Source organism: Haliea salexigens DSM 19537 (assembly GCF_000423125.1).
In the GTDB taxonomy this organism is placed as follows: Bacteria; Pseudomonadota; Gammaproteobacteria; order Pseudomonadales; family Halieaceae; genus Haliea; species Haliea salexigens.
Map to the genome: position 1 here is coordinate 115,343 of NZ_AUHJ01000005.1, position 57,671 is coordinate 173,013.

Annotated in this window: 51 protein-coding genes and 2 tRNA genes (2 of these 53 running past the window's edge); 16 read left to right on the top strand and 37 right to left on the bottom strand. The window is 60.5% G+C overall.

Features of this window, described 5'->3' with window-relative positions:
* Nucleotides 1-2,172, top strand: partial view of a cation-translocating P-type ATPase gene (locus tag G533_RS21040; RefSeq protein ID WP_084638865.1) — the 3' portion only. 525 nt of this gene lie to the left of the window's left edge; the window shows 2,172 of its 2,697 coding nt (coding positions 526-2,697); the start codon falls outside the window, past its left edge; its stop codon occupies nt 2,170-2,172.
* 64 nt (nt 2,173-2,236) lie between these two features.
* On the opposite strand, the gene G533_RS0107465 is transcribed toward G533_RS21040, so the two are convergent.
* Together G533_RS0107465 and G533_RS23410 are read right to left on the bottom strand one after the other, a co-directional pair.
* Nucleotides 2,237-3,004 carry an SDR family NAD(P)-dependent oxidoreductase gene (locus G533_RS0107465; RefSeq protein WP_027949415.1) on the bottom strand — a complete coding sequence of 256 codons (768 nt, stop codon included), beginning with the start codon at nt 3,002-3,004 and terminating at the stop codon, nt 2,237-2,239.
* Nucleotides 3,005-3,120: 116 nt separating this feature from the next.
* Complete coding sequence (locus G533_RS23410) at nt 3,121-3,747, bottom strand: TetR/AcrR family transcriptional regulator (protein WP_051230089.1); 627 nt, start codon at nt 3,745-3,747, stop codon at nt 3,121-3,123.
* A 207-nt stretch (nt 3,748-3,954) separates the two neighbouring features.
* Here G533_RS23410 and G533_RS21050 point away from each other — a divergent pair, with 207 nt between their 5' ends.
* Nucleotides 3,955-5,190 (top strand): DegT/DnrJ/EryC1/StrS family aminotransferase, encoded by a 1,236-nt coding sequence (locus G533_RS21050; protein WP_035527037.1) that lies wholly within the window; start codon nt 3,955-3,957, stop codon nt 5,188-5,190.
* A gap of 62 nt (nt 5,191-5,252) precedes the next feature.
* Here G533_RS21050 and G533_RS0107480 read toward each other — a convergent pair whose 3' ends face one another.
* Together G533_RS0107480 and G533_RS23415 are read right to left on the bottom strand one after the other, a co-directional pair.
* Nucleotides 5,253-6,122, bottom strand: a complete 870-nt coding sequence (locus tag G533_RS0107480; protein ID WP_027949416.1) for an SDR family NAD(P)-dependent oxidoreductase — start codon at nt 6,120-6,122, stop codon at nt 5,253-5,255.
* 38 nt (nt 6,123-6,160) lie between these two features.
* A complete protein-coding gene (locus G533_RS23415; protein ID WP_144079820.1) occupies nt 6,161-7,204 on the bottom strand; it encodes a Dabb family protein in 1,044 nt (347 codons plus the stop codon).
* Nucleotides 7,205-7,333: 129 nt separating this feature from the next.
* Here G533_RS23415 and G533_RS0107490 point away from each other — a divergent pair, with 129 nt between their 5' ends.
* Nucleotides 7,334-8,908, top strand: a complete 1,575-nt coding sequence (locus G533_RS0107490; RefSeq protein ID WP_027949418.1) for a fatty acyl-CoA synthetase — start codon at nt 7,334-7,336, stop codon at nt 8,906-8,908.
* Nucleotides 8,909-8,914: 6 nt separating this feature from the next.
* On the opposite strand, the gene G533_RS0107495 is transcribed toward G533_RS0107490, so the two are convergent.
* The 3 genes from G533_RS0107495 to G533_RS0107505 all read right to left on the bottom strand — a co-directional run bounded on the left by G533_RS0107495 (nt 8,915) and on the right by G533_RS0107505 (nt 12,528).
* Complete coding sequence (locus G533_RS0107495; RefSeq protein WP_027949419.1) at nt 8,915-9,775, bottom strand: SDR family NAD(P)-dependent oxidoreductase; 861 nt, start codon at nt 9,773-9,775, stop codon at nt 8,915-8,917.
* Between the two features lie 69 nt (nt 9,776-9,844).
* A complete protein-coding gene (locus G533_RS0107500; RefSeq protein ID WP_027949420.1) occupies nt 9,845-10,831 on the bottom strand; it encodes an NADP-dependent oxidoreductase in 987 nt (328 codons plus the stop codon).
* Nucleotides 10,832-10,953: 122 nt separating this feature from the next.
* Nucleotides 10,954-12,528, bottom strand: a complete 1,575-nt coding sequence (locus tag G533_RS0107505; RefSeq protein ID WP_027949421.1) for an amidohydrolase family protein — start codon at nt 12,526-12,528, stop codon at nt 10,954-10,956.
* A gap of 176 nt (nt 12,529-12,704) precedes the next feature.
* Here G533_RS0107505 and G533_RS0107510 point away from each other — a divergent pair, with 176 nt between their 5' ends.
* Nucleotides 12,705-14,225: a 4-hydroxyphenylacetate 3-hydroxylase family protein gene (locus tag G533_RS0107510; RefSeq protein ID WP_027949422.1), complete on the top strand. Its 1,521-nt coding sequence runs from the start codon at nt 12,705-12,707 to the stop codon at nt 14,223-14,225.
* A gap of 4 nt (nt 14,226-14,229) precedes the next feature.
* Here G533_RS0107510 and G533_RS0107515 read toward each other — a convergent pair whose 3' ends face one another.
* Nucleotides 14,230-15,993, bottom strand: coding sequence for a potassium/proton antiporter (locus G533_RS0107515; RefSeq protein WP_084638867.1), 1,764 nt, complete (start codon nt 15,991-15,993; stop codon nt 14,230-14,232).
* 227 nt (nt 15,994-16,220) lie between these two features.
* Here G533_RS0107515 and G533_RS21055 point away from each other — a divergent pair, with 227 nt between their 5' ends.
* The 3 genes from G533_RS21055 (at nt 16,221) to G533_RS0107530 (ending at nt 19,675) form a co-directional block, all read left to right on the top strand.
* The gene (locus tag G533_RS21055; RefSeq protein WP_051230110.1) at nt 16,221-18,266 is read left to right on the top strand and encodes a carboxy terminal-processing peptidase; all 2,046 of its coding nucleotides are present in this window, start codon (nt 16,221-16,223) and stop codon (nt 18,264-18,266) included.
* A 132-nt stretch (nt 18,267-18,398) separates the two neighbouring features.
* A complete protein-coding gene (locus G533_RS0107525) occupies nt 18,399-19,073 on the top strand; it encodes a PAS domain-containing protein (protein WP_144079821.1) in 675 nt (224 codons plus the stop codon).
* Between the two features lie 5 nt (nt 19,074-19,078).
* The gene (locus G533_RS0107530; RefSeq protein ID WP_027949425.1) at nt 19,079-19,675 is read left to right on the top strand and encodes a DUF938 domain-containing protein; all 597 of its coding nucleotides are present in this window, start codon (nt 19,079-19,081) and stop codon (nt 19,673-19,675) included.
* A 19-nt stretch (nt 19,676-19,694) separates the two neighbouring features.
* On the opposite strand, the gene cysG is transcribed toward G533_RS0107530, so the two are convergent.
* The 6 genes from cysG to G533_RS0107560 form a co-directional block, all read right to left on the bottom strand.
* Entirely contained in the window at nt 19,695-21,143 is a 1,449-nt protein-coding gene (gene cysG, locus G533_RS0107535; RefSeq protein WP_027949426.1) for a siroheme synthase CysG, read from the bottom strand.
* A 34-nt stretch (nt 21,144-21,177) separates the two neighbouring features.
* Nucleotides 21,178-22,470 carry a serine--tRNA ligase gene (gene serS / locus G533_RS0107540; protein ID WP_027949427.1) on the bottom strand — a complete coding sequence of 431 codons (1,293 nt, stop codon included), beginning with the start codon at nt 22,468-22,470 and terminating at the stop codon, nt 21,178-21,180.
* A 37-nt stretch (nt 22,471-22,507) separates the two neighbouring features.
* Nucleotides 22,508-22,882, bottom strand: a complete 375-nt coding sequence (gene crcB, locus G533_RS0107545; RefSeq protein ID WP_027949428.1) for a fluoride efflux transporter CrcB — start codon at nt 22,880-22,882, stop codon at nt 22,508-22,510.
* A gap of 77 nt (nt 22,883-22,959) precedes the next feature.
* Nucleotides 22,960-24,297, bottom strand: a complete 1,338-nt coding sequence (locus tag G533_RS0107550; RefSeq protein WP_027949429.1) for a replication-associated recombination protein A — start codon at nt 24,295-24,297, stop codon at nt 22,960-22,962.
* A 3-nt stretch (nt 24,298-24,300) separates the two neighbouring features.
* Complete coding sequence (lolA, locus tag G533_RS0107555) at nt 24,301-24,924, bottom strand: outer membrane lipoprotein periplasmic chaperone LolA (protein WP_027949430.1); 624 nt, start codon at nt 24,922-24,924, stop codon at nt 24,301-24,303.
* A gap of 39 nt (nt 24,925-24,963) precedes the next feature.
* Nucleotides 24,964-27,276 carry a DNA translocase FtsK gene (locus G533_RS0107560; protein WP_027949431.1) on the bottom strand — a complete coding sequence of 771 codons (2,313 nt, stop codon included), beginning with the start codon at nt 27,274-27,276 and terminating at the stop codon, nt 24,964-24,966.
* A 240-nt stretch (nt 27,277-27,516) separates the two neighbouring features.
* Here G533_RS0107560 and trxB point away from each other — a divergent pair, with 240 nt between their 5' ends.
* The 4 genes from trxB to G533_RS0107580 all read left to right on the top strand — a co-directional run bounded on the left by trxB (nt 27,517) and on the right by G533_RS0107580 (nt 30,718).
* Nucleotides 27,517-28,467: a thioredoxin-disulfide reductase gene (gene trxB, locus G533_RS0107565; protein WP_027949432.1), complete on the top strand. Its 951-nt coding sequence runs from the start codon at nt 27,517-27,519 to the stop codon at nt 28,465-28,467.
* A 4-nt stretch (nt 28,468-28,471) separates the two neighbouring features.
* Nucleotides 28,472-29,188, top strand: a complete 717-nt coding sequence (aat, locus tag G533_RS0107570; protein ID WP_035527042.1) for a leucyl/phenylalanyl-tRNA--protein transferase — start codon at nt 28,472-28,474, stop codon at nt 29,186-29,188.
* On the top strand, nt 29,185-29,904 hold the full coding sequence (locus G533_RS0107575; RefSeq protein ID WP_027949434.1) for an arginyltransferase: 720 nt from the start codon (nt 29,185-29,187) through the stop codon (nt 29,902-29,904). The genes aat and G533_RS0107575 overlap by 4 nt, the downstream gene beginning before the upstream one ends.
* Before the next feature lie 115 nt (nt 29,905-30,019).
* Complete coding sequence (locus tag G533_RS0107580) at nt 30,020-30,718, top strand: DUF8692 domain-containing protein (protein WP_027949435.1); 699 nt, start codon at nt 30,020-30,022, stop codon at nt 30,716-30,718.
* A 21-nt stretch (nt 30,719-30,739) separates the two neighbouring features.
* Here G533_RS0107580 and G533_RS0107585 read toward each other — a convergent pair whose 3' ends face one another.
* The 4 genes from G533_RS0107585 to G533_RS0107600 form a co-directional block, all read right to left on the bottom strand.
* Nucleotides 30,740-31,720 (bottom strand): HAD family hydrolase, encoded by a 981-nt coding sequence (locus G533_RS0107585; protein WP_240472397.1) that lies wholly within the window; start codon nt 31,718-31,720, stop codon nt 30,740-30,742.
* A gap of 128 nt (nt 31,721-31,848) precedes the next feature.
* The gene (locus tag G533_RS25000) at nt 31,849-32,511 is read right to left on the bottom strand and encodes a DVUA0089 family protein (RefSeq protein ID WP_051230091.1); all 663 of its coding nucleotides are present in this window, start codon (nt 32,509-32,511) and stop codon (nt 31,849-31,851) included.
* 233 nt (nt 32,512-32,744) lie between these two features.
* Nucleotides 32,745-33,857, bottom strand: coding sequence for a zinc-binding dehydrogenase (locus tag G533_RS0107595; protein WP_205622580.1), 1,113 nt, complete (start codon nt 33,855-33,857; stop codon nt 32,745-32,747).
* Nucleotides 33,858-34,008: 151 nt separating this feature from the next.
* The gene (locus tag G533_RS0107600) at nt 34,009-34,905 is read right to left on the bottom strand and encodes a LysR substrate-binding domain-containing protein (protein ID WP_027949438.1); all 897 of its coding nucleotides are present in this window, start codon (nt 34,903-34,905) and stop codon (nt 34,009-34,011) included.
* Between the two features lie 107 nt (nt 34,906-35,012).
* Here G533_RS0107600 and G533_RS0107605 point away from each other — a divergent pair, with 107 nt between their 5' ends.
* A complete protein-coding gene (locus tag G533_RS0107605; protein WP_027949439.1) occupies nt 35,013-35,984 on the top strand; it encodes an aldo/keto reductase in 972 nt (323 codons plus the stop codon).
* Between the two features lie 9 nt (nt 35,985-35,993).
* Nucleotides 35,994-37,619 carry a GMC family oxidoreductase gene (locus G533_RS0107610; RefSeq protein ID WP_027949440.1) on the top strand — a complete coding sequence of 542 codons (1,626 nt, stop codon included), beginning with the start codon at nt 35,994-35,996 and terminating at the stop codon, nt 37,617-37,619.
* On the opposite strand, the gene G533_RS0107615 is transcribed toward G533_RS0107610, so the two are convergent.
* Nucleotides 37,603-38,271, bottom strand: a complete 669-nt coding sequence (locus tag G533_RS0107615) for an SOS response-associated peptidase (RefSeq protein WP_027949441.1) — start codon at nt 38,269-38,271, stop codon at nt 37,603-37,605. The genes G533_RS0107610 and G533_RS0107615 overlap by 17 nt on opposite strands.
* Nucleotides 38,272-38,499: 228 nt before the next feature.
* Between G533_RS0107615 and G533_RS0107620 the strand changes: the two genes are divergently transcribed.
* Nucleotides 38,500-38,898, top strand: coding sequence for a hypothetical protein (locus tag G533_RS0107620; RefSeq protein ID WP_144079822.1), 399 nt, complete (start codon nt 38,500-38,502; stop codon nt 38,896-38,898).
* Nucleotides 38,899-39,028: 130 nt separating this feature from the next.
* Nucleotides 39,029-40,582, top strand: a complete 1,554-nt coding sequence (locus G533_RS0107625) for a hypothetical protein (RefSeq protein ID WP_144079823.1) — start codon at nt 39,029-39,031, stop codon at nt 40,580-40,582.
* 168 nt (nt 40,583-40,750) lie between these two features.
* Here G533_RS0107625 and G533_RS0107630 read toward each other — a convergent pair whose 3' ends face one another.
* From G533_RS0107630 to G533_RS21075, 15 genes are all read right to left on the bottom strand, one after another.
* Complete coding sequence (locus G533_RS0107630; protein ID WP_027949444.1) at nt 40,751-41,599, bottom strand: hypothetical protein; 849 nt, start codon at nt 41,597-41,599, stop codon at nt 40,751-40,753.
* An 81-nt stretch (nt 41,600-41,680) separates the two neighbouring features.
* On the bottom strand, nt 41,681-42,061 hold the full coding sequence (locus tag G533_RS25320; RefSeq protein WP_420835523.1) for a type IIL restriction-modification enzyme MmeI: 381 nt from the start codon (nt 42,059-42,061) through the stop codon (nt 41,681-41,683).
* A complete protein-coding gene (locus G533_RS21070) occupies nt 41,967-42,785 on the bottom strand; it encodes a tyrosine-type recombinase/integrase (RefSeq protein WP_051230092.1) in 819 nt (272 codons plus the stop codon). Before G533_RS21070 ends, G533_RS25320 begins: the two co-directional genes overlap by 95 nt.
* A 206-nt stretch (nt 42,786-42,991) precedes the next feature.
* Nucleotides 42,992-43,065 (bottom strand) — tRNA-Cys (locus tag G533_RS0107645).
* Between the two features lie 35 nt (nt 43,066-43,100).
* A tRNA-Gly gene (locus tag G533_RS0107650) sits at nt 43,101-43,176 on the bottom strand.
* Between the two features lie 172 nt (nt 43,177-43,348).
* Nucleotides 43,349-43,903, bottom strand: coding sequence for a CDP-diacylglycerol--glycerol-3-phosphate 3-phosphatidyltransferase (gene pgsA, locus G533_RS0107655; protein WP_027949446.1), 555 nt, complete (start codon nt 43,901-43,903; stop codon nt 43,349-43,351).
* Between the two features lie 22 nt (nt 43,904-43,925).
* Nucleotides 43,926-45,752: an excinuclease ABC subunit UvrC gene (gene uvrC / locus G533_RS0107660; RefSeq protein WP_027949447.1), complete on the bottom strand. Its 1,827-nt coding sequence runs from the start codon at nt 45,750-45,752 to the stop codon at nt 43,926-43,928.
* Nucleotides 45,749-46,777: a UDP-N-acetylmuramate dehydrogenase gene (gene murB / locus G533_RS0107665; protein WP_027949448.1), complete on the bottom strand. Its 1,029-nt coding sequence runs from the start codon at nt 46,775-46,777 to the stop codon at nt 45,749-45,751. The genes uvrC and murB overlap by 4 nt, the downstream gene beginning before the upstream one ends.
* Nucleotides 46,770-47,222 (bottom strand): low molecular weight protein-tyrosine-phosphatase, encoded by a 453-nt coding sequence (locus tag G533_RS0107670; protein ID WP_240472398.1) that lies wholly within the window; start codon nt 47,220-47,222, stop codon nt 46,770-46,772. Before G533_RS0107670 ends, murB begins: the two co-directional genes overlap by 8 nt.
* Before the next feature lie 107 nt (nt 47,223-47,329).
* A complete protein-coding gene (gene kdsB, locus G533_RS0107675; protein ID WP_027949450.1) occupies nt 47,330-48,094 on the bottom strand; it encodes a 3-deoxy-manno-octulosonate cytidylyltransferase in 765 nt (254 codons plus the stop codon).
* Nucleotides 48,095-48,107: 13 nt separating this feature from the next.
* The gene (gene lpxK, locus G533_RS0107680) at nt 48,108-49,097 is read right to left on the bottom strand and encodes a tetraacyldisaccharide 4'-kinase (RefSeq protein ID WP_240472399.1); all 990 of its coding nucleotides are present in this window, start codon (nt 49,095-49,097) and stop codon (nt 48,108-48,110) included.
* Nucleotides 49,090-50,904 carry a lipid A export permease/ATP-binding protein MsbA gene (gene msbA, locus G533_RS0107685; RefSeq protein WP_027949452.1) on the bottom strand — a complete coding sequence of 605 codons (1,815 nt, stop codon included), beginning with the start codon at nt 50,902-50,904 and terminating at the stop codon, nt 49,090-49,092. Before msbA ends, lpxK begins: the two co-directional genes overlap by 8 nt.
* Nucleotides 50,897-51,328, bottom strand: coding sequence for an ExbD/TolR family protein (locus tag G533_RS0107690; protein WP_027949453.1), 432 nt, complete (start codon nt 51,326-51,328; stop codon nt 50,897-50,899). The genes msbA and G533_RS0107690 overlap by 8 nt, the downstream gene beginning before the upstream one ends.
* Nucleotides 51,325-51,948: a MotA/TolQ/ExbB proton channel family protein gene (locus tag G533_RS0107695; protein ID WP_027949454.1), complete on the bottom strand. Its 624-nt coding sequence runs from the start codon at nt 51,946-51,948 to the stop codon at nt 51,325-51,327. The genes G533_RS0107690 and G533_RS0107695 overlap by 4 nt, the downstream gene beginning before the upstream one ends.
* A gap of 65 nt (nt 51,949-52,013) precedes the next feature.
* The gene (locus G533_RS21075) at nt 52,014-54,311 is read right to left on the bottom strand and encodes a DNA internalization-related competence protein ComEC/Rec2 (RefSeq protein ID WP_051230094.1); all 2,298 of its coding nucleotides are present in this window, start codon (nt 54,309-54,311) and stop codon (nt 52,014-52,016) included.
* Between the two features lie 119 nt (nt 54,312-54,430).
* On the opposite strand from G533_RS21075, the gene G533_RS21080 reads away from it, so the two are divergent.
* On the top strand, nt 54,431-55,039 hold the full coding sequence (locus G533_RS21080; RefSeq protein ID WP_084638871.1) for a DUF2062 domain-containing protein: 609 nt from the start codon (nt 54,431-54,433) through the stop codon (nt 55,037-55,039).
* Here G533_RS21080 and G533_RS0107710 read toward each other — a convergent pair.
* The 3 genes in view from G533_RS0107710 to G533_RS0107720 are tightly spaced (each overlapping or abutting the next) and all read right to left on the bottom strand, a layout consistent with a single transcriptional unit that may run on beyond the window.
* Nucleotides 54,951-56,186 (bottom strand): FtsX-like permease family protein, encoded by a 1,236-nt coding sequence (locus G533_RS0107710; protein ID WP_027949455.1) that lies wholly within the window; start codon nt 56,184-56,186, stop codon nt 54,951-54,953. The genes G533_RS21080 and G533_RS0107710 overlap by 89 nt on opposite strands.
* Nucleotides 56,173-56,868 carry an ABC transporter ATP-binding protein gene (locus tag G533_RS0107715; protein ID WP_027949456.1) on the bottom strand — a complete coding sequence of 232 codons (696 nt, stop codon included), beginning with the start codon at nt 56,866-56,868 and terminating at the stop codon, nt 56,173-56,175. Before G533_RS0107715 ends, G533_RS0107710 begins: the two co-directional genes overlap by 14 nt.
* On the bottom strand, nt 56,861-57,671 hold the 3' portion of the coding sequence (locus G533_RS0107720; RefSeq protein WP_338035396.1) for a lipoprotein-releasing ABC transporter permease subunit. Its footprint extends 404 nt past the window's final position; the window shows 811 of its 1,215 coding nt (coding positions 405-1,215); its start codon lies beyond the right edge, outside the window — the gene reads right to left on this strand; the stop codon is at nt 56,861-56,863. The genes G533_RS0107715 and G533_RS0107720 overlap by 8 nt, the downstream gene beginning before the upstream one ends.

Consider the following 57,671-nt stretch of genomic DNA (forward strand, 5'->3'; position numbering starts at 1 on the left):
GCCGATGAATCGGCACTGACTGGCGAGTCATTGCCCGTGCGCAAGCATGTAGACCGTGTAGCGCCGGACGCGACGCTGCTCGAACGCCCCAATATTGCCTACGGCGGTACGTCACTCACCCGCGGCACGGGCAGTGGACTGGTGGTGGCCACGGGCATGGACACCGAGTTTGGCCGAATTTTCGACCAGGTCAGCACGGCGCGACCTCAGCAAACACCATTGGAAAAGCGGCTCGATGCGCTGGGTAAGCGCCTGGTTTGGCTGGTTCTGCTGATGGCGGTGTTGTTGGCGGTGATCGGTGTGCTTACCGGCAGGGACCTCGCGCTCGCTATTGAAGTGTCAATCGCGCTGTCGGTCGCCGCCATTCCCGAGGGCCTGCCGATCGTTGCCACCATCGCCCTGGCACGCGGCATGTGGCGGATGGCCCGGCGCAATGCGCTGATCACCCGTTTGTCGGCGGTGGAAACCCTGGGCGCAACGGGCATCATTCTCACCGACAAGACCGGCACGTTGACAGAAAACCGCATGGCGGTCACCGCGTTACTACTGGGTGACACCGACATTAGGTGGAATACAGGCGAGAATGCTGCGCCTGCCTCTGAGGCTGTGCGGCGTCTGCTCGAGCGAGCTGCATTGTGCTCCAATGCAGCATTGAGTGAGGATCAACAGGGTGACGGCCAGGGCGTCGGCGACCCCACGGAGTTGGCGCTGCTGGTCGCCGCAGCACAGCTGGGGCTCGACCGCCCTGCCCTGTTGGCCGCAACACCGGAGGTCCGCGAAGAGCCCTTCAATGCCGAAGACAAGCGCATGGCCACCATCCATCGAGACGCACACGGTTTTTTTACGGCGGTAAAAGGCGCACCGGAGAGCCTGCTGCCACTGTGTCGCACGGAGCTTGTGGAAAGCGGAGAGCGCGAACTGGATGCGGCACGGCGCGACCATTGGCTGCAGCGGGCGGAGAGCCTGGCGGCCCGTGGATTGCGTACCCTCGCGGTCGCAGACCGCCGCTTGGGAGCGGAACAGGATGCGCCCTACAGCGACCTGGTACTTCTGGGCATTGTGGGCATGGAAGACCCCCCGCGCGAGGGCGTGAAAGAGGCGATTGCCCAGTGCCATACCGCGGGAGTCGACGTTGTGATGATTACGGGGGATCACGCGGCAACCGCCGGGCGTATCGCCGCCGATACGGGGATCGTCGGTCAGCAGGGTAGCGCGCGGGTTATCGATGGCGCGGAGTTAACCGCCCTACTTGCGCAGGAAAATACGGACGAGCTGTTGAGTGCCCGGGTGTTTGCACGAGTCACCCCGGAGCAGAAGTTGCGCCTGATAGACCTGCACCAGCGAGCTGGCCGCGTTGTGGCCATGACCGGCGACGGGGTGAACGACGCTCCGGCGCTCAAGAAAGCTGATATCGGCGTAGCCATGGGTATCCGGGGCACCGCCATCGCGCGAGAGTCGGCGGCCATGGTGCTGCAAGACGACGAATTTCGCACGATTGTAGCGGCGATCGAACAGGGCCGCGCGATCTTCAGCAACATTCGCAAGTTCGTCATTTACCTCATGTCATGTAACATCAGCGAAGTCCTGATTGTGGTATTGGCAACCATAGCAGGCGTCCCACTTCCATTGTTACCACTGCAGATTCTATTCCTGAACCTGGTAACGGATGTGTTCCCCGCGTTGGCCTTGGGAGTGGGAGGCGGCGCACCAGAAGCCATGAAGCAGCCACCGCGGCCCGCCAGTGAACGGGTATTGATGCGCGGCCATTGGGTGCTCATAGGGCTGTATGCCGTATTGATATCCACTGTTGTGCTCGGTGCGATGGCGGTGGGCAGTGTGCTGCTTGGCTTTGATAGTGCCAAAGCCGTCACGGTATCATTCCTGACCCTCGCCCTGGCGCAAATGTGGCACGTCTTCAACATCCGCGCAGACAATGGCCGCTGTTTCCGCAATGAGATTACTGGCAATCCCTGGATCTGGGCCGCACTGTTGTTATGCAGTGTGCTGGTTGGCGCCGCCGTCTACCTCCCTCCGCTCGCCGCTGTGTTGTCGCTGGTGAATCCGGGGTTGGATGGCTGGCTGCTGATTGGAGTCGCGAGTGTGCTACCCATTTTTATTGCGCCCCTCCTGCGAAATTTTGTATCACTTGGCGGGCCTGCACCCCGCCAATAGATAGCTGGAGACGTTACCGCCGCCGCGTCAGGGTGCTGCAGCTCACGCGGCAGCTGTTGACGGGCTAGCGCATCAGTGCACCACCGTTCACGTTGAAAACCTGGCCATTGATCCAGCGCCCGTCTTCCGACAACAGCATTGCCACCATGCCCGCAATGTCATCGGGTGATCCCAGTCGCGTCCCCGGGATTCTGCTTAACATGTAATTTTTGATATCGTCGGTCAAGTGGCCGCTGCTTTCCATTTCTGCAGTGAGCACAAACCCCGGCGCGACAGAGTTGGCGGTAATCCCCCTGGCGCCATAGCAAGAGGCCACATGACGCATCAGCGCATTCAGGCCACTCTTCGACATGGCATAGGAAGGGCGAACAGGCTCTCCCGCATCGGCCGCGCTGGAACTGGTGTAGACAATTGCACCGCTGTCGTTAGCCAGCAGATGAGGTAATACCGCCCGGGTGCAGAGTAAATGCCCCTTCAGGTTGACATCAATGGTTCGATCAAAGATATCGAGTGACACAGTTTCTGCGTCGCTGTCTTCCATAATGACGCGCAGGTCTGCCGCGTTGATGTGTGCGCCGTCCAATCCGCCCAGGCGCTCAACAGAAAACGCCACGGCTTCATCCACGGTGCGCTTGTCTGCGAGGTCGATAGCGATCGGATAGGCTTCACCACCTGACTCACAAACCTGCTGTGCGACAGTGTTCGCGCCCTCCGTGTTGATATCCGCAACACAGACTCTGGCACCCTCCCCGGCCAACCGGCGCACGGTGGCTGCGCCGATACCACTACCTGCGCCCACGACAATAATACGTTTCCCTTTAAGCCTGGACATGCTGTTTCTCCTTTATGTAATCACACCGTTGAGTGTAATGATAAAACGAGCGGGTGCGGCATCTCGCTGGAAAAGCGACACCGCGGTGTAGCATGCGTTACCAGCGTGAGCGCGCATCAGCCACAATCGCTTTTTTGCAAGTTTGCCTGCAGGGCAAGGCGGAGTGCGCCGAGGTGAGTGTCCAGCGCGTGCTCGAATCGCGCATCGCTGAAATGCGCCGCACTCACCATGAAAATAATGCCGCCGCCCCAGACCAGATTGAAGACTACACCACCCTCCTCACGCAGGCTTTGCTCCTGGACCGGAACACTGTACGGCTCAAAGATACGGGTGAGTGTCGCCTCGCCGAGTGGGTGCAGGCGGCGCTCCGCCATGTCGCGCAGGATCAGGCCTAACTGGGCGGGCCGACTGCGCATGAACCGGAGCCAGGCGGTAACGGTCGCAAGAATACGTTCAACTTCGCCATGGCCGGGCGGCGCTGCGTGCTCGGCCAGATATGTGGCGTAATCAACCGCCATGCGTTCCAGCACCGCGCGATACAGTGCCTCTTTATGGCCAAAAAAATGGGCCACGCTCGGTGCTGTCTTACCGACGTCAGCCGCCACATCCTGCAGTCGGGTGGCGGCGTAACCGAGATCCGCAAACCGTTGCTCTGCGGCGTCAAGAATCGTCGTTCGAGTCTGCGCACCGAGGCGCCCCTCGCCCTTGGGGCGACCGCGCCGAGCCGGTCTGTCCTTCGTCATATCGCACGCCCCTTGTGCTCCGCTTCTTTCAGCAAAATCATTCGAGCTGATATCACATATTAAACCGGTGGTGGACTGCCCTGATTTTTACTGAATTGATATTAAGTTAATTGGCGGTATTCTGTCACGGTGTCGCAGCAATTTGTGCGATGTCCCGGATTCAGGCGCTCACTGCCCTTCCCATGCTTGCGTAAAGAGGAAATAAAAATGGCGACAGATAAACTGGAACCCCGCGTAGTCCGTTACGGCGGTGCCATGTTCGGCGAGGATGAAATCGCCAAAGTGAATGCTGTACTGCAAGACCCCAACGGTATGATCCCAGGCGCCCGTGTGGGTGAATTTGAAGCCGAAGTGGCGGCCTTCATGGGCAAAAAGCACGGTGTCATGGTTAATTCCGGCTCCTCTGCACTGATGATCGCGATGCGACTACTGAACCTGCCCCAGGGCTCAGAGGTCATCACGCCTGCCCTCACATTTTCCACCGACGTGGCGACGATCTACCAGGCTGGATATACCCCTGTGTTCATCGATGTGGGCCTGGACAGCTACCAGATGATCGCAGACCGGGTCGAAGACGTTGTTACGGAAAACACAAGGGCCATACTGGTGCCCGACCTTATCGGTGGCATTGGTGACTGGGACAAGCTGCGTGCGCTGGCCGACAAGCACGGATTGCAACTGGTACACGACTCCGCCGACACCCTGGGTGGCAGCCTGCGGGGCCGCAAAACTGCGACTCGGGCTGACATTTCGATTACCAGTTTCTCTATTTTTCACATCATTACTGCGTTGGGCAATGGCGGCATGGTGTTCTTCGATGACGATGAGCACCTGGACAAAGCACTCATGCTGCGTGCCTGGGGCCGCTCTTCCGAGAAATACATGTTCGGTACCAAGGTGGCAGAAAGCGATGGACGCTTCTTGGAAAAACTCGACGGCCTGGACTACGACTCGCTGTTCCTGTTCGAGGACCTGGCCTACGGCTTTATACCCAACGAGGCAGGGGCAGCGTTCGGCCTGGGGCAGATGAACCGTATTCACGAGCTGTGGAAGCTCCGCAATACCCGTTTCCAGGGCTACTATGACTTCTTCGCGGAACACGCCGATCAATTCATCGTGCCGACCACGCTCCCGGAAACTGAAACGACCTGGATATGCTTCCCGCTGCAGATCCGTCCGGAAACCGGCTGGAGTCGCAAGCGTCTGCAAATGCATCTGGAAGACAGTGGTATTTTTTCGCGGGTGATCTTTTCGGGCAACATCACGCGACACCCCATGTTGAAAGGCCGCGACTATCGCGTGCATCCGGAGGGCCTGGGCAACTGTGACCAGATCATGGAGTTTGGCGTGATGCTGCCCTGCCACCCCACGATGACGGAAGAAGACCAGCAGTACGTGAAACAGGTACTGCTGGAGTTCATCGAGGCCGACGGCGAGCCCTGAGATTGTCGAACAAACCAGGCGCTGTAGAGAAACCGGTTTTTCCCGCTCGTCCCGTGCTGTCGTTAGTTGCCAAGGCCTGACGGCACGATATCGGGGTGGGCATACTCCGGGAGCACCGGGTCAGCAATGCGCTCTTTGCCGTTGAGGGTATACACCGGGAACTGATGATGATGCGGAAAATGCAGGCTGTATGCAGTCAAGCCCGTGCGCTCAGCGGCCGGCAAGTGACATAGGGCCAGGCCAGTCTCCGCGATATATTCAATGCGTTCGGAGGGATACTCCTCGGGAATCCACTCGCTCGCCCCCGGTGTACGAATAGCGGTGCTCGGCGCGAGGGTGTTCACCGCGATATTGTCAGCCAACAGCTCCGCTGCAAGCCCCTGGGTCATGCGGTGCACTGCTGCTTTGATCGCAGCATATACCGTCGCGCCACCCTGCGCCGCGAAACTGTCATACGGACGCAGCGGCGGAAGTGCGGTCACAGAGCCCAACGTGACGATCCAGCCCCCGCCCCGCTTGCGCATCTCGGGTACCGCGTGGTGATAGAGAATGAACGGGGCACGCAGGTAGTGCCCGATGGTGTTTTCAAACAGGGTCTGCTCCATGTTCACCGTAGGCGCGTATTCGGCCTTACCGCCACTGTGCACCAGAATATCCAGGCCACCCACCGCACCGACTGCCCGTTCAACCAGGCTTTGCAAATCGTCTTCTTTCTCGAGGTCGGCGACCAATGGATGGGCGCGGCCACCCTCGGCCTCTATCAATGCCACCGTCTCCTTCAGGGTGCCTTCATACTTTCCGGCACTGTCCAGGCTGCGCGCCGTGACTACGACCGTCGCCCCCGCAGAGGCCAGCCGCTGTGCCAGCGCGCGGCCTATCCCCCGACTGGCTCCGGTAACCAGTGCAATCTTGTTGTCGAGTAACTTCGGCATAGTGAAATCCTTCCTAGCGGGCCAGGTTGCAAAGGCCGTTAATGCCCGGGGGCTATCAGCTCCAGCGCCAACAAGCTTTCCCCGAAAGCGCTGAAGGCATGAGAGAGGTTTACGTCGATCGCCTGGTCACCGGACTCCGGATCAAACCAGCGGTCGATATGCGCCCAGTGATGCGGGTGAATCATATAGGGGCCTGTCAGGCCGTCGAGGTCGTTGAATTCCTGCTCCCACACCCAGGTCCAGGGTGCGGCATCGGTGTGGTGCCAGCCTGCCGAGCTGGCCCGGCTCAAGCGCCAATTGCGTATCTCGGGAATGTGCAGTGGCATGGCGAGAAGGTCGCGTTCGAAGCAAACCGCCGTATCAGCATCCACGCCAGGCTGCAGACGGAAAAAGGCGGTGCGCTTGACCCCGTTGGCAATTCCGGGGGCACGCAAGCCTGCGCCCACAGTGTCCATCGCCAGCGCATGTATGGCGTCGCAATGCTGGTCGAGCAGGGGCGCAATGTGCTGCCGCCAGACTGTGCTTTTCTGCGCTTCCCCAGCGGTGTTCGCATCGGGATACAGGAGGTCCCAGGTCAGGTGGCCGGCGGCGTACTCCGGGGCAAAGTTGCGCGCCAGCGCTGTATGTTCTGCACCGGGTAATAGTGCCATCACCTCACGCAGGCCAGCGTCCAGCGTATCGATGCTGCCCTCACGCACGCGCAATTGGGCTGTCTCGCGGTAGCCTAGGCTCGCCACGTCGGAAGCATTGCCAATGGGCGCTGGCAGCTCACTGGCCGTGTGTGCTCCCGGATAAACGCGCTCCCGAGAAATCGTGAGCGCGTCAATGCGCTGCCAGAACTCGGCCACTGCCGGGGTACCGGACTGCGCTCGCATGCTCCACCAGGCGCCCACGTCTGCCACTTCCCAGCGCTGCCAGAGCGTCAGCGGGGCCTCTGCAAGCATGAGCGGGGGGGATATTTCGCGCGAAACCAGCCGCAAGCCCCGCTCTGCCGCAGCCGGCTGATAGCACTCGCGAAACAGGCGCTCCACCTCGGGCAGCTGTGTTGCTTCAAGAACAATCCGGTCCAGTACTGTAATCATCCAGTTCAACTCATTGCGCGCACCTTGCTGGTACACTAACGCAATCCGGCACGGATTGTCGTGACTGTACGCATGCCTTTCAGTGCCGAAAGAGACATAACAACAACGAGTTCAAGGAGCACTACCAGCTTGGATACCAACCTCATTCGCCAGCAAACCGTCTACCACGCATTGCGGCGCACGGCGGCCCGAAACCCTCAGCAGGCCGCCATTCGACAGCACGACGTAAACTGGACCTATGCCGAATTTCATGACCTTTGCCTGCGCGTTGCTGGCGGGCTGATTGAACGTGGAATTCAGCCCGGTGACCGCGTCGCCATCCTGTCGCGAAATTCGAATGCCTTTGCCGTAGCACGCTTCGCCATAAGCGCGATCGGTGCCGTGCTGGTGCCGGTCAACTTCATGCTCAATGTGCAGGAATCGGCCTATATCATTGAGCACAGTGGAGCCCGCCTGCTTCTGGTGGGAGACAGCGAGGTGGAGAAAGCGCAACAGGTGGCTACACAATGCCCCGAACTTGAGCAATTGTTCTGGCTGGCAACTTCAGGTGATGCGCCTGAAGGACTGGACGCTTTCAGCCTGCTGGCCGAGAGTGCCCCGCTGGCGACCCTACCTGCTGTAGAGAGTCAGGATGCCGCACAGATCATATACACCAGCGGCACTGAATCGGCGCCTAAAGGGGCGGTGCTAAGCCACGCGGCGGTATTGTGGCAGTACGGCAGTATTCTTGCCGATGCGGAAGTCTGTAGCACGGACACCCTTTTGCACGCCTTGCCACTGTTCCACTGCGCACAGCTGGACTGCTTTCTAGGGCCCGCGATTCAGTGCGGCGCCAGCAGTGTGATAACGGACGACAACAGCCCAGCGAACCTGCTCGAATTGTTGTCGCGCGAAAAAATCAGCTCGTTTTTTGCGCCCCCTACCGTCTGGATTTCCTTGCTCCGCCATCCCGACTTTGACCGTGCGGACCTGTCTGCACTGCGCAAGGGCTACTACGGCGCGTCCATCATGCCGGTGGAAGTGCTGAAGGAAATTCAGACTCGCTTGCCCCAGTTGCGCTTATGGAACCTGTATGGGCAAACAGAAATTGCGCCGACGGCAACCATCCTCAAACCGGAAGACCAATTACGCAAAGCCGGCTCAGCGGGCCGTCCGGTACTCCACGTTGAAACGCGTGTCGTTGACGATGACGGCAATGATGTCGCAACCGGTGATATCGGCGAAGTCGTCCACCGGTCACCACAGTTATTGACCGCGTATTTCAGAAACCCGGAGAAGACCGCGGAGGCGTTTACGGGTGACTGGTTCCACAGTGGTGACCTAGCAACACTCGATGAGGAAGGCTACCTCACCATTGTCGACCGCAAAAAAGATATGATCAAAACGGGCGGCGAGAATGTGTCCGGGCGAGAAGTGGAAGAGACTATCTACCAGCTGCCCTGGGTCGCGGAAGTGGCAGTCATCGGCCTGCCACACCCACACTGGGTGGAAGCCGTTGCTGCTGTCGTAGTGCCCAAGGGTGAAGCGCATGCGCAGGCAAGTGAACAGGCAGTTATCGACTTTTGCAAACAGCGTCTGGCCGCTTTCAAAGTGCCCAAACGCATCCTCATGGCGCAGGATTTGCCGCGCAATCCTTCAGGTAAAATCCTCAAGCGGAACCTGCGCGACACGCACGCCGGCGTTTTCAGCAGCGCCCCTGAGTAGTTAAGGCTAGTCTATCGACAGCCCCATACCCTTGAGCACTTCTTCCGGAAGTGCAGGGGCTTGCAGAGCCGATAAGTGCGCGGCGCGGCCAGCGGCAAACTCACGGGTAAGCTCCGGGTGCGTGGAGACCCAAAATTCCCCTGCGGCAATTTGCGGCAGAATGCGCTGCGCCGCCTCGTATCCACTGATGCCGTCCGACGCCAGCATACCGTGCATCATCACGCGGTGCTGTTCGCTCGCGGAATTGGTCGTAGTGCCACCGTCCTCAAAAATACGGGTGGCCACCGGCCCGGGCAAAACCGCGGACACCTGAATTGGCGCCTTGCTTATCTGCATTTCCAGGAACAGGCATTCGCTGAAGGAGATCATGGCGTGCTTGCTCAGGATGTAGGATGTCTGCACAGGCATCATGCCAAGGCCGCCAATGGAGGCGGTGTTGGCAATCCAGGCAGGCTGGCCACTGGCGATCATTCTCGGGGCAAAGGCCCGCACGCCATGTATCGCACCGTGAATATTGATATTGAGTGTCTTGTCCCACTGCGCTGCGGAGAGCTCCCAGGTCAGGCCCAGCGTCTCGACGCCGGCATTGTTGATCAGCAGCGTGACGTCGCCCCAAGTGTCATGGGTGGTTGCCGCGAGCGCGTCGATAGAGGCAGAATCTGCTACGTCAACCCTCACGGCCATGGCTTCCCCACCCCGATCACGGATACTCTCAGCCACAAGCTGCGCACGATCTTCGGCAATGTCCGCCACCACGACACGCATACCCTGTTCAGCCGCCACGCGCGCCAGCCCTTCCCCTATCCCCGAACCTGCACCGGTAATAACGGCGACTCCGCCGCGCAAGCGTTCCATACTGGTTTCCATCGGTTGTTATCCTGTTACTTGTTCGTTATTTGTCGAAGCCGCGGGCGATCGAATAGTCGTTGACTCCGCTCACTCGATATTTGCTACTTCCAGCACGATTTTCCCGCGGGTGTGCCCCTGCTGCAGAATACGGTGTGCGTCAGCAACGTCGCGCAGCTGAAAGATCCTCAAGGGTGGGAGTCGCACATCGCCACTGACCAGCAGGCTGGCAATTTTTTCCAGAGTCCTGGTGCAGTTCGTGTCGTCCATTGTAGAAAATACGCGATTGACACCCCTGGCAGCGCCCGCCTGCGCGGCTGCAGGAATATCGCCGTCGTCGACCAGGGTAGGAATGCTGACAAAGGTGCCCCCTGATCGCACCAGGTCAAGACCATTCGGCAATGTGCTGACGCCCACCGCATCCATGAGAAAATCAAGCCCCTCTGGCGCCCAGGCCTGCACTTCACGCGTGATATTTTCCGTGCGGTAGTCAATGACTTTGTCGACGCCGAGATCCCGCAGGTATTGCACATTGGGCGTTGAGCACGTCGCCGCGACTTCTGCACCGGCCCAACGGGCAAACTGTACCGCAAAGCTGCCGAGACCTCCTGACCCGCCGTGAATCAGTGCCTGCTGACCTCGCTGCAGGCCCCCGCGGTCAAACAGTCCCTGCCAGGCCGTGAGTGATGCCACGGGCAACGCGGCAGCCTGCGCGAAATCCAGCCCCTCGGGGATTCGCGCGACCCGGTCGGCGTTGGCGACAACAAACTCTGCATAGCTCCCCTGCCCCCCCTGACCATGATTGGTTGGCGTAAAGACCCGGTCGCCAACGGCAAAGCCCTCAACGCCTTCGCCCACCGCACTGATGCGGCCCGCGGCGTCAAAGCCGATAATGTAGGGAAAAACATAGGGACGAAACTGGGCAAGATGGCCTTCGCGGTTTTTCCAGTCTGCGGGGTTCACACCGGCGTAGGCGACTTGCACCACGACCTCACCCGGGCCGGGTTCTGGCGTGTCTATCTCGGCGTACTGGAATACTTCCGGCCCACCCGTCCTTTCAATGATCATCGCATACATCGCTATTTCTCCACAGCGGCTAGGCGCTACGGTAGCGCATATCACGTCGCTTGCAGGCTTTCGCGTTTCAAGTATGTGAACTGAGCGGCGACATGTTATGGCACTGCAGTCGCTCCGCTACCCTAGGGGCGTCTGATGGGCTGGCCGGGCATGCTGTCCATGCTCAATACGCCGCCATCAATTACCGGCACACCGTTGACCAGAACATAGTGCATACCGGTTGCAGGTTGTCGTGGGTTGGAAAAAGTCGCCCTGTCCGCTACCTCGCTCGCATCGAACACCACGATGTCGGCATCCATGCCTGTCTGCAAACGGCCTTTCCGGCGCATCTGCGGGACGGAGGGTTGCAGGATCATCGCCGGTATCAGGGATGACTTGCGCAGGGCCTCTGTGAGGCTGAGAGAAGCGCTTTCCCGCACCCATTGAGCAAGTAACCGGGTAAACGTTCCCGCGCTTCGCGGATGCGCATAGGCTGATTCCGGCAACGGCCATTGATCAGGGGCAACAAGCGCTCCGGTACTGCTGTCGATCCAGGGCATGCCGTCGCTGGCTATCGCGCCGCCGGGAAAGAGCACAGAGGTGTCGAGGATATCCCGCTCGGCCGGCAGGTCGAGGAAGTGCCTCACGATCACAGCGCCAGGCTGTGCAGCGCGCAATGCAGTGAAGCTGGCTGCATCCAGCCGTTCGCCGTTGAACTCGATATCCTCCGGCTTTACGCCCTTGGCCGCCATCGCCTCTGCGCTGAACAGTGCAGCCCCAATGGTTGTGCTGCCGGCGCCATAGGTGTAGGCCTCTGTGCTGAGCGGCACGCCGGCTGCCTGTGCTGTGCGAATCATGCCACTGGTAACGCCCACCGCACGCACACTGCTACTGTTTAAATGGCAAATATGGGCGTGATTGTTACTGCTTGCCGCGAGTGCGATGACTTTTCCAACGCACTCGGCAGAGCTGCCGGGATCCGCAAGGTTATCGCAGGAAATATGTGTGAAGGTTGGTACCTGATGCCGCGCGGCAAGCTTGTGGACCGCAAGCAACTCGCGAAAACCGCCCCCGGGCGCGTAGCCGCCGTTGATGCCAATACCCAGTGCGCCTTCTTGCAAGCCCTGCTCAAGACTCTTGACGATATTGGCGACCTGCACGTCGGATGCAGTCTCGTTAACCCAGCGCTCAAGTGCGAACGCCTCTCGAAACCACTGCAGGTCTGCCTGTGGAGACAGCCCCTCGAACTCTTCAATGCGGGCGAACGTCCAGGCGGCCGATGTGCCGTAGTTCAACGCTCTTCCCGCGGCGGCCTGCCGACTGTACCAATCCCCGACGGGAAGTATGCCGGACTCAAGCTCCAGCGCCGTCGTCACACCGTCGTAGGCGTGCATTCTATCGGCAACCAGTGACTGGCCGTGGGAATGCAGGTCAATGAAGCCCGGGGCAACCACAAGCCCGGTCGCATCGATCACCCGTTTACCGTCAAGCGGCTGCTCTGTTACCGCGGTAATCGCCCCACCTGAGACACCCACGTTGCGAACAGCATCCAATCCACTTTCCGGATCAATCACGCGACCACCGGCCAGCACAAGGTCATAAGCCTGCTCTGTAGCCTGCAGTAAGGTGCTCAGCGCACCACCAGCGAAGACGAGCAGCGCCAATAAGGCGCTGCGCCAGGCGCGCCTGTTGTGCGGTGCAACACGTATGTATTTCAACTCGCCTCCTCGACCCATGGCTTTACAGCCGTATTGGGCAATCGACAAACGTGAGAATCTAGCATACAACGGAGCACTGAGGGTGCGAGCCCCCAACCTCACGCGGTAAAGCGTGGTTGCGGCTGGCGCCAGTTCGATAAATTGGCTCGAGTAACAAAACCTGAGGGTATTACACAGTGAATGCAATAGTTCCACAGCGCACAGAAGATACCGCCAACGAACGCTGGGCGCGTTTTGCACCGATCGTCAACAGCGACGATTATGTACAGAGCCTGCGTAACCGCAATGTCACGGTCTACCTGATGGGCGAACGTATTGCAGAGCCCGTCGACCACCCGATCATTCGCCCCTCTATCAACGCCCTGTGCGCCACCTATGATCTGGCCCTGGAAGACCCCGAATTGGCAACCGCGCATTCGTCGCTTGTCGACGCCCGGGTCAACCGCTTTCTACACATCGTTGAATCACCGCAGGACCTGGTGCTGAAAAACCGTATGCAACGGCGTTTGGGGCAGATTACCGGCACCTGTTTTCAGCGCTGCGCCGGGTTGGACACCATCAGCGTGTTGCACTCCATCACCTGGGACATCGACCAGCAGCACGGCACCGAGTATCACCAGCGGTACCTTGCCTTCATGCGCGAGGCGCAGCGCCACAATGTGATCATCGGCGCGGGTATGACCGACCCCAAAGGCGATCGCAGCAAACGTCCGCATGAGCAGTCAGACCCTGACCTGTTTTTGCACGTTACGGCGCGCAACGCGCGTGGCCTGTATGTTACCGGGGCCAAAGCGCACATGACCGGTGGCCTCAACAGCCACTGGATTTGCATCATGCCCACCATGAACATGGGAGCGGCTGATCGCGACTACGCCGTGGTCGGCATGGTGCCAGGGGATGCAGAGGGTCTCACCTACATTTACGGGCGTCAGAGTTGCGATACCCGGGCTCTGGAGACCGGCGACATCGACAAGGGCAATGCCCGGTTTGGCGGCCAGGAAACCCTGGTGGTGTTCGACAATGTATTTATCCCCTGGGAGCACGTGCTCATGGACGGTGAGTATGAATTCGCACAGCCCATGGTTGCGCGCTTTACGGCCTATCACCGCGCCAGCTACGTGTGTAAAACCGGGCTGGGGGATGTGATGGTGGGTGCCGCCGCGTCCATTGCCGAGTACAACGGGGCCGATACCGCCAGCCACATCAAGGACAAGCTGGTTGAGATGACGCACCTGAACGAAACCATCTACTCTTCGGCCATCGCCTCATCCCATGAGGCAACACAGCTCGATTCGGGTATCTGGATGAATGATGAAATGCTGGCCAACGTCTGCAAACACAACGTTACCCGCTTCCCCTACGAGATCGCGCGCTTCGCGCAGGACCTTGCGGGCGGACTGATGGTGACGCTGCCGTCACAGGCGGACTTTGAGCACGCAGAAGCCGGACCGTTGTTGCACAAATACTTTCAGGGACGTGCAGACATACCGGTGGAAAGCCGAACCCGTATGCTGCGCCTGATCGAGAACATGACACTGGGACGCAATGCGGTGGGTTACCTGACGGAGTCGTTGCACGGGGCGGGGTCACCACAGGCGCAGCGTATCCAGATTCTGCGGGGCATGGATCTGCCGCGCAAGAAGCGCTATGCGCAGGACCTGGCCGGCATTGAGATTATTGCCAGCGACGCAGATTGAGTGTCTAGCCCAGCTTGAGGCCGACCACGGCAATCTGATCGCCGTCGAGCTTCTTGACCACAAACTCCACACTGTCGAGTGACACCCTGTCGCCGACCACCGCCTTGTGATGGAACTGACGGTTGATGAACTCCCCCACGGTCAGTGCCTGCAACGCCTCGGGCACCGCTATACCGTACATGAGTGAAATGTCCGCCAACCGCGCGCCGGGCTTGAGCACGAAGTCCCCGTAGAACGCCGATGCCTTCTGCGAGCTGCTGGCGTCTGCCGGCGTGAATAGCCGTGCCAGTGCCGGTGCGGCGCCGTCGTTGCCCAGCACCATAACGTGGTCTTCCAGCTCGACATCCTGTTCTCGAGGGTTGTCCAACAACACACCCTGGCGCACAACACCCACCAACTGGGCCCCACCAGAAAGCGGCAGGCGCCCCGCGCGCATGCCGATGGCGGGGCTCCCCGCCACCGCCCGGTACACCAGCACCTCTTTTTCCTGCTCATCGGGGATGCGCAGCACCAGGTGCTCCGGGTCTACCAGGACCGGCGGCACTTCGATGCCCAGCCAGCGCGCAATCGGCGCAATCGTCCAGCCCTGCAGCACCAGCGACACCAGCACCACGAAGAAGGCCAGCTCGAAAAATACGTGCGCATGCTCCAGCCCCGCCAGCGACGGAAACAGCGCGAGAATGATCGGCACCGCGCCGCGCAAGCCACACCAGCTGATGAACACCTGCTCGCGCCAGGGGAAATGGAAGGGAAACAGGGACACCGCAACGGCCAGAGGGCGCGCTACCAATATCAACGCAAGGGCGATACCCAGAGCCGGAAGTACCAGCGGCACCAGGCTGCTCGGGGTCACCAGCAGGCCCAGCATCAGAAACATGCCGATTTGGGCCAGCCAGGCAATGCCGTCGTGGAAGCGACGAATATCCTTCGCGTGAGGCAGGGACGCATTGCCGATCAGGATGCCAACCAGGTAGATGGCGAGAAAGCCACTGCCCCCCCAGAGGTTCGCGATACCGAATACGCTCATGCCACCCGCCAGTGCCAACAACGGATACATGGATACCGGCAGGGACAGCCGTTTCAATAATTGCACCAGCACATAACCACCGGCAAAGCCGATTGCCAGGCCCAGGCCCATTTGCTCGGCAAATGCTCCCAGAATGCGCACGCCGGGATTTTCTGCCTGCAATGAAATCAGTTCCACCAGCGTGATGGTGAGGAAAATGGCCATGGGGTCGTTGCTCCCCGACTCCACCTCCAGCGTGGCACTGGTGCGCTCCTTGAGCTGTAGCCCGGCAGAGCGCAACAGGCCGAACACAGCGGCGGCATCCGTTGACCCCACGATGGCGCCAATCAGTAGTGATTCCAGCCAGCTCAGGTCGAGCAGGAAGTGCGTGACCAGGCCGGTGATGCCCGCCGTGAGTACAACACCAACGGTCGCCAGTGATAGTGCCGGCCCCAGGCTCACCCGGAACGTGTCGCGACGGGCGCCCTGACCGCCATCGAAGATGATGATGGCCAACGCCAGGCTGCCGAACAGGAAAGCCTGGCTGACGTTGTCAAAGCGCAGTCCACCCACGCCCTCTTCCCCGGCCAGCATGCCCAGTACCAGGAACACCAGCAGCACGGGGGCGCCCACACGCCGTGACAAGCCGCTGGCAACAACGCACAGCAGCGCCAGCAGAGCGCCCCAGAAAATCATGCTGTTGGTGAGTTCAATCGGGTTCACGGGCTCGCGTGCCCCTGTGTCGGCATCCTGAAAAGCCATGGTACACCAGTCCAGCGCGGGAGGGACGGGAACACCGATACTTAAGCGCTGTCATAAGCGAGTACCGATAACCATAATCATGGGATTGGATGCAACTCTGCACAGGGTTACACTGCTTGCTTCGAACACAGGAGATATCGACTTTGTCAAACAATCTGGCCTTCCGGGCGAGGCACTTGCGGATCGTCCTGCTGGGGGTTGCGGCCCTGCTGGTAGCGGCTTTGCCGATGGGCGTTGCCGCCTCCATTGCGTACACAGACAGTCAGCGGGAAACCATTGTCGAGTTGATCGAACAGCTGGAGGAGCGTCACTACGCCAAGCTGGTGTATGACGACAATCTGTCCTCCCTGCACCTCGACAATTACATCGACAGCCTAGACGGCGGGAAGATGTTCTTCACGCAGGCGGATCTGGCCGACTTCGAGCGCTATCGCACCGTGATGGATGAAGACCTGCATGCGGGCAACCTGCAAGCGGGCTTCGCTATCTTCAACCGGTTCCAGCAGCGCCTGCAGGACCGCCTTGAGGGCGTTGTGGATACGCTTGAAGAGCGCGTTGCTGCCATGGACTTTGCCCTTGAGGAAGAGTACGAGCTCGATGGCGAAGATCGGGCATGGGCGAGCAGTGAAGAAGAGCTCGACGATCGCTGGCGGCGCCACTTGAAGAACCAGGTGTTGAGCCTGCGGCTCAGCGAAAAAGAAGCTGACGACATCGTGCCTACGCTGGAGAAACGCTACCGCAACCAGCTCAAACGCATCGAGCAGTACAACGCCCAGGATGTTTTCCAGGTGTACGCTAACGCCCTGACAGAATTGTACGACCCGCACACCAACTATCTTTCGCCGCGTCGCTCGGAAAACTTCAACATCAACATGAGCCTGTCGCTGGAAGGCATCGGTGCCGTGCTGCAAATGGAGGACGAATACACCAAGGTTGCCCGATTGGTTGCCGCAGGCCCGGCGGATAAACAGGGGGACTTGCAGCCATCGGACCGCATTGTGGGTGTCGCCCAGGGCGAAGATGGCAGTTTCGAGGACGTGATCGGCTGGCGCCTGGACGAGGTCGTCGAGTTGATACGCGGGCCCAAGGACTCTACCGTCCGCTTGCAGGTAATACCCGCCAAGGCGCCCGCGACCGACGCCCGCAAGGAAATCACCATCGTGCGCAACCAGGTCAAGCTGGAGGAACAGTCCGCGCAAAAGCATGTGCTTGAAGTGCCCGAGGGGGACCAGACCGTGAAGATCGGGGTGATCGATATCCCCGCCTTCTACATCGACTTCGAAGCCATGCGGCGTGGCGACGAAGACTACAAGAGCACCACCCGCGACGTACGCAAGCTGTTGACCGAACTGGAAGACGAGGGTGTCGAGGGCATCGTCATCGACCTGCGCCACAACGGGGGCGGTTCCCTGCAGGAAGCCAACGAGTTGACCGGGCTGTTTATCGAATACGGCCCCACCGTGCAGATTCGCCATTCCTCACGCCGCGTCTGGCGCGACGGCAAGCGGGTACGCGGTCCTTACTACGACGGCCCGCTTGTCGTACTCATCAACCGCCTGAGCGCGTCTGCGTCAGAAATCTTCGCCGGTGCGATCCAGGATTATCAGCGTGGCATTATTGTGGGTGACCGTTCCTTCGGTAAAGGTACTGTGCAAACGATGGTGCCGCTTACCGAGGGCCAACTGAAACTCACCGAATCGAAATTCTACCGCATCTCCGGTGATAGCACGCAGCATCGCGGCGTGGTGCCCGATGTGATGTTTCCCTCGCTGTTCGACCCCGAGGAAATCGGCGAGAGCGCCCTGGATCACGCGCTGAACTGGGACCAGATCAACCCGGTGAAGCACCGCCGCTACGGCGATATTGCGGCGGTGGTACCGGAGCTGACGCGTCAGTTTCGCGAGCGCAGTGTGAGCAATCCGGATTTCGTCTATCTCGAGGAACAGGTGCACCTTGCTGAGGAGGCGCGCACGGTCAAAGCGCTGCCGTTGAATGAAAAGGCGCGCATCGCCATGCGCGAAATGCAGGAGAGCAAGGCACTGGCCATTGAGAACCGCCGCCGTGCAGCACGCGGTGAAGAGCTGCTGACGTCGCTGGAGGACGAGTTTGTCGAGGACGACGAGGACGCAGAACCAGAGCCGGATGCCGACGCCGATGAGTCAGAGCAACCGGATGTGCTGCTCACTGAGGCCGGCAACATTCTGGTGGATGCCCTGCTTTTGCGCCAACAGCAGTTTGCCCAGCACAGTGAATCGGGCGCAGACGAGCACTAGCAGGAATATCGACTGCATCCGTGTGTTACGGACTTTTCCACGCCGTCCAGGGTAGGACGGCTAACCTTCAGGCTTGCCAGAGACGGGCTTTAGCATATGACAATGGATTGGATTGAGGGGCTCGGGGCAATAATGCCAGTCACCCGCCTCGGGGATGATATGCGCGTGGTGGACATGTCGCCGGCGTCATTGCGCATGCACGGGATGACTCTGGAGGAAGTACGCGGTAAAACGCTGTCTGAGCTGGCGCACCGCGCCCCTATGACCAATGTCCTGCCCAGTGCCTGGCGGCGTACTGCGCCGCTGACCAAGGATCCTATCGGCGGGTTGCTGGAGGACGCGGCGCGGCAGTACGGCAATGCCACCGCCTGGGTGTGGCTGCTGACGCCCTCCGGGCGCCTTTTCCGCGGCATTCTCAACGTCATCAGACTACAAGTCGGGTTCCTCACTTACCTGGCCAATGTGGAAGACCCTTTCACGCGCAGCCTGGTGCGCGCGGAACCAGATGGCACCATTATCGGTTCGCTCGGAGCACGCTGGACACTGGAAACCATGCAGGTGTTTGAAGATTTTATTGCCGGTGACAGCCTGTTGGAAATCGCCAGCAGCCACGAGCTCAGCAAGAACCGGGTGCGCACCATTCTTGACGACCTCGCCGACCAGACCGGTTATGAAACACCTGGCGCACTGCGTGCAGCTATCTACCGGAACTATGCCGACGAGATGGTGCCCGCGCGACAGACGATTTTCCCGGTCGTTACCAATGAGGTACCGGGCTTCCCCATTTACGACCGGGCGCCCGTGTAGCCCTCATGGTTTCACTGCCCTACTCCCAGGCCTGCGAAAACAACAAGCAGCCGATTCTGGCGCGGTTAAAAGAGGTGTTTGTGGGCCCCGGTACCGCCCTGGAAGTGGGTTCGGGAACGGGGCAACACGCGGTCTATTTTGCCGCTGCGTTGCCGCACCTGACCTGGCAGCCCAGTGATCATCCAGCGAGTATTGAAACCTGTCGGCCCAGGCTTGCTGCAGCAGCGTTGGCCAATCTTGCCCAGCCGCTGGTGCTGAATGTGGCCGATACCGTGTGGCCACTGACACAGGCCGATATGGCGTTCTCCGCCAACACCGCACACATCATGAGCTGGAACGAAGTGGAAGCGCTTTTCCACGGCCTGGGCCGTGTGCTTTCCCCGGGTGCCCCCTTTTGCCTCTACGGACCGTTCCGCTACGGCGGTCGCCACACCAGTGGCAGCAACGCCGACTTCGATAGGTCACTGCGCGCACGAGCGGCGCACATGGGACTGCGGGACATGGACGACCTGCAGCCCCTCGCCGAAGACACAGGTTTCTGCCTTGAAAGCGATACAGCCATGCCGGCGAATAACCGCTTGCTCGTGTGGCGCAGGCAATAGCACCTGATCAGGGGGTTGATCAGCCCGCGGGCTGGGGGGTATCGGGCCCGAACCAGGCCAGTTGCGCCTGCAGGTCAACCACGGAACCGATAATAATCAGGGTGTGCGCTGACGGGCGCGAGGCAGTGACAATGTCACTGATGCTACTCAGGGTGCCGGTGATGACACGCTGTTCGGGCAGCGTGGCGCGTTCGATGACAGCCACCGGTGTTTCCGGGGAGCGGCCATGGGCAACCAGCTGGCTGCAAATGACTTCCAGCGCGGCCAGCCCCATATAGAACACCAGGGTTTCGTTGGGTGAGAGAAACTCCTGCCAGCGGTGTTCCAGTCGGTTGTCTTTGAGGTAACCGGCCACGAAACGCACCGATTGCGCATGCTCGCGATGCGTCAATGGGATGCCGGCATAACTGGCGGCGCCACTGGCAGCGGTGATGCCGGGCACCACCTGAAAGGGGATGTGGTGTCGCGCCAGCAATTCGATTTCCTCACCGCCGCGGCCGAAAATGAAAGGATCGCCCCCTTTAAGGCGCGCCACGCGACGACCTTCGCGGGCGAGATCCAGCAGCCGCTGGTTGATCTCCGCTTGCGGAACGCTGTGGTCGGAGCGCTGTTTGCCCACATAAATACGCTCGGCATCACGGCGCGCCAGATCGGTGATCGCGGGGCTCACCAACCGGTCGTAGAGGACCACGTCGGCCGACTGCAACAGGCGCAGGGCCTTGAAGGTCATCAAGTCAGGATCGCCCGGGCCGGCGCCGATCAGGTAAACCTCGCCCTGATTCAGACTCTTGGGATTGCGCTGCTGCTGCGCCAGCAGCGCTTCGAGCCTGCTCTTTGCCTCTTCCTCGCGACCGTTGAGTACCTGTGTGGCGATGGGGCCATCGATAATCTGCTCCCAGAACCGCCTTCTGTGCTCCACATCGGGCAGGGCGCGTGCCACCGTTGCGCGCAAACCGCGTGCGAATGCCGCCAGACGACCGTACGCGGCAGGCACCATCGCTTCGATACGCCGCCGCAGTTGCCGCGCCAGTACGGGGCTGGCACCGTTACTGCCGATGGCAATGACCAGGGGTGAGCGATCAACAATGGCCGGAAAAATAAACGTGCACAGCTCCGGTGAGTCCACCACGTTGACCAGAATACCCGCAGCGCTGGCATCGGCGGAGACCACTGCGTTGAGGGTTCTGTTGGGCGTGGCTACAACCACCAGACGCGCGCCCTCCAGCTGCTTTGCGCCCTCATAGGCGGCGGCCAGCCAGCGATGGCAGAGCGGCTCGGTACTGCTAACATCAGTCGAACCCTGCAAGCCAAGCAGGTCGAGAAGCTCGCTACACGCCTCTGGCGCGACCACGGTGATGCAGGCACCTGCTGCCTGTAACAGCCTGGCCTTGCGGGTCGCCACCTGCCCCCCGCCCACCAATACGACCGGGGTGCCGTGAAGCTTCAGGAAGAGTGGCAGTGATTCCATGCTAGGCGCCTCCTGTGGCGAGCACTCTGCGCACTCAAAGCTGCGTCAAGCCACCCATGTAAGGCTGCAGGACAGCGGGAATAGTGACACTGCCGTCTGCTTGCTGGTAGTTCTCCAGCAGCGCCACGAGCGTGCGTCCCACCGCGAGGCCGGAACCATTCAGGGTATGCAGCAGCTCCGGCTTGCCGGTTTCCGGGTTGCGCCAACGGGCCTGCATGCGCCGCGCCTGAAAATCGCCGAAGCTGCTGCAGGACGATATCTCGCGGTAGGTGTCCTGGGCGGGCAACCACACCTCGAGGTCGTAGGTGCGCCGCGCGGAAAAACCGGTATCGCCGGCGCACAGTGCCATCTTGCGATACGGCAACTCGAGCAGTTGCAACACGCGCTCTGCATGGCCTGTGAGTGCCTCCAGTGCCTGCTCGGACTGGCCGGGACGTACCAGCTGTACCAGTTCCACTTTCTCGAACTGGTGCTGGCGAACCAAACCGCGCGTATCGCGCCCATAGCTGCCCGCTTCACTGCGGAAACACGGCGTGTGGCAGGCAAACCACATGCCTTCGGTGCCGAGCTCTGCATCCTCGAAAATCCGCTCGCGCGCCACGTTGGTCACCGGCACCTCCGCGGTGGGAATCAGGTAGTAGTCCTGCTCGCCGTGCAACCTGAACAGGTCCTCGGCGAACTTCGGCAGCTGCCCGGTGCCACGCAGGGATTCGCCATTGACAATATAGGGCACGTAAATTTCGCGATAACCGTGTTCGCCGGTGTGCAGGTTGAGCATGAACTGGATCAGGGCGCGGTGCAGGCGCGCCAGTGGGCCGTACATCACGGTGAATCGGGAGCCGGTGATCTTGCCCGCAGTCTCGACGTCAAGCTGCTGCAGTGCCTCACCGATCTCCACATGATCGCGCACCGGAAAATCAAACACGCGCGGCTCACCGAACCGTGCTACCTCGGTGTTGTCTTCCTCGCGCGTGCCCTCGGGCACCTCGGGTGCCAGCAGGTTTGGCACACCCAGCATGAATTCCTCAAGCCTCGCCTGCACGTCCCGGGCCTGATCGGTGAGGGTATCGAGCTGGGCGGCGATTTTATCCAGTGTGAGGTTGACCTGCGCTTTGGCGTCATCGACGCTCATGCCCTGCCCAACCAGCTGGCCGATGGTTTTGGAGGCGCGCTTGCGCTCTGCCAACAGCGACTGGCTATCCATATCCGCCTGCTTGCGCTGTGCATCGAGTGCTTCGAAGGCGGCAACATCGAAAGTGAAACCACGCCGCGCCAGTTGCGCCGCGATGGCTTGCGGGTCCTGTCGCACCGCTTTGATATCCAGCATTTTCTGTGTTCCTGTTGTCTGTTGTGCGGGCCCGCTATCAGAGCAGAGCCCGGGTCAGGGTGATGGCGAGGCCGGCGCCGACGACGCAGAGCGTGACACTGGCCAGCATATACCCCACTGCCTGCGCTGCCTGGCCCGACTCCCAGAGCGCGAAGGTCTCCAGGGAAAAGGTGGAGAACGTGGTGAACGCCCCCAGGAAGCCAACCATCAGCAGGCCGCGCCAGTCCGCATGCAGAATCTGGCGCTCCAGCAGCGCAAATATCACACCGATAGCGCAGGAGCCCAGAAGGTTGACCAGCAACGTGGCCAGGGGAAACGCACCCTGCCACTGTGCCTGGGTCCACTGCGACAGCAGGTAACGGGAAACCGAGCCCGCTGCTCCCCCGAGTGCAACGAAAACCAGGTACTTCATGGGAAAACCCGCAGGGTCCAGTTGCCAGCGCGCATTGTACTGATTTTTTGTCTCCGGGGCAGCGCCCTGCGGCGCGCTCACGGCTTGCGCGGGTAGCGCTGCCGATTGCTGTTCTGGTCCAGGCCGCGCAGGTACTCGAGTTTTTCGCCGATCTTCTGCTCCAGGCCGCGCGCTACCGGGAAATAGTAGCGTCGCGACTGCAGCGCCTCCGGGAAATAGTTTTCTCCCGCGGCATAGGCACCCTCCTCGTCGTGGGCGTAGCGGTAATCGTCGCCGTGGCCCTCCGCTTTCATCAGCGCCGTCGGTGCGTTGCGCAAGTGCAGGGGTACTTCGCTGCTGCCCTGGCTTTGCACATCGGCCAGCGCCGCCTTGTAAGCGCTATACACCGCATTGCTCTTGGGCGCACAGGCGAGGTAGATAACAGCCTGCGCGAGAGCGAGCTCTCCCTCGGGGCTGCCCAGGCGCTCCTGTACCTGCCAGGCATCCAGGCACAGGCTGAGGGCGCGCGGGTCGGCGTTGCCGATATCTTCGCTCGCCATGCGCACGATGCGCCGCGCCAGATACAGCGCATCGCAGCCCCCGTCCAGCATCCGGCAAAGCCAATACGCGGCGGCGTCCGGGGCCGAGCCACGCACGGCCTTGTGCAGGGCACTGATCTGGTCATAGAACAGGTCTCCGCCCTTGTCGAAGCGCCGTAACGAGGCCTGTAACACTTCTTCCAGAGTTGTGACTGTGATGATGCGCCTGCCGCCCTGCTCGTCCGCGAGATCGGCGGCCAGTTCGAGCAGATTCAGGGCGCGCCGGGCATCCCCGTCGGCCTGCCCCGCAATCTGTAGCAGGCACTCTTCGTCGACGCCAACCGCGGGCGAAAGCGCAGCGACACCGCGGCGCAACACGTCCAGTAACGCGCTCGACTCCAGCGCACGCAATTTGTAGACACGGGCGCGGGAAAGCAGCGCATTATTCAGTTCGAACGAGGGGTTTTCGGTGGTGGCGCCGATAAAAATGACGGTGCCGTCTTCCACATGGGGCAAAAACGCATCCTGCTGACTCTTGTTGAAACGGTGCACTTCATCGACAAACAGAATCGTGTCGCGCCCTGTGGCACGCTGCTGACGCGCCTGGCTGATGGCTTCGCGTATTTCCCGCACGCCGGCAAGCACCGCCGAAAGCTGCAGGAAGTGCGCGTTGGCAGCGCCGGCCACAATACGCGCCAGGGTGGTTTTGCCAACCCCCGGGGGGCCCCAGAAAATCATCGAGTGCAGCTGGCGCCTCTCGATGGCCTGGCGCAGCGGCTTGCCGGGCCCCAGAAGGTGCGCCTGCCCGGCAAAAGTGTCCAGGGCTTGCGGACGCAGGCGTGCCGCCAGCGGCTGGTAACCCGCTTCGTCGTTGGCGCTGAACAGGTCGTCGGCCAAGCGCTACTCTGCCTGGTAAAACAGATCCGCGCCGGGGGGCGGCGTGAAGTCGAATTCTGCAGGCGTCATCGGGGTTTGCGTATCCAGCGCTGTAAACGTGATCACCACGCGCTGGTTGAGGTTGTCCTGCACTTCCATGCCCTGCAAGGTGTTGCCCTCCAGTGCCAGAGTCAGTTCCTGGAAACCCGCGTCCGGTCCGCGGGGGACGAGCACAAAACGCTGCTGCGCGTCGCGGTGCACGGTGTAATCACGACGCAGGGCCGCGCCATCACCGCCCAGCACCTGCAATGGCGTCATCGCTTCACTGCCCACCACGGGCTTGCGTGTGACCGTTTCCAGGTCGCGGTCGTGGTGCCAGAGGTAATCCCGGTTGGCAATGATCAACTGGCTGTCCGGAGCGCGGATCTCCCAGCCAAAATAGCCCGGGCGTAGCAGGCGGAATCGGCCCTCGGAGTCGCTCACCACGCTGCCGTCTGTGGCGTACTGCCGCTGACGAAAGTCGCCCTGCAGGCGCTCTATCGATTGTAAGGCCTGCAACAGCTCGTCCACCGCCTCTGCCCGCAAGGGTGCGGACAAAACGGCGAACAGCAGCAGGCAAAGATACGACAGTTTTTTCACATGAGGCACGTGTTGATTCCTGTGCAATGTTGCGGGGAGCGCAGTGGGCTACTCAGGCGGCGGCGGTGCCAGCACTTCACGCTGCCCGTTGGTGCCCATTTCGCTGACCACTCCGGCCTGTTCCATGCTTTCGATGAGGCGCGCGGCGCGGTTGTAGCCGATACGTAATTTGCGCTGTACCGATGATATGGACGCACGCCGACTCTGGGTCACATAGTGTACGGCTTCATCATACAGGTTGTCGCTCTCTGGATCTTCGTCCCCGTTACTGGCCTGAAGTTCCCCGGCGGTCACCGGCGTGCTGCTGCCTTCATCCAGCAAGCCGTCGATATAGCGGGGCTCCCCGCGGCGCTTCCAGTCGGCCACTACGCGGTGTACCTCCTCGTCGGAACAGAAAGCGCCGTGTACACGTGTGGGCAGGCCCGAGCCGGGGGGCAGGTAGAGCATGTCGCCGTGGCCGAGCAATTGCTCTGCGCCACCCTGGTCCAGAATGGTCCGTGAGTCGATCTTGGAGGACACCTGAAAGGCGATACGGGTGGGAATGTTGGCCTTGATCAGGCCCGTAATGACATCGACCGAAGGTCGCTGTGTGGCGAGAATGAGGTGAATGCCCGCTGCCCTCGCCTTTTGCGCGATTCTCGCAATGAGCTCTTCCACTTTCTTGCCGACAATCATCATCATGTCAGCAAATTCGTCGATCACCACGACAATGGAAGGCAGACGCTCCAGCGCCGGCGCCTCTTGCTCCTCGTCAGTCAATGCCAGAATGGGGTCCGGCTTCCACAGCGGGTCGACGATAGGCGTTCCTTCCCGCTCGGCGTCAGCCAGCTTGCGATTGTAACCGGCCAGGTTGCGCACGCCGAGGTGTGCCATCAGCTTGTAACGGCGCTCCATTTCCGCCACACACCAACGCAGGCCGTTGGCAGCATCCTTCATGTCGGTGATCACCGGGGTCAGCAGGTGGGGAATGCCATCATAGACCGAAAGCTCAAGCATCTTCGGGTCCACCATGATCAGCCGCACATCGGCGGGGGTAGACTTGTAGAGCAGGCTGAGCAGCATGGCATTGACGCCCACCGACTTGCCGGAACCGGTGGTGCCTGCAACGAGGAGGTGCGGCATTTTACCCAGGTCCGCGACCACAGGTTCGCCGGAAATGTCGTGCCCCAGGGCCAGGGTCAGCGGCGAACGCGACTGGTCGAAGGCCCGCGATGACAGCACCTCGCGGAAGTTGACGATCTCCCGGTCTTCGTTGGGGATCTCAATGCCCACCACCGACTTGCCGGGAATCACTTCCACCACGCGCACACTGATCACCGCCAGCGACCGTGCGAGGTCCTTGGCGAGGTTGGAAATGCGCGAGACCTTGATGCCGGCAGCCGGTTGTATCTCGAAACGGGTGATTACCGGGCCAGGGTACACCGCCACCACCTCTGCACTGATACCGAAATCCGCAAGCTTGAGCTCAAGCAGGCGCGACATGGCCGCCAGCGCCTCTTCGGAAAAACCCTTGGTCGGGTCCTTCGTCTCCGCGTCGAGCAGGTTCAGGGCCGGCAGTTCGCCGGTGACCGGCGCGTCAAACAGCGGCTGCTGTTTTTCCTTTTCGGCGCGTTCGCTCTTTTCCGGGCGCGGCTTCAACGGCTTGATCTTCGGTGGCTTGCGCTGTTTGCTGCGTTCCACGTGCTCGTCTATCACCGCCTTGCGTGCCTCCAGCGCCTTTTCCCGCTGGCGCCGGTCGCGCAGTCTATCAATCGCGTTGACACACCAGAGCCGCACACGCTGTGCGCCGTTGAGTGTCCAGCGCCCGAGGCGCTCCATCAAACGCAGCCAGCTGACATCGGCGAAAATAGTCATGCCAAAAAGGAACACGGCGAGCAGGATCAAGCGGCTGCCGATGGCGCTGAAGGCAACGGTAAAGCCATCCCCGATCGCCTGCCCGAGAATGCCACCGGCACCCTGAGGCAGGCCAGAGCTGCCGGTATCGTTCATCGCTGCCAGCGCCGTGCCGGCAACCATGACCAGCACCAGGCCGAGGGCCCGAATACCGAAAGTCACCCAGTCGAAAGCCTGCTGGCGATGGCGCTGCAGCAGAATCACAAGCGCTCGATAGGCCAGTAGCAGGGGCAGAAGGTAGGCGGCAAACCCCACAAGCGAGAAGGCCACATCAGCCACCCATGCGCCAGTGGGGCCACCTGCGTTGAGTATTCGTGTGCCGGAACCGGTTGCCGACCACCCGGGATCGCTGGGACTGTAGGTGACGAGCGCCAGCAAGACGTAGAGGCAAGCCGCACTGACGCCAATAAATGCGCCCTCACGCAACCGCGGGCCCAGAACGCTGTGCTGACCGGATTTCTCAGGCACGCTTGAATTTCCCCTCACTGGCGTGGAAAAGTGCCTTTCCACGGGCGACAATATTCCGCAATTGTGCTTTATTTTATGATTATATTCAAATACTTATAAGAACAAATTAGAAACGGTCTCGCCTTTGCCGCGGCGCGGCCTTTACATTACCATACGCTGCCCCGGTCAACGCCGGGCAACTCCAGCACGCCTGCGTGCGCGCCGGGCCATATTTAACACCAGCAACCGGGAAATCACCACATGAGCGACGTTCAACATCACCCTCTGATCATTCTCGGTTCCGGCCCGGCAGGCTACACGGCAGCGGTGTACGCGGCGCGCGCGAATTTGAAGCCGGTCGTGATCACGGGTATGCAGCAGGGCGGCCAGCTCACCACCACGACCGAGGTGGAAAACTGGCCCGGTGGACACGCCGAGCTGCAGGGCCCCGAGTTGATGCAGCAAATGCAGGCCCACGTTGAGCGCTTTGAAACCGCCGTGGTGTTCGACCACATCGAGAAGGTCGACCTGTCCAGCCGGCCCTTCCAACTGGAGGGTAGCAGCCGCTACAGCTGTGACGCCCTGATTATCGCCACCGGCGCATCGGCACAATACCTGGGCCTGCCCAGTGAGGCGGCCTTTATGGGCAAGGGCGTTAGCGCCTGCGCCACCTGCGATGGCTTTTTCTATCGCAACCAGAAAGTCGCGGTCATCGGCGGCGGCAATACGGCGGTCGAAGAGGCCCTGTACCTGGCCAACATAGCTTCCGAGGTGGTGCTGGTGCACCGCCGCGACAGCCTGCGCGCAGAGAAGGTGTTGCAGGATCGCTTGTTCAAGCGCGCCGAGGAAGGCAAAGTGCGCCTGCTCTGGAACCATACCCTCGACGAAGTGCTGGGTGACAGCAGCGGCGTAACGGGTATGCGGGTTAGGTCGACCGGAGACGGCGCAACCAGCGACCATGACCTCGCCGGTGTCTTCATTGCCATCGGTCACAAGCCGAACACGGATATATTCCAGGGCCAGCTGGACATGAAGGATGGCTATATCATCCTCCGCAGTGGCACCGAGGGCAACGCCACGGCCACCTCCGTTCCCGGCGTGTTCGCCGCCGGCGACGTGGGCGATCATATTTATCGCCAGGCAATTACCTCGGCCGGGTTTGGCTGCATGGCGGCGCTGGACGCCGAGAAATACCTGGATAACCTCGGCTAACAGCATGCCGGGGATCGCCCGTTTGGCGCCCGGTGACGATTTTCCGCCTACCCGGTACGCCCTCTCCTACCCCAACGGCCTGCTGGCCGCTGGCGGTGGACTGTCCCCTGAACGTCTGGTGGCGGCTTACCGCCGGGGTATCTTCCCCTGGTATGAACCGCCGCAGCCAGTGCTCTGGTGGACGCCGGACCCACGCTCGGTGCTGTATCTCAACGAGCTACATATATCCCGTTCTCTACGCAAAACACTGCGCGTGGCGCCCTTGCAGCTCAGCGTTGACCGACGCTTCGCCTCGGTAATGGAAGCCTGCGCGGCACCCCGGCGCGACAGCGACGGCACCTGGATCAGCGAGGACATGTTGCAGGCTTACCAGGCGTTGCACCGGCGCGGCATCGCCCACTCGGTAGAGGTACTCAATGGCAACGGCGACCTGGTGGGTGGGCTCTACGGCGTGGCACAAGGGCGCGTATTCTTTGGCGAATCGATGTTCTCCCGCGTACCGAGTGCCTCTCGTATAGCGCTGGTTGCTCTTGTCCATCTGCTGCGCCGCGCCGGTTTTCTGCTGGTCGATTGCCAGATAGAGAGCGAACACATGAACAGAATGGGGGCACGCAATATCAGCAGGCTGGACTTTGAGGCAGAGCTTGCCCAAACTGTAGACAAGCGTATTGAACCGTCCATCTGGGTGCTGCCGACCCACTGCGGAGACCTGCTGCCGTGACCTCATCCCTGCGGGATCTCAAGGTATATACCACCTACCCCCATAGCTGCAGCTACCTGAAAGACCAGGAAGCCACCACCCTGTTCATCGATCCGCGGCAGGACATGGACCAGTTGCTGTATAGCCGGCTTTCGCAGATGGGCTTCCGCCGCAGTGGCAATCATATTTATCGGCCGCACTGCGGGCGCTGCAACGCCTGCATTCCGGCACGCATTCCGGTGAATGCGTTTGCGCCTAACCGTGCGCAACGGCGTACCTGGCGCCGCAATGCCGATATCCGCGTGGAGCTCAGCGAGCACATCCGCGATGAGGCGGCCTACGACCTCTACTACCGTTATATAGAGCAGCGCCACGCCGACGGCGATATGTATCCGCCCGATCGGGAGCAGTACGAATCCTTCCTCAATGACGCTTGGGATTGCACGCGCTACTACCGTTTCTTTGCCGATGAACGCTTGCTGGGTATTGCCGTTGTGGATGTGCTGACCGATGGCCTCTCTGCTATCTACACCTTCTTCGACCCCGAGGAAGACAAACGCAGCCTCGGCAGTTATGCCATCCTCTGGCAGATTGAGCAGGCCCGCACGCTGGGCCTGGACTATCTGTATCTTGGCTACTGGATTCGTAACTGCACTAAAATGGCCTATAAAACAGCTTACCAGCCGCTTGAGCTTTATCTCGAGAGCCAGTGGCAGCTGCCGGACGAACCGGCCTGAAACGTACCGTATAGCTGCAACCTGCGGTGTTTTGCGGTTGCGCGGGATCACCCCGGCAATCTGCGAACCCCAACCCGCACTTCCCACTCGCTTTTTAACTGAAAGGCATCGTTACGTGTATATTGAAATATCTCCCCTCAGGACACTGCTGGTTCTGCTGGTCACGATTCTCTTTCTGGTTGTCGCCAGTAGCCTGGGCGTCGCATGGTTTATCGTTAATGCGCCGATTCGGGAAATTCCCGTGTGGATCAATCTTTTCAACCTAAACCTTGAAGCGAATATCCCGACGTTGTTTTCCTCCCTGCAGTTGCTTTTGGCAGCCGTTCTGCTCGCCGGAATTGCGTATGGCCATCGCAAGCAACAGGAATCATTTCTTCTGTGGTACGTTCTGGCGACAATTTTTGTCTTTCTGGCTATCGATGAAACTGCAGCGTTGCACGAAAATCTGACCGTGTATGTCAGAACCACGTTAGGCACATCCGGCTATTTTTATTACGCATGGGTTATTCCCTATGGAATCATTGCCGCCTTGGTAGCCGGCCTGTTCGCCAGATTCCTGATCCGATTGCCCCGACGCAGCGGGCTATATTTTGCCGGCTCGGGAACGCTATATCTGGCGGGAGCGCTGGGAGTGGAAATGCTGGGGGGGAAGTACATCTCCTCTCCCGGAGCCGAGGAGCTCACTTACACCATTATCTACACGCTTGAGGAGTCTTTGGAGATGGTGGGGATTGCTTTTTTTATATACGCGCTTCTGGATTATGTCACCCGGGAATTCGTTCAGCTGAACTACTCTATAAGACACGGGAGCTAGGCGCTACGCGTGCCTTCTCGACTACTCTGGAAACACCACCTTCCAGTCCGCTTTCATATCGATGACCGTCCAACCCTTGGTGCGTGCCTCGTCAAGTCCCTGATCCAGCCGGCCAATGCTCGACTCGCGATCATAGGCCCACTCACGCTCGGCATCCGTGTGATGCAGGTAGAGCATCAGGCGCGGCCCGGCCCCCGCAGCGGTGTACTGCAGCATCTGCAGGTCGCCATCGGAATTGCCGGACGCCAATAGGGGGCGCCTGCCAATGTGCGAGTTGATACCCACCGGTTTGCCCGCCTTGTCATCGACGAAATCAATCTCCGGCAGGCGCACCAGAACCGGTTGGCCATCGCGCAGTTCAAAGCGGGTCTTTATGCTGCTGCCAACAACCTGTTCGGGCGGTATGCCGTATACAGATTCGACCCAGGGGCGCATGAATTCGATGCCGCCTCCAGAGACGATAAAGGTCTTAAATTCGTTCATGCGCAGGTAATCGAGCAACTCCAGCATGGGCTGGTAGACCATGTCGATATACCGTCTGTCGGTTGTCGGGTGGCGCGCCGTGGCGACCCATTCCCGCACGATGGCAGCGAACTCATCGGTAGTCATGCCGGCGTGCGTTGCCATAACGATATCGTTGACTGCCGCCATGCCGCCGGCATGCACAACCTCGAGGTCTCCTTTCAGCAAGGCGGCAAACGGCTCCTCGGTTTGCCATTCGGGGTGTTGCGGTGCAAGCGCCCGAATGCGGTCAGCAGCGAAGAACAACTGGAAATACGCAGGCTGCTCGGCCCAAAGGTTGCCGTCATTGTCGAAGGTGGCGATACGCTCTGCGGGCGGCACGTAGTCCTCCGATCCTTCTTGCGTGACCTGCGTAACGAACGCGACGATGGCCTGTTTGGCGGCCGTGTCGTTCCAGGACGGCAGTGGATCGTGTTGCTGCGCAACGACACCATGGGAGCCGAGCAGTAAGGTGATAATCGCAAAGAGTGTTACTGGCAAAGAGCGCTTCATAAGATTGGCCGGCAATGGTGACGGGAGATACCCCCGATCCTGCCTTCACACGGGCCAGAAGGCAACAAGTCATTAAATAGCCCTCATTGAGAGGGCTTGAGGTTCGCGCAACCGATCTACGCTTTCTTGCTTCGGTTCCTCCAGCCCAGTCCCGCTAAACCGAGGCCGAAAAGTGCCAGAGTGGCTGGCGCAGGAACGGGAGCCGGGGCAGGCCCAGGCCCGGAGGCCGTATCGACGTTCAGAATATGGAACTCCCACGCCCCTGTTCGGGGGTCCGAGTCGTCCCACACACCATTGAAAAGCGCTTGTGTCGCGCCACCGAAATTTTCATCAAATGTAAAATTGGGGTTGCCGTCACGCTCGAAGCCGTCTGCAAGCGAAGTGCTGACTGCGAAATTGTCGTACTGCGTAATACTTGCTTGGTAACTGCCTGCCACAAGAAACTGAGTGAAGTAAGAGTCCCATGTGCCATGGTTGTAGGTCACGCCATTCGACTCTGTGCTGCCGACGACTTCTCCGTCGTCTTGTTCTTCAATCAGGTTCCCACTGGAATCCCAGATCGCCAGTATGGGGTCAAAACCGTTTCCCTCGTCCGGCGAGAGCCAGGAGGAAGAAAATATCGTGACGGTACTGTCACTGGCGACTGAGAAGTCCAGTAAGACCACATCGTTGTCATTCGTGAAGGTTCCACTGAAATCAAAATCCATGGGAGCAGCGGTTGATGTGATGGAAAGCGATGCGCAACTCAAAAACGCGCTTGCCAGGATAATTCTCTTCATGTTGGGCTCCTGCTAATTAACGTGTAACGCACTTGCTACAAAGTAAAGCAAAGTTCGTACCTGGCTAAAAAAAAGATATAAGAATCATAGTGATAGTGGATTTACAGCCGCGCCGCTCAATGCGCGGTGTAAGGAAAACCGACAGTCCCGCGGTTTGTATGCCGCGTGTGCGCCACGCTTTTCGTCACACCGTGCGGCATGCCGGGAGAAGTGAGTCGCACTACCGAGGTCGCTCAGTCTGGCGCCGGAAACGTCACCACCGTGCGCAGGCTCTCACCCCTGCGCATCAATTCGAAGCCATCGTTGATGCGCGGCAGTGGCAGACGGTGGCTGACCAGACTGGCCAAATCCAGCCGCCCCTCGAGATAGTCCTGCAGCAGCAAAGGCAACTGGCTGCGGGTCTTGACGTTGCCGAGGAAGGAGCCCATCAGTGAGCGCCCCAGGAACAGGCTTTCGGGCGGTATCGGCAGGTTCTCGCCCTGCGGTGGCATGCCCACGATCACGGCGACACCGCCGCCGGGGTGAACCATCTCCAACGCCTGACCACCCAGACGGGTGTTACCGACACACTCGAAGCTGTAGTCAGCGCCGCCCCCCGTCATCTCGCAAATGACAGACACCAGATCACCTTCGAGGCCCCGTGGGTCTATAAAGTCGGTGGCGCCAAAGCGATGCGCCGCTTCCGCCCGTTCGGGATTAGTGTCGACCCCGATGATCCGGCTGGCGCCCACCATCCGCGCCCCCTGCACTACATTCAGGCCAACCCCACCCAGACCGAGCACGACGACGACGCTGCCAGTTTCCACTTGTGCGGTATACAGCACGGCGCCCACGCCAGTGGCCACGCAACAGCCTACCGTGCAGGCCAGGTCGAATGGCACCTCGCGGGGAATGCGGGCTACGTTCATCTCCTTCACCACTACGTGATTGGCGAAAGTGCCCAGGCTGGCATAGGCCGCAATCGTCTCTCCGTCCAGAGAGAAGGGAGACTCAGCCCGGCCCATGCTGGCGTAGAAGTGCTCGCAGAGATTGGTTTTGCCGCCGCAGCAGGCTGCACACTCCCCACACTCCGGAATGGACAGTGGCACCACGTGGTCCCCCGGCGCCACGCTGGTGACGGCACTGCCGCAGGCCACCACCACGCCGGCACCTTCGTGTCCCGGCACCACAGGGAAGGGAAATGGCGCGTTACTACCGTCAATCTGCAGCAGGTCGGAGTGGCAGAGGCCGGTAGCGCGAATTTCCACCAGCACCTCGTCCGGCAGAGGGTCCCTTAGCACCAGACGTTCCAGAGTCAACGGCTCACCGGGAACGCGGCACACCGCCGCGCGCGTAATCATTGGCATGCTCTGTACTCCCAGATGCGCTTATTTACCTGCGTAGCATACGCTTGTAGAAGACATTCAATTAACACGCCGCAACAGAACACGCTGTTCGTCCAAGCCTAACAATCGCCTGTCACCCACTAAGGGCTTTTTTGCGGGAACAGTTTCGACTTCACGCGCGCCAGCGCTTGATGAAGTCGAGGAGCTGACGCAGGGCCTGGGGCATGTGCCGTGTGCGCAGGTAGTAGATATAAAACGGTGGCAGGGTCACCGTCCAGTCCGTCAGGAGAGAAACAAGGTTGCCCGCACTGAGATGCGCCTCGACGTCCGGTTCCAGGAGGTAACCAATGCCTTCGCCAGCCAGCAACGCCTCAAGCGACAGGGCCTCGTCGTCCACCACCAGGTTGCCGGAGGGCTGAAAGTCAAAACGGCGCTTCCCGCGCTGGAAGCGCCAGGGAAAAACCGTGCCGCTCTGGGTGTGACGCATGCGCAGGCAGTTGTGACTGCGAAGGTCCTCAGGGCTTTCCGGCCGACCGTATTGCTGAAGATAGGCCGGGGCTGCCACCACATGCAGGGGCCATTCGCCTGTCAGGGGAAGCGCGATCATGTCTTTTTCCAGCAAATGTCCAACCCGCACCCCCGCATCGTAGTGACTCTCGACAATATTGCTGATGCCATCATCCACCGTGATGTCCACTTCGATACGGGGGTACTCGCGATGAAAATCCACAGCCAGCCTGGCTAGCACGAGTCGAGCCGCCGCCCGCGAGCACACAAGCCTCACCTGCCCACGATCGCCCTCCCCCAGATCCGCCACCGCCTCCACTGCGCGGCCCAGTTCCGCCAACAGGGGCTGTAATTGCGCCCGCAGCTGCTCGCCCCCTCCGGTCAGGCTCACGCTGCGTGTGGTACGGTTGAACAGCTGCACGCCCAGGCGGTCTTCCAGATTGCTGACGGTCTGGCTCAGGGTGGACGGCGCCAGGCCCAGGTGCGCAGCCGCGCGCCGGAAATTGCAGCGCTCGGCCACCGCCAAAAAGGCCTCGAGTTGTGCGTATTCCGCGCCCTTCATTGTTTTGCCTCGCCGAACATGTCATTCGCATTATGCGGGATTATCAGCCGTGTTGCAGTTGCCTACACTGTTCAACACCGTCGTACACGATGCAGGAGATATGCGGCATGCAAAAATTGGCACTTCCCGGAACCCCGCTACAGGTCAGTCAGCTTTGCCTGGGCACCAATCAATTCGGCACCGCCTTGAACGATCAGCAGGCGGGCGCGATCCTTGACGCCTTTGCCGCTTGCGGTGGCAATTTCATCGATACCGCGCGCTCCTACGGCGACTGGATTCCCGATGCCCCTCGCGGCGCCAGCGAACAGTGCCTCGGTCGACTGCTGCAGGAGCGCGACCGGCAACAGTGGGTGCTCGCCACCAAGGGTTGCGAATTTGACTACCGCGCCGGTGATTTCGCCCTGCGGGTCAGCCCGGAGCACCTGCGGGAAGACCTGGCCAACAGCCTGGAAGCCCTGCAGACCGACTACATCGACCTGTACTGGCTGCACCGGGACGACCCCTCGCAGCCGGTCGGCACTGTCGTCGACGCCCTGGTCGCCGAGCAGAAGGCGGGTCGCATTCGCTACTTTGGCTGCTCCAACTGGAGCCCTGAGCGTATTCAGGAGGCGCAGAACTACGCACGCAGTATCGGGCACGCTGGTTTCGTGGCCTGCCAGCCCATGTGGGGCCTGGCGGAACCCGATCGGCAAGCCATGCAAATGTACTCCCCCGGGGGCTACTACGACGACGGCTATCAAGCCCTGCACGGCGAAGGCCTGACCATGATTCCCTACTCCAGCCAGAGCCGCGGCTTTTTTTACAAGCTGGCCACTGGCGGCGAGGACAGCCTGCCCGACAACCTGCGTGCACTCTATTTGAACGATGCCAACCGTAATCGCCTGCCGGTGCTGCAGCGACTGGCTCAGGCACGTGGCGTTAGCATCAACCAGATTGCACTGGCCTACCTGCTCTCCCAGCCCCACACCACCGTGCCGATCATCGGCGCCAGCCGACCGGAACAGCTGGCGGACTCCGACGGTGCCTGTCGGGTGACCCTGAGCCAGGCTGAGCTCGACGCACTGCACCAGGGTAAGTAGCTCCCCGACATGGCAACACGGGACTACGATTACATCATTGTCGGCGGCGGCTCCGCCGGCTGCGTACTGGCCGCACGCCTCAGCGAAGCCTCGGATACCAGCGTGTTGTTGCTGGAGGCCGGCGGCCGGGACCGCAATCCCCTGCTGCGCGCCCCCGGGGCATTGCTGCCGATCATGCTCTCTGGCGCCTGGGCCTGGCCCTACCTGTCTCAGCCGCAGGAACACCTGGACAACCGCAGCCTGTACACGCCACGCGGCAAGGTTCTTGGCGGCTCCAGTAGTATCAACGGGATGGTTTATGATCGCGGCGTGCCCGCGGATTACGATGACTGGGCTGCCCAGGGCTGTGATGGCTGGTCCTGGGCCGAGGTTCTGCCCTATTTCCGTCGGGCGGAGCACTTTCACCCGGCACAGAATGAGTGGCACGGCCACGATGGCCCTATACAGGTGACTCGTCCCGGTGTCCGCCACCCCTTCGCCCTGGCGTTTATCGAAGCCGGCCAGCAGGCTGGTTACCCCTACAATGACGACACCAACGGTGCCGTGCGGGAAGGCTTCGGCCCTACCGATGTCACCGTCGACAGGGGCAAACGCTGCAGTGCCAGTCGCGCCTACCTCGCACCGGTGAAGGCGCGCGCCAATCTGACCATCCTCACGGATGCGCTGGTGGAAAAAGTCCTGGTTGAGCAAGGTCGGGCAAGCGGAGTGCAGGTGCGGCATCGGGGCCAGGTAGCAGCGTTCAGTGCGAGGCGGGAAGTTATTATCAGTGCCGGCGCGATCGCCTCGCCGCAATTGCTGATGCTCTCGGGCATTGGACCCGCTGAACATCTGCGAGAGCATGGCATTGAGCCCGTGCTCGACTTGCAGGGAGTAGGCCAGAATCTGCAGGACCACCTCGCAGCCACCGTGAAGTTCACCTCACCGGCGAAAATTTCGCTGTTCAAGTACCTCAGTCCGTTACGGGGCGCGCTGGCTCTCGCCCGCTATACCCTGCTGCGTACAGGCCCGCTGGCGGACCCCGGCATGGAGGCTGTCGCGTACCTGAAATCGGACCCCTCTCTCGCGGACCCGGACATAAAACTATTGCTGCTGCTTGCGCTCTACCGCAACCACGGCCGCGAGCTGATTCCCCAGCACGGTTTCGGTGTGCACATCAATGTCGTCAAGCCCGATAGCTGCGGCTCCCTGCGGCTGGCCAGCGCCGACCCGGCGGCACCGCCGCTGATCGACCAGAACTACCTGGCCAGCGAACGTGACCGCGACACCCTGCGCAGGGGTATTCGTCTGGCGCGGGAGATCTTCAGCCAGCCTGCCTTTGATCGCTGGCGCGGGCACGAACTCGACCCCGGTGTTGACGTGCAGAGCGACGCCGAGATCGACCGCTATATTCGCGAACAGGCGGACGCCGACTACCACGCCTGCGGCACCTGCAGAATGGGCACTGGCGAAATGGCGGTGGTAGACCCGCAACTGCGCCTGCGCGGCATCGATGGGCTGCGAGTGGTTGATGCCTCGGTCATGCCGCGGCTGGTCAGCGGCAACACCAACATGCCGGTCATCATGGTCGCAGAGAAAGCGGCGGATCTCATCGCTGGTAAAACAAACACAGAGGCGCAGCCTAGGCCTTCAAGATAACCGAGTCATTGATGGGCTCGAACAGCTCAGGATCTTTTTCTGTAGACCTGCCCACAGCCTTGCTGACTGGGTACAGCCTCAGGTTGTATTTGAGTACAGGCGCCAGGATAGGGTCGTCGGGGTCGATAGGCTTGGTATTGTCCAACCAGCGAGCACGCTCCTGCTGCGCTAGCATCACCGGCATTCTGTTGTGCCAGGGCCGGAAGGTATCAGCAGCCTGAGTGGTAACCAGCGTGCAGGACAAAAACGGCGCCTCACTGCCGTGCCAAACGTCCCAGAGTGCGGCTACGGCGATGGCTTGCTCGTCATTGGTGATAACCCACGGCTGCTTCTGGCCGCTCTCCGCCCGCCATTCGATGAAGTTCGACATGGGCACAATGCCACGCTGTGATCGAAACGGCTTCCTGAAGGCTGGACTGCTTGCCAGCGACTCCGCACGGGCGTTAAACATGCTGTATTTCGTATCGACCCCTTTCGCCCAGGAAGGTACCAGCCACCAGCGCGCAAAATCGGCATGACCTTCGTGAAGCAGCAACACATCTTCGGTCGGCGCAACGTTGTAGCGCGGCGCTGGGAGCGTGAGGCCAATGTTCAGCTCATCCAGAAGTCCCTGGAGACCAGGCAGGTGAGTGATGTTGAAGCGGCCGCACATGCCAGCACCTTAGTATAGATCCCGCGAAGCCGCCAGAAGCCATGGTGCGCAGTGCATGAGGCTGTCTTTAGGTTTTTGCAGGCATAGCAATGCCCCGGCGTGATGCCGAAGTACGCTATTCAATAGGGAGATGGAGGCTCGGGTCGGCAATGCCGGGCAAGCCTAGTGTTTGCTCCTACGCACTAGTAGAACTATCCTGCTGACAATTCATAGTTGAGCATGGACGCCGTGAAACTCGCCATACAGATTGCCGCCGGGATACTCATCGCAGCCTTCGTCCTGATCGGGATTGGCATGGGCTTTACCTACGCTTCCCTGAAAGCGGCAGAGGAGCACTTAGAACAGTTGGCCCAAGAACAGAGTGCCAAAACTGAGGCCCGCCGTCAGGCACAAGCTGCCGAAACTGAGAGCAAACGCCAAGCCCAGTTGGTTCTTAAAGAAAATGAGCGGCGCCGGAAATCTGAGCAACGGGCAAGGGCCGAGATCGACCGACAACGCCAAATAGCCTTCGAACGGCAGTATGACGCTCCTGAGGGCTGCGAGAACCCGAGTTCAGAACGCCAATTCATTGAGTGTGCCAATGATAAAATACGCGCCAGGCGAGAATTCCTGGAAAAAACACCATGAAGGCCCAGCAGTGAAATTGATGGTCTGTTTTAACTAATCCTCCCGAAGCTGATCGAGTTCAATCGGTAAATCGGACTTCCGACGATTTGTAGACACTAGTTGCCCTGAGCGGCCCCAAAGGTAAATGCACATGCCTAGAAAACGAGCAGATGAGTTTCTAAGTGCAACTAAAACTGCTCTGAGGGAGAGAGTGAATGGGTTCTGCTCTAACCCTTCCTGCAGGAAGCTGACCCTCGGCCCTAAAGGACTCGAGGGCGTGAACCGAATTGGCCAGGCTGCCCACATTCGTGGGGCCGCTCCTGGAAGTGCCCGATACGATAAGAATATGTCATCTCCGGAGAGACGCCACTTCGATAATGGAATCTGGTTATGCAACTTGTGTGCAAAAAAAATTGATAACGATGAAGACAAGTACCCAGTGAAACTGCTTGTTGAATGGAAAAAAACCACTGAGCAGTATATACAAGATAACGCGGGTAAAAGCTTTCCTAGTGAATCTGAGGCTATCCAAACGCTCACTCAGGGCCTGACCGGCTATCCCAGAAAGTACCTCCCAGATGCGATCGCCAGAATTCACAAGGTATCAGACGAAAGCCTCTCAGACTTAGACCCCAGGTTCTGGGCACGAACTTCATTCGGGAACGGCCAGTCAAGGATTCAACTTGGAGCAAACGAGAACATTCATTTTTCCATCAAAGTCCAAGGCGAAAGTATTGCGGAATTTGCGTCTAAAATGACTCGCCTACAAGAGCATGGCACACCACTGATCATGCGAACTGACGACATCCGATTAGAGGGCTCCGAGTTATTTGATCTGCTTCTTAACGATCAGTCGGGTGAACTGAAAATATCAAGCGACGAGATAGGCGCCATCCAGAAAATCTGGCTAACCGACCCAGTTTCAGGTACTCGTGAGTCATTCGATGATATACATGGACGTATTACGGCCGGCACTAGTAGTTTCACATTCCACGGAAGAGGTTGTGGAGGTATTCTGGAGCTTGAGTATCGAAAGTCTTTCTACAATGAAGCTGAGGAAGTAACCATCACTATCGGCTTAGACACCCAATCTTGGGAGCGGACCCTGCTTGAGGACTTAAGCTACCTCGAAAAATTAGTAGGGTTTTTCGGTGCTCTATCTAAAGGAGGAGAACTGACTACTCAACTGGAAGTCGGTGGCGTAAAAATATTCGCATCCTCGCCGACCCGACTCGATGATTGGGGGTGGGCGATCGATACTGACTATAAATTGAAGTACCTCTACCATTGTGGAATCTTGTCCAGGAGATTTGGTCAGGGCATCCGTTACAGACCTGACATTGAATTCACTGCCGCAGATTACAACTACATACTAAAAATTTCTAGGATGATCCGAGAAGAAGGGAAGAGCTTATCGGAAACCAACTGGACATTGAGTTCTGATTCAACGATCGGTGACGATAGATCCATTTTCTTAGAACTTGAAAACGACAACACCGGCCGCGCCCTAAAAATCATGGAACCACCAACAGTAATAACTATGCTCGAGCAAAGCTGCGAAATACCTGAACTAACTATCTACATATCGTCGGCTGTTCCAACTATTGAGAGAGATGTTTCAAGCATGAGCGTAGGCGAAAGATTCTCAATCAATTGGCAACCAACAGCTAAATCTCAAATTATGTACTCTTTTAGTACTCCCTGATTAATTGCAATGTTCACTCATAATGGATCCAGTCCCGAGAACAAGTTAACCCCTTGCGCCAAGACCCCTTTAAGTAGATCACGTCAGTGCTCGGTGCGAACACGAGTCTGTATCGCCCTCGTCGAGGCATGCTCGAAGTTGGTCATTAACCTCGGGGCCGAGGTCATCTCATGTACCGTCAGGTTTCGAAAAATCTTTTGCAGCTCCATCATCGACATAGTAACGCTGCTTAGCGTAGACGTATTGCCTCGCGCCTTGATCAATTCCCGGCATAATGTCTTCCACCTCATTCTCCCATGAGTCAATTTCACTGAGCGGGTCATCAGTCCAGCTGTTTTGAGCTATGAATTCATATACTGCCACTACCGCTTGCAGGGGCAAATGATGAAGTTCTGGCTCCGGGTTGATGATGTTCAGCCCCATCCAACCTGCTGTTGTGGTGCTGTCAGTTCGAACAAATGCTTCGAAGAATGATTTTTCTCCCTCGGCAATGCCCTCCCAAGAGACATCACCGAGGAAGAAACCGGGAGGGAGACACTGTGATGCGAGACCATCCGGGGTATCGCATTGAAGCATGTTAAACAACTCGTATCTTGTCCTAGCAATCTCAATAATCATCGCATTCTTCGTGTGCTGGGTAACTATACTCTCAGCGAGCTCCTGCGATTTCATAAGCAATCTGGCAGCATGCAGCCAATTGATACGGTCGTTATTGGGTCCTTGCAGTAGCTTTACTACTTGATCGAGTCCCGCTGACGCAGCCTCGAATGCCATATCATCAAATTTACGTTGTCGCTCCTGTTCTTGACTGTATGAATCTCTTTGATATGTAAGCAGCGCCAGTATAATGCCGATGCCAATCAATAGTCCCGGAAGAATGTCCACCCTATCTTTCGATAAATGCGGTAAACGAGGAGGCGCAAAAACTTCCCATCCAATAGCGCCTATGGTGAGCACTGCAGAGCCAACAACTGTCCACCAGACAAATCTATTCACCATGCTTTGCAATCCTGTCATACGAGTTTTCCCACATTTCCAGCTTAATGCATCCAGATTTTGAGGAATGAAAATTCAATCAAGCCGGTCACACGAGAGACACTATTTCCGCCTACTGACCTTTGACTTATTGGCAGGTAGCAAGCTGGTGTATTTCTGGTACAGCTCAAACAAAAATGCCACTCTTTCCGCCTCGGTAGAGAACCTGCGCTTGCCGTAGGCGGCGTCAACACCGCGATCGAGCACCCGATGGGCATGGAGTAAGTCTGCAGGCATGACCAATGGATCAAAGAGGTCAGCCAGGCTGCTGTCCGAGTAATTGGCTCGGGCATCTAGCGTGGCCTGAGCCGCCATCTCGACAGCAGAGAATCTCTTTTCGTCTGGGTTTTCAGGCCAGGGAAAGTTGTTGTAGACAATGTTGGCAGAATAGCGATAGTCGCTCTTGATACGACCACAAACTGCTCTCATCCAGGGGTTGTGCATAATTGAAGTGGGGCGACAGCAACAAGGCCGCTTTCACCACCGGGGTTCCTTCGAAGCTATCCATTGCCACCAGCAAGCGGCCCACCTGGGCTGGGTCAGTAATGGCGGCCCTGTGGATCTTCTGGCGCGGCTTGAGCGCCCCCTTCAGGTCGCTGCTGGGATCCCGCTGAGCGCGGCCGGTCACCACCGCATAGCGGAATATCTGCCCGGCTATCTGGCGGGCACGGTGCGCTGAATCGAGGGTGCCGTTGGCCTCCGCCTTCTTCAAGGCCGCTAGCAGCTCCTGGGGACTGATGTCGCCAACGGGGCGACTGCCCAGCCAAGGGGTCAGGTAGTTGGCGATGATGCTGTCGTTACGTTTTTTCGTAGTCTCGGCCTTGTCGGCAAGCCGGACCTCTACCCATTCCTGGGCCAGTGCCTCGAAGCTTTCAGCGGCAGCCAGGTGGCGGCTCAGTTTCTCCACCTTCCGAACTGCTCCCGGATCGATACCGCCGTCCAGCTTGTCCCTGGCCTCCCGGTGCTTATTCCGGGCGTCTTTGAGCGATCGTTCGGAGAACACGCCGACTGCGAGCGTCTTCCTCTTGCCGGCGTAGCGATAGTCGTACCGCCAGTACCTGCGACCATTTGGCTGCACGAGGAGATAGAGCCCTCCCCCGTCAGCCAGCTTGTAAGCCGTATCTTGGGGTTTCGCCTGCTCGACCTGCTTTGCCGTCAGCTTTTCCATGTAGCCCCCTCTTGACGGTATTTTTTCGCTGGCAACCAAGCATACCGTCAGTTATACCGTCAAAATTGTCGGTATCTACGTCAACACCAAATGACGTAATGGGACTCAGTATTACAGGCGAAATTCCGCAAAGCTAGTGTTTATGGGGGTTTTCAGGCATAGCAATGCCCCGGCGTGATGCCGAAGTACGCTATTCAATAGGGAGATGGAGGCTCGGGTCGGAATCGAACCGGCGTTGACGGATTTGCAATCCGCTGCATAACCACTCTGCCACCGAGCCTTGATCGTTTCTGTACCAGACAGTACAGAAGGGGTTGGAGCGGGAAACCGGGTTCGAACCGGCGACCTCAACCTTGGCAAGGTTGCGCTCTACCAACTGAGCTATTCCCGCTTTACTGCTTCATCCCTGGTCGCCGGAACCTTTTAGGCTGCGCGCCCCGCCTCAACCATGGCAAGGTTGCGCTCTACCAACTGAGCTGTTCCCGCGTCTCAAGTGACCCGGGGGTCGCGTGAGGGCGCCTATTCTAGGGCCTGTAACGTTCCTGTCAAGAACATTGCGGGGCTCAGTGCCCCTTCATCACCTCCACTGCGGCGCGCAGGTAAATCACCATGGACCAGAGGGTGAGCACAGCGGCGGCATACAGCATGAGGTAGCACAGCGCCTGCAGCCAATTCTCGTGCACTACCGGGTCAATCGCCAGCAGGCCGATAATGGCAATCATCTGAAAGGCCGTTTTCACTTTGCCAATATAGGACACAGCCACTGAGGTGCGCTGCCCCAGTTCCGCCATCCACTCACGCAATGCGGACACCACAATCTCGCGACCAATGATAACGCTGGCAGCCAGGGTGAGCAGGATCGTGTTGTGCCGCTCCACCAGTAGCACCAGGGCCACGGCGACCATCAATTTGTCGGCTACCGGGTCCAGGAACGCGCCGAACTTGGTCATCTGCCCCAGGCGCCGCGCCAGATAGCCGTCCAACCAGTCTGTCACCGCCGCCACAGTGAATACGCCCGCCGCGACGAGGAGATGGTGCTGAAACGGCAGGTAGAACACCACCACCAGCACCGGGATGAGGAAAATACGCATCAGGGTCAGCGCGTTGGGTATATTGATACTCAAAAGGACGTTTGCTCCATTACTGGCCAGTGCCATGCAAGTGATCGTATATCTGTTGCGCGAGGGTCGCACTAATTCCATTGATTTTTTTCAGCTCGTCGACGTTGGCATTGGCCACACCGCTGGCGCTGCCAAAGTGGCGCAGCAGCTCGCGGCGACGTTTTGCCCCCACGCCGGGGATACCCTCCAGCGAAGACCGTTGCCGCGCCTTGTCCCTGCGCGCGCGGTGCCCGGTAATGGCAAAACGGTGTGCCTCGTCCCGAATCGACTGTATCAGGTGCAGGGCCGGGCTATCGCCGCGCAACTGCTGCTCAGCACCGGTGTTCCCGCGGATCAGCGTCTCGAAGCCGGCTTTGCGGGTCACCCCTTTCGCAACCCCGACGACCTCGATGGTGTTCAACTGTAGCGATTCAAGCACCTGCAAGGCCTGCGCGACCTGGCCCTTGCCACCGTCGATGAACAGGATATCGGGCAGACTCGCCTCGCCCTCTTTCAGGCGTTTGTAGCGCCGCTCCAGAGCCTGCTGCATGGCGGCATAGTCATCGCCCCCGGTAATCCCCTCGATATTGAAGCGCCGATAGTCCGCTTTGCGCGGCCCGTTCTGATCGAATACCACACAGGAGGCAACCGTTGCCTCCCCGGAGCTATGGCTGATATCAAAGCATTCCATGCGCTCTGGTAGTGCGGGCAGGCTGAGCAGCTCCTGCAGCGCCTGCAGTCGCTCCAGTGTGGATTGCCGGCCTGCCAGGTGTGACTGCAGGTTGGTTACCGCAGTTTGGCGGGCCAGCTGCAACCACCGGGCGCGAGCGTCGCGGACGCTGGCGCGAATGCGCACCTTTCGGCCAGCCTGCTGGGTGAGCGCCGCCGCCAAGGCATCACTGTCTTCAGGCAGCTCGGTGACAATGATCTCACCCGGGATGGGGCGTCCGCCCGCCAGGTAGAACTGCGGCAGAAATGCCGCCAGCACTTCGGCACCTGTTTCGTCCAACTTGAGCGGCGGATACCAGGTTTTGCTGCCTAGAACCTGGGCGTTACGCACAAACAGCACTTGAACACAGGCGCGCCCGCCCTCCACCGCCGCGGCAAGAATGTCGAGCTCCCCGCTGGCGCCTTCAATGCCCTGGCTCGCCTGCACATGCTGTAGCTGGCTTATCTGATCTCTATATACCGCAGCTTTTTCATACTCCAGCGCGGCGGCGGCCTGCTCCATGTCATCCGCCAAACGCACCAGTAGCTCCTGCGACTTGCCACCGAGGAACAGCGCGGTGTTCTGCACCTGCTCGGCATAGTCTTCGGCAGAGACCAGGTTGACGCAGGGCGCGGTGCAACGATCGATCTGGTGCTGCAGGCAGGGCCGCGAGCGGTTGCGAAAGAAGCTGTCCTCACACTGGCGCACGCGGAACACCTTTTGCAGAAAATGCAGCGACTCGCGCACCGCGGAAGCCGATGGGTAAGGGCCGAAGTAACTGCCTTTGCGTCGCTTGCGCCCGCGATGCATGCTCAGGCGGGGAAACTCGTCTTCGCTCGACAGGAATATATAGGGGTAGGATTTATCGTCTCGCAGCAGGATATTGTAGGGCGGTCGGTGACTCTTGATCAGGTTGTGCTCAAGCAGCAGCGCGTCCACTTCCGTTGAGGTCACGGTCACCTGAATATCGTGTATGCGCGCGACCAGCGCCATGGTCTTGGTGGTCAGGCCACTGGCGCGGAAATAGCTGCTGACGCGTGCGCGCAGGTTGCGCGCCTTGCCGACATACAGCAGTTCGCCATTGGCATCGTACATCTGGTACACACCAGGGCGCGTCGTGAGCTGCTTGAGAAAGCTCTCTGCGTCGAAGGTGCTCACCGAACCTCCCCATACACGCGCGGCTCAAGCTCCAGCTGAACGCCAAACCGTTGCAGCACCGACACCTGAATTTCCTTCGCCAGCGCCAATAACGTCGGAGCGGCGTCCGCCCCGTAATTCACCAACACCAACGCGTGCCCGGGATGCACACCGACCGCACCCGCACGGTGGCCCTTCCAGCCTGTCTGCTCGATCAACCAGGCCGCCGCCAATTTACAGCTGTCATCGCTGGCAGGAAAAACAGGCAAGTCTGGATACTGGCGACGTAGAGTCTCGGCCAACCCGCGCGGCACAATGGGATTCTTGAAGAAGCTGCCCGCATTGGGCTCGCTAGCTGGATCAGGCAAGCGCGCCCGACGCAATGCCACAACCGTATCGAACACCTGCTGCGGTGTTGCGCTGTCGGTGCAACCGGCCCGCTTCAATGCGTCTGCCAGTGCCGGGTAGCTGGTATTGACTGTTGGTGTTCTTGCCAGTTGTAAATCCACCTGGGTGATGACGACACTGTCCACAAGGCGTTGTTTGAACACACTGTCACGGTAGCCGAACTCGCATTCGGCGCCGCTGAGCTTCAGGTAGCTGCCGTCGTTGATGCGCCTGGCGTGCACCGCCACAACGAAAGACGCCAATTCACTGCCATAGGCACCGATGTTCTGAATGGGGGCCGCACCCACCGTGCCTGGAATCAGGGCCAGATTTTCCAGGCCGTAATATCCGCTGGTAAGCGACCAGACCACGAGGGCGTGCCAGCTCTCTCCAGCACCCACGCGCAGCGTGACGTACTCCCCGTTGTCTTCAACTACTTCCCGGCCAGGCACCTGCACCAGCAGCGCCAATGCGCGCAAGCGCGGCTGTAGCACAACGTTGCTGCCCTCCCCCAGTGGTAACACCGGCAGGGCTCTCGCGCGTGCCCAGGCCAGTGCCTCATTGACCTCGGTCAGCGAGCGTACGCTGTGCACGGCGGTTGCCTGGGAACACAGGCGCAAGCTGTTGGCTGGCTGTCCCGGCGGGTATTGCTCAGTCATGCTGTAGCATCGTTGCCAGGAGGCCCTCGCTGGCCGCCTCGACCAGCTCCAGCACGCGCACGAATCCGTCCCCCGCACCATAGTACGGATCGGGCACCTCGCGCTCGGCCACTTCAGCGGCGAAATCCAGGAAGAGTCCGAAGTGCCCGGCGTAGTCCAGGGGCGCTTCGCGGCGTACGTTGTCGAGGTTGGATTCGTCCATCGCCAGTATGTAGTCGAAGGAGTAGAAATCTTCCCAGCAAAGCTGGCGCGCGCGCAACGGCTCCAGCGAGTAACCGCGCCGGCGGGCGGCCGCAACGCTGCGCGCGTCAGGCGCTTTGCCAATGTGCCACTCGGCCGTGCCGCAGGAGTCGGCCTCAATGCGGTGCTCAAGCCCACGAGAGGCAACGAGGTGGCGAAACACCCCTTCCGCTGTGGGCGAGCGACAGATATTGCCCAGACACACAAATAGCACCCGTTGGGGTGTGGCCGGCCGAGGTGCGGCCGGCTTAGGTGCGGCCGGCTTAGGTGTGGCCGGCTGAGGTGCGGCCGGCTGAGGTGCGTCTGACTTACTCACGCCCTCTCCTCCAAGCGTGCGCGAACTGCCAGCAAATCCTCGTGCGTGTCCACACCGGCCGGCACCTCGGCTACCGCGGCGGCAACGTGGATGCCCACGCCGTGGTACAGCGCGCGCAACTGCTCCAGCTGTTCCAGTTGCTCCAGCGGAGCCGGCGGCCAGCTCACGTAACGGTGCAGGAAGGCAACCCGGTAGGCGTAAATACCCACATGACGCCACCAGCGGCCATTCTCGGGCAGGCTTGTGCCAAGCGTTGCGAAAGCATCGCGGGGCCAGGGTACCGGAGCGCGGCTGAAGTAGAGTGCCCGGCCCTGTGCATCAGCCACCACTTTCACCGCGTTAGGGTTGCGCAGCTCCTCCAAACTCTCAATGGCAACACTCAGTGTGGCAATTTCGCAGTCCCTGTGTGCCGCCAGATTCGCCGCCACCTGGTCAATTACCGCGGGCGGAATCAGAGGTTCGTCGCCCTGCACGTTCACCACGATGGCATCATCCGGCAACTCGAGCAGGCGCACCACTTCTTCCAGTCGGTCCGTGCCGGAGGGGTGTTCAGGATCAGTCATCACGGCCTCGCCGCCAAACGCCGTAGCAGCGCGGTATACACGATCGTCATCCGTTGCCACTACCACACGCTGGGCGCTGCTACGCTGCGCCTGCTCCCAGACATGCTGGAGCATGGGACGCCCGGCGATATCCAGCAATGGCTTGCCGGGCAGACGGGTTGAGGCGTAACGGGCGGGGATAACCACAGTGAATTTCATAACGTGTACAGGCTCAATGCGATTGGGTGGCCAGCGCGACGATGCGCTCGATGACGGTATCCGGCAAGCGGGCACTGATCTTGAGATACCAGTGGTTTGCCGCGGCAAAAGCACGACATTTTACCGAGTCTTTCTCCGTCATGATAACCGGCGCCGCACCGAGGGCACTGAGGTCTGCCGCGCTATAGCTATGATGGTCGGGGAAAGCATGCTCGACGACCTGGTAACCCATGCCACGCAGCGTGTTGAAAAACTGCTGCGGTTGCCCGATACCGGCGACCGCGTGGACTTCGGCGCCTGACACAGGCGCACAACCCTGCGCCACCGCTCCCACCGCAAACACACCATCGACACTGTAGAATACCGATGTGCTCGCGTCCTCGCCGCCCCGCCAGAGCAGCGCATCGACACTGCGAAGGCGGCTTCTGGGTTCGCGCAGAGGGCCCGCAGGCAGGCAGAACCCATTGCCGATGCCGCGCCCGGCGTCCAGCAGGGCAATTTCAAGGTCCCGGGCCAGCGCATAGTGTTGCAGGCCATCATCGCACAACACCACATCCACCGACTGTTCGGCCAACAAGGCGCGCACCGCAGCCGGTCGATCAGGAGCCACCACACAGGGTGCGCCGGTGCGCTGGAATATCAGCAGTGGCTCGTCGCCGCAGTCGCTGGCGGTGCTGGCCGCGTTTACGCGATGTGGGAATGCGGCCGTGGGGCCTGCCCCGTAGCCGCGGCTGACCACACCCGGGCGCAGGCCACGCGCCTGCAGGGCTTCAACCAGGGCAATCACCACAGGCGTCTTTCCTGTGCCGCCCACGGTGATGTTGCCGATAATCACCACGGGCACTGGCGCACGGTATACACGGCGCAGGCCCCAACGGTACGCGAGACGCCGTAGCGCCATTGCGCTGCGGTAGGCCAATTCCAGGGGACGCAGAAGCCACGCCCAGCGCGCACCTTCGTACCAGGCCCGCAACAGAGCCGCTTCCACGGGTGAGCTAGTCACTGAACTCCTGATGATAGAGTTGCGCATACAGCCCGCCCTGTGCGAGCAATTCATCGTGCGTACCGGCCGCGACAATGCTGCCTGCATCCATGACCACGATGCGATCGGCACGCTCGACGGTGGAGAGCCGGTGGGCGATCACAATACTCGTGCGGTTGCGCATGATGGTGTCCAGGGCGCGCTGGATACGGTGCTCCGACTCGTTGTCCAGCGCCGACGTCGCCTCATCAAGAATCAGCACCGGTGCGTCCTTGAGAATGGCGCGGGCGATGGCCAGCCGCTGCCGCTGGCCGCCGCTGAGGCCACCGCCATCGTCGCCCAGCTCCGTGTCCAGGCCCTGGGGTAGACGTTCGATGAACTCCATGGCGTGTGCGGACTGGCAGGCCGCGATGACATCGTCGCGACTGGCGCCGGCCAGATCCCCATAAGCGACGTTATTGAAGACGGTGTCCTGAAACAGCGTGACATCCTGCGACACCATTGCCAGCTGACGCCGCAGGTTGGCCAGCTCGTAGTCGGCAATGGACATGTTATCCAGTGTGATTTCGCCATTCTGCAGTGGATAGAAGCGCGCCAACAACTGTATCAAGGTACTTTTGCCGCTCCCGGAACGCCCCACCAGGGCGACCGCTTCTCCCGCGCGGATGTCCAGGTTCAGACCGTTGAGCACCAGCTGGTTCGTGCCCGGGTAGCTGAAACTCACATTGCGCAGTGCGATATCGCCACGTGCCCGCGCCACGGTGTGCGTGCCGGTATCGAGCTCGTCCTCCAGATCCAGTTGCGCGAAGATGTCCTCTGCCGCCGCCAGCCCGCGCTGGATAATGCTCTGAATGCTGCTGACCTGCCGAATCGGCTTGCCCAGCAAGCCGGCGGCCGTTAGAAAGGCGACCAGCGACCCGGCGCTGAACCCGCTCAGGATGTCCGGGTTGAGCGCGAACCAGACCAGTGCCCCCAGGGCAATGGAGAGCATGGTCTGAATAACGGGCGTGCTGAACGCGTCGACGAAGGCCAGTTTCAGGCTCTGGTTGCGATTGTACTCGCTGGCCGCAGCGAAACGGCTGCTCTGCTGCGCCTGACCGCCGAACAGGCGCACCTCCCGGTAGCCGCCGATACTCTCGTTGGACACCTGGGTCACGTCCCCCATGGAGTCCTGTATGCGCCGGCTATAGCGCCGGAAATGCTTGCCGACCACGCTCACCACAAGGGCGATACAGGGCGCCACCAGCATGAATATCAGGCTCAGGCGCCAGTTAAGGTAGAAGAGATAACCCAGCAGGCCGATGACCGTAAGGCCCTCCCCCACGACCACTTTCAGCGCCTTGGTCGCAGCGCCGGTGATCTGCTCCACGTTGTAGGTGATTTTGGAAATCAGCACGCCCTGGCTGTTGCTGTCGTAATAACTGCTGGGGGCCAGCTGCATCTTGTCGAAAAGCTCGAGGCGCAATTGGTGTATCAGGTTGCGCGCCACGTGGTTCATGAAATAGTTGCCGGCGAAATAGCCCATGGAGCGGGTAAAAGCCAACACCACCATCGCAACCGGCACACCGATACGGGCGAACTCCAGACGGGTCATGTCGCCTTCATCCAGCAGGGCATAGGCCGCGCGCGCCACCAGGCCAGAGTCCGCTTTGTCGGATTCGTTCAGCGAGTCCAGCAGGAATTGCATGAGATCGGCCAGCAGCACGTTGCCGGTGGAATACAGTATGTAACCGGCAATGCTGAGCGCGAACAGGTACCAGTAGGGCAATACATAGGAGAGCAAACGCCGGTACAACTGCCAGTCGCTGGTGCGCGGCCCCTCAGTCACCGGCGGCGGCCTCCGCGGGCAGGCGGGTACTGATATTCATGTGCACGAAGCCCATCTGCCCCGCCGCATCCATGGCCCGCACGACAGCCTGATGTGCTGCCTGCGCATCGGCGGCGATAACCAGCGGCAATGTGGTGTCGCCGGCGGATACCTTGTAAATCGCCGCCTGCAGCGTGCGTACGCGGTTGTCCACCAGTGGCTGCCCATTTACCCGGTAGCGCCCCTCCTCGTCCACCAGCACTTCCACCTGTTGCTCGACGACCTCCCGCGGCTCACCATTGGCTTCCGGCAGGTCCAGCGTGAGCTGCGTTTCCCGCGTGAACGTGGTGGACACCATAAAGAAGATCAGCAGCAGGAATACCACATCGATCAGGGGCGTGAGGTTCACCCCCACTTCTGCGGCTTGCTGGCGGCGGAATTTCAAGTGCGCTCGTCCCGCCGTTCATCGTTGTGCAGGGCGTCCATGAGCTTGATCGTTTCCTGCTCAAGGCCGACGACAATGGCGTCAATACGGCCGACGAAATAGCGGTGCATGACCAGTGCCGGAATCGCCACCGCCAGGCCGGCGGCAGTGGTGATCAGCGCTTCCGAAATGCCACCGGCAAGCGCGCTCGCATTGCCCGTACCCTGCGCCATGATCTGTGCAAACACCTTGATCATGCCGACTACGGTACCCAGTAGCCCGAGCAGCGGCGCAACGGCGGCAATGGTGCCCAGCGTATTCAGGTAGCGCTCAAGCTCATGCACAACGTGGCTCGCAGCGTCCTGGATGCTCTCTTTCATCACATCGCGACCGTGGCTGGCATTCGCGAGACCGGCCGCTAGAATGCGCCCGAGCGGGGACGACTGGCGCAGGCTGCGCAGGCGCTGGGTGTCCAGCTCCCCTGCCTTGAGCTGCTTCCATACCGTGGCCAGCAGGTGCGGCGGCGCAATCTTCCTGGTATTCAGCGTGTACAGGCGTTCAACACAAATCGCCAGCGCGAGAATAGAACAGAGCAGAATCAGCACCATCAGCCAACCGCCCGCAGTTACAAGTTCCAGCACAATACATTTCCATTGCCCGAGTGGCCTGCATTATACGCACAGGCCCGAGGCCTGCGAAACTGCAGCTAGCGCTTCCAATACCGGGGCTCCAATGCCCGATGCTGTAGCAATACGGGCGCCTTTGCGGGGTGCAGCACCCACTCCAGCGCGCCCGACTCGGCGGTGCTGACCGTTGTAATGCCAGCCGCGCTGTGCCGGTCGACCACCACCCGCGCCGGGTGGCCGAAATGGTTGGCCCGGGCATGGGTGAACACCACGTAGGCTGGCGCCACCTGCCGCAACCAGGCCCAGGAGGACGAGGTATGGCTGCCGTGATGCGCGGCCAGGGCAATTTCACTGGCCAGGCTCGAGCGCCAGTAGCGAACCAGCGTTCTTTCGCGCTCAGCGCCGATATCCCCCGGCAATAACAGCTCGATACCGGGTAGCTGGATGCGCAGCACACAGGAGCCATCGTTCTTGTTGAGCTGCTCCCCTTTGGCGGGGGACAGCAGCTGAAACCGGACATCATCCCGCCAGCGCCATGCCGCACCCGCGCGGCACACTTGCGCCCCCACCGCGTCGGCGAGGTCGGGCCCTGCCCACAGCGCACCGGACACCCACCAGGGCCGCAGGCTTTCAATACCGGCACTGTGATCCCGGTCGCCGTGGCTCACGATCAGCGTGTCCAGACGGGAAATACCGCGCTGCCGCAGCACCGGAATGACCGCACGCTCGGCAACCGAGACACCACCCGGGGCACCTCCACCGGTATCGTAAAGCAATGCACGTTGGCGGTCGTAAACGAGGACGGATGTTCCCTGCCCCACGTCCAGCACGAGTACATGCACCGCCTGTGGACTCGCCACCCGATGGCTGGCAAACGGCAAAAGCAGCGGCAGCACCAGCGCGAACAGCAGTGTTCGGTGTAGCCAGCGCAACGGCATGCACAGCAGCAGAAGCGCCACAACCGACAGACCAAGGGCCAGGGGCGTTGTGACGATTTCCCGGAAGATCGCCTGTGGATACTGCTGAGCCAGAGTTTGCGCAAGCGGCAGGAGCCGGGCGAGAGGCCAGGCTCCCAGCGCCCAGAGCGGTGTTGCCAGGCCGCTGCCCATCAGCGCAGCAACGCTACCCGCGAGCACCAGCGGCACGACGATCATGCCTACCAGCGGCACCAACAGGGCGTTGCTCAGCGCCGCTATCAGGCTGGTTCCACCAAACCAGGCCCCGGCCAGCGGCAACATGGCCAGTGCCATGAATCCATGAGCCCCCAGCCAGCGGCGTCGACCAGACTGCCAGGCGCCAAACCAGAGCAAACACGCCACGGCCGTAAAGGACAGCCAGAAACCTGCCCCCAGCACAGCAAGCGGGTTTAGCGCCAACAACACCGCTGCTGCGAGCAGGAGATTGCGCCAGCTCAGTGCCGGGCGCCCGACCATCGCGGCACACAAGAGCGCAGCGAACATCAGCCATGCGCGCGATGTCGCCAGGGTGAAGCCTGCCAATGCCGTGTACAGCGTCGCCAGCAATAGCGCCAGCAGCGGAGGTAAGGCTCCGGTATTGCGATGCATGCCGAACAAGGCCAGTACGCGGCATAGGGCTGCGCCAAGCAGCAAGCCACAGGCAGCGACCATGCCCACGTGCAGGCCTGAAATGACCAGTAAATGACTCACCCCGAACTGTTGAAACACACGCCACAACGGCGTTGTGAGCCCATTGCGGTCCGCCACTGCGAGCGCGCGCACCAGTGCTGCCTCCGGCCCACTACCGAGTGCGCTGCGAATCTGCTCGCTGATTCGCTGACGAATCCTGTGGTGCCGCTCCCGGCCATCGTGCTCGCCAAGGCGTTGTGCAGGCGCCGTGCTGCTCACGCTGCCAACAGCGTCAATGCCGGCTTCCGCGTACCCGCGTTGTCTGTTTGTGCCGCCGGGGTTCTGCATACCCCAGGGTGTGCGCAGGCGCACCAGAAAGCGCCAGTGCTCCCCCGGCTGCAGGGTACGCCCACTGCTGTCGGTGAGCAGTAATCGCCGTGGACCGGCACAGGGGCCGGTGCCCGCAGTATCGCGAACAAACTCGAAACGCTGCCACTGGCGCCCCTCTGGTTGCAAAAATACCTGTGGTAAGCCTGCAATATGACCTTCAACCCAGGCTGGAGTGCGCTCACAATCCATCGGCAGACGTTTGGCCAACAGTGACTGTGCTGCGCAGAGTCCAACGGCCGTGCCCAATAACAGAGCTCCAGCCGTGCGCGCCAGCTGCGCCCCGCCCTGCCAGCTGAACAGGGCGAGCCCAGCAAACACCAGGGTGAGCCACACCGGGCCGGGAGAAGGCATAAGGGAGCAGAACGCTACGCCGGCGATAAACGCCACCAGCTGCGCAGGCATCAGTGGTTTAGCCGACTGTTTGCCGCCATAATACGGACCTGACAGTTACCGTGGTTAAGTCATTCCACTCAAACACGGCCTAGCCGATCCATACACATCAAAGCCAGCCAGATTGCCACATGCCCCGAAAGACCCTCAAACAGTGGCTGCCCTCGCCCACCCGCATACGCCGCATCGACAGCTTGCGGGTGCTGGGCGACTGGATCTACCAGCCCAACCTGTGGCACATCAACCGCTTTTCCGCGTCGATGGCCTTTTTCGTGGGTGTATTTGTCGCGTTTCTACCCATTCCCGGGCAAATGCTGGTGGCCGCCGTACTCGCGGTACTGTTGCGCTGCAACCTGCCCATGTCCGTGGCGCTGGTGTGGATCACCAATCCGCTAACCATGCCGGCGATGTTCTATCTGTCCTACCGGGTGGGCGCTTTGTTGATAGACGCGCCAGTGCACGTACTGGAGTTCGAGCTCAGCGCGGCCTGGATCACCGACCGTATCGAGATGATCTGGAAGCCGTTACTGGTGGGCAGCCTGTTGTCGGGGCTGTTGTTCGGTTCTCTCGGCTATACGGCGGTCAGCCTGTTGTGGCGCTGGCGTGTGGGCCACCACTGGCGCAAGCGCCAGGCGCGAAGGGCGCAGCGTGTTATACACGCTCCTGGTGAAGAATCTGTGCCGGCGCAAGACGAGCCGCCCGGCGCGCCGGATACAGCGCGGCCAGAACGCAAAGAGTGAACGCCAACAGCGACACCCAAAGCACATCCGACGCGAGTATTTCCACCGGCAGGAACGACACCGGGTAGACGTCGGTGCTGAGAAAGCGAATGCCCAGCACATGCTCCAGCCCCGCGACCAGTTGCGGAATGCCCAGGCTCAGCAAGACGCCAAATACACTGCCAAGCACCGCGCCCAGTACGCCGATCATGGCTCCCTGGAGGAGGAAGATACCGGTAATGTCGCTGCCGGAGGCACCCAGGGTACGAAGAATCGCGATATCGCCCTGCTTGTCGAAAACCACCAGCACCAGCGACGACACCACGTTGAAGGCCGCCACGCCGATAATGGAGAACAGCAGGATACTCACCAGGTCGCGAGAGAGCTGTATGGCGGAATACAGGTTGCCGTGCGTCATCATCCAGTTGGTGGTGTAATAGCCCGGTGGCAAATCTGCCAACAGCGACCAGCCCAGACCGTGCACGTTGAATAGATCATCAACCCGCAACTGCATGCCGCTCACGGCCCCCGCCAGCCCTGCCAACTCGGATGCCAACTCCAGGCTGATCACCGCGGCGGACTCGTCCAGCTCCGTACCGGTGGCAAACAGGCCGAGCAAGGTGACGGCCGCAAACCGGGTTGCCGCCGGGTTGCTGCTATCGCTGCCGGGAACGATCAGGGTGAGTGAATCCCCCGGTTTTGCACCGAGGCGGGCGGCCAGGCCGCTGCCTAACAGCAGCCCGCTTGATGCCTCGTTGAAGCGCTGCTGCAGCGCCGGGTCGAGTGCGGCGAGCAGTCCGTCAGTTTGCGCGGCCGGCAGCCCCATACCGATACCGGTTTCGATATCCCGCCCGCGCACGAACAGGGCATCAAACTGGACAAAGGGCTGCACTGATTGCACCTCCGGGCGCGCCGCCAGGGCGCTGGCGACCGGCTGCCAATCCACCAGCGGGTCTGTGCCATACACCGTAATGTGCGGCACCAGTGCAAGAATCCGCTCGCGCATCTCCTTGTCAAAACCATTCATCACCGACAGCACGGCAACCAGCAGGCCGATCGCCAGAATCAGCCCCAGCGCCGACAGGGACGCCAGAAACGTCGACAGGTACCCGCGCCCGAAGGCGAAACTGTAGCGCAGGGCGATACGCCCCTGATCACGCAGGCGCAAGGGCCTGCTCCAGCAGCGCGCCCTGGCGCAACTCCAGCGTGCGGTCCATGCGCTGTGCTATGCGCGGGTCATGCGTAACCACAATAAAGCCGGTGCTGGCCGCACTCAGGGAATCAATCAGTGCCAGCACCTGTTCGGCGGATTCCGGATCCAGGTTTCCGGTGGGCTCGTCCATCAGCACACAGTCAGGCTGGGTGACCAGCGCCCGTGCAATGGCGACACGCTGGCGCTCACCGCCCGACATCTCCCCCGGGCGGTGCTGCAGACGATGCTGCATGCCGACCTGCGCCAGAACCGCCTCCGCAGCCTGCCAGGCGCTACGCCGCCCCGCCCCGCCGATCAACAGCGGCATGGCGACGTTTTCGCGCGCGTCGAACTCCGGCAGCAGGTGGTGAAACTGGTAGACAAAGCCCAGGTGCTGATTGCGCCAGCGGCAGAGCGCGCGCTCGCCCAACGCTGCCAGGTCCTGGCCGCGAATCATTACCCGCCCCCGGGTTGGCGAGTCCAGGCCACCCAAGAGGTTCAGCAGGGTCGACTTGCCGGAACCTGATGCGCCCACGATGGCAATTTTTTCGCCCTCGCGCAGCGCCAGCTCCACACCATTGAGCACCTGGACTTCACGGCTGCCGTCCCGGTACACCCGGCCCAACTGTTCGCAGCGCAATACCAGCGCGTCATTCATAACGCAGCACCTCGGCGGGCGCGATGCGCGAAGCCCGCCAGGCGGGATAGACGCTCGCCAGCAGGCTCAACAACAGCGAGGCCACAATCACCGCCGCCACATCCTGGCCCTGCAGGCGAGCCGGTAGTTCACTGATAAAATACACTGAGGGATCGAACAGCTTGACGCCAAACCACTGCTCCAGCGACGCCGTCAGGCGGGCGATGTGGCTCGCCAGCGCCACGCCCAGCACGGCGCCCACGCCGATGCCGGTACAGGCCAGCCCCAGGCCATGGGCCAGAAAAATCGCCATGATTTCCCCTGAGCGCGCGCCCATGGTGCGCAGTACCGCGATATCGCCGCGCTTTTCCGCTACGGCCATCACCAGTGTGGACACGATATTGAACGCCGCCACGGCAACGACACTGAGCAAGAGCAGACCCACCATGATTTTCTCCATTTTCACCGCACGAAACAGGCTACCCTGGGTTTGCGTCCAGTCGCGGACCTGCACACCGGGTGGCAAGCCAGCCGCCAGCGCCGCCAGCTGCTGCGGTGCCGTCATCAGGTCGGCGGTGCGCAGCTGCAAGCCATCAACCGTGTCACCGGCGCCGAACAGCCGCTGGCCAGTCGCCAGGGAAACATAGGCCTGATAGCTATCGGGCTGGGCATTTACGGCAAACAGGCCGACCACATTCAAACGCTTGCTGCGCGGGAATGTGCCCAGTGGCGTCACCGTAAGGCTCGGCAGGGTCACGTCGATGCTATCACCCGGGGCAACCCCGAGCCCGCGCGCCAGAGCCGCACCCAGCACAATGCTGAAA

Bases quoted from the DNA above. Each gene is read 5' to 3' on its own strand.
- G533_RS0107465 (WP_027949415.1), bottom strand. From the start codon at position 3,004: ATGTCCAGGCTTAAAGGGAAACGTATTATTGTCGTGGGCGCAGGTAGT.
- G533_RS23410 (WP_051230089.1), bottom strand. From the start codon at position 3,747: ATGACGAAGGACAGACCGGCTCGGCGCGGTCGCCCCAAGGGCGAGGGG.
- G533_RS21050 (WP_035527037.1), top strand. From the start codon at position 3,955: ATGGCGACAGATAAACTGGAACCCCGCGTAGTCCGTTACGGCGGTGCC.
- G533_RS0107480 (WP_027949416.1), bottom strand. From the start codon at position 6,122: ATGCCGAAGTTACTCGACAACAAGATTGCACTGGTTACCGGAGCCAGT.
- G533_RS23415 (WP_144079820.1), bottom strand. From the start codon at position 7,204: ATGATTACAGTACTGGACCGGATTGTTCTTGAAGCAACACAGCTGCCC.
- G533_RS0107495 (WP_027949419.1), bottom strand. From the start codon at position 9,775: ATGGAAACCAGTATGGAACGCTTGCGCGGCGGAGTCGCCGTTATTACC.
- G533_RS0107500 (WP_027949420.1), bottom strand. From the start codon at position 10,831: ATGTATGCGATGATCATTGAAAGGACGGGTGGGCCGGAAGTATTCCAG.
- G533_RS0107515 (WP_084638867.1), bottom strand. From the start codon at position 15,993: ATGGCTTTTCAGGATGCCGACACAGGGGCACGCGAGCCCGTGAACCCG.
- G533_RS21055 (WP_051230110.1), top strand. From the start codon at position 16,221: ATGGGCGTTGCCGCCTCCATTGCGTACACAGACAGTCAGCGGGAAACC.
- G533_RS0107525 (WP_144079821.1), top strand. From the start codon at position 18,399: ATGCCAGTCACCCGCCTCGGGGATGATATGCGCGTGGTGGACATGTCG.
- G533_RS0107530 (WP_027949425.1), top strand. From the start codon at position 19,079: ATGGTTTCACTGCCCTACTCCCAGGCCTGCGAAAACAACAAGCAGCCG.
- cysG (WP_027949426.1), bottom strand. From the start codon at position 21,143: ATGGAATCACTGCCACTCTTCCTGAAGCTTCACGGCACCCCGGTCGTA.
- serS (WP_027949427.1), bottom strand. From the start codon at position 22,470: ATGCTGGATATCAAAGCGGTGCGACAGGACCCGCAAGCCATCGCGGCG.
- crcB (WP_027949428.1), bottom strand. From the start codon at position 22,882: ATGAAGTACCTGGTTTTCGTTGCACTCGGGGGAGCAGCGGGCTCGGTT.
- trxB (WP_027949432.1), top strand. From the start codon at position 27,517: ATGAGCGACGTTCAACATCACCCTCTGATCATTCTCGGTTCCGGCCCG.
- aat (WP_035527042.1), top strand. From the start codon at position 28,472: ATGCCGGGGATCGCCCGTTTGGCGCCCGGTGACGATTTTCCGCCTACC.
- G533_RS25000 (WP_051230091.1), bottom strand. From the start codon at position 32,511: ATGAAGAGAATTATCCTGGCAAGCGCGTTTTTGAGTTGCGCATCGCTT.
- G533_RS0107595 (WP_205622580.1), bottom strand. From the start codon at position 33,857: ATGCCAATGATTACGCGCGCGGCGGTGTGCCGCGTTCCCGGTGAGCCG.
- G533_RS0107600 (WP_027949438.1), bottom strand. From the start codon at position 34,905: ATGAAGGGCGCGGAATACGCACAACTCGAGGCCTTTTTGGCGGTGGCC.
- G533_RS0107605 (WP_027949439.1), top strand. From the start codon at position 35,013: ATGCAAAAATTGGCACTTCCCGGAACCCCGCTACAGGTCAGTCAGCTT.
- G533_RS0107610 (WP_027949440.1), top strand. From the start codon at position 35,994: ATGGCAACACGGGACTACGATTACATCATTGTCGGCGGCGGCTCCGCC.
- G533_RS0107615 (WP_027949441.1), bottom strand. From the start codon at position 38,271: ATGTGCGGCCGCTTCAACATCACTCACCTGCCTGGTCTCCAGGGACTT.
- G533_RS0107625 (WP_144079823.1), top strand. From the start codon at position 39,029: ATGCCTAGAAAACGAGCAGATGAGTTTCTAAGTGCAACTAAAACTGCT.
- G533_RS0107630 (WP_027949444.1), bottom strand. From the start codon at position 41,599: ATGACAGGATTGCAAAGCATGGTGAATAGATTTGTCTGGTGGACAGTT.
- G533_RS25320 (WP_420835523.1), bottom strand. From the start codon at position 42,061: ATGCACAACCCCTGGATGAGAGCAGTTTGTGGTCGTATCAAGAGCGAC.
- G533_RS21070 (WP_051230092.1), bottom strand. From the start codon at position 42,785: ATGGAAAAGCTGACGGCAAAGCAGGTCGAGCAGGCGAAACCCCAAGAT.
- murB (WP_027949448.1), bottom strand. From the start codon at position 46,777: ATGACTGAGCAATACCCGCCGGGACAGCCAGCCAACAGCTTGCGCCTG.
- kdsB (WP_027949450.1), bottom strand. From the start codon at position 48,094: ATGAAATTCACTGTGGTTATCCCCGCCCGTTACGCCTCAACCCGTCTG.
- G533_RS21075 (WP_051230094.1), bottom strand. From the start codon at position 54,311: ATGCCTGCGCAGCTGGTGGCGTTTATCGCCGGCGTAGCGTTCTGCTCC.
- G533_RS21080 (WP_084638871.1), top strand. From the start codon at position 54,431: ATGCCCCGAAAGACCCTCAAACAGTGGCTGCCCTCGCCCACCCGCATA.
- G533_RS0107715 (WP_027949456.1), bottom strand. From the start codon at position 56,868: ATGAATGACGCGCTGGTATTGCGCTGCGAACAGTTGGGCCGGGTGTAC.